Annotated in this window: 55 protein-coding genes and 1 riboswitch (1 of these 56 running past the window's edge); of the genes, 32 read left to right on the top strand and 23 right to left on the bottom strand. The window is 59.5% G+C overall.

The genetic code is table 11. The features are described from left to right. From FJU08_RS11155 to FJU08_RS11135, 5 genes are all read right to left on the bottom strand, one after another. On the bottom strand, positions 1-393 hold the 5' end (the start) of the coding sequence (locus tag FJU08_RS11155; protein WP_141149095.1) for an FUSC family protein. Its footprint begins 1,566 nt before the window's first position; 393 of the gene's 1,959 nt are visible here — the first part of the coding sequence; it begins with the start codon at positions 391-393; its stop codon lies off the left edge, out of view. Then, entirely contained in the window at positions 390-824 is a 435-nt protein-coding gene (locus tag FJU08_RS11150; protein ID WP_141149094.1) for a MarR family winged helix-turn-helix transcriptional regulator, read from the bottom strand. Before FJU08_RS11150 ends, FJU08_RS11155 begins: the two co-directional genes overlap by 4 nt. A gap of 121 nt (positions 825-945) precedes the next feature. Next, on the bottom strand, positions 946-1,653 hold the full coding sequence (locus tag FJU08_RS11145) for a glutathione S-transferase C-terminal domain-containing protein (RefSeq protein ID WP_141149093.1): 708 nt from the start codon (positions 1,651-1,653) through the stop codon (positions 946-948). 150 nt (positions 1,654-1,803) lie between these two features. Continuing rightward, positions 1,804-2,499 (bottom strand): ATP phosphoribosyltransferase, encoded by a 696-nt coding sequence (hisG, locus tag FJU08_RS11140; RefSeq protein ID WP_141149092.1) that lies wholly within the window; start codon positions 2,497-2,499, stop codon positions 1,804-1,806. Continuing rightward, on the bottom strand, positions 2,496-3,635 hold the full coding sequence (locus tag FJU08_RS11135; RefSeq protein ID WP_141149091.1) for an ATP phosphoribosyltransferase regulatory subunit: 1,140 nt from the start codon (positions 3,633-3,635) through the stop codon (positions 2,496-2,498). Before FJU08_RS11135 ends, hisG begins: the two co-directional genes overlap by 4 nt. A 232-nt stretch (positions 3,636-3,867) precedes the next feature. Between FJU08_RS11135 and FJU08_RS11130 the strand changes: the two genes are divergently transcribed. The 5 genes from FJU08_RS11130 to FJU08_RS11110 all read left to right on the top strand — a co-directional run bounded on the left by FJU08_RS11130 (position 3,868) and on the right by FJU08_RS11110 (position 9,747). Continuing rightward, positions 3,868-5,736 carry an acid phosphatase gene (locus FJU08_RS11130; RefSeq protein ID WP_141149090.1) on the top strand — a complete coding sequence of 623 codons (1,869 nt, stop codon included), beginning with the start codon at positions 3,868-3,870 and terminating at the stop codon, positions 5,734-5,736. 130 nt (positions 5,737-5,866) lie between these two features. Next, complete coding sequence (locus tag FJU08_RS11125; RefSeq protein WP_181409815.1) at positions 5,867-6,442, top strand: isochorismatase family protein; 576 nt, start codon at positions 5,867-5,869, stop codon at positions 6,440-6,442. Between the two features lies 1 nt (position 6,443). After that, complete coding sequence (locus tag FJU08_RS11120; RefSeq protein WP_141149088.1) at positions 6,444-7,448, top strand: GlxA family transcriptional regulator; 1,005 nt, start codon at positions 6,444-6,446, stop codon at positions 7,446-7,448. A 340-nt stretch (positions 7,449-7,788) separates the two neighbouring features. Then, entirely contained in the window at positions 7,789-8,997 is a 1,209-nt protein-coding gene (locus tag FJU08_RS11115) for a multidrug effflux MFS transporter (protein WP_141149087.1), read from the top strand. Positions 8,998-9,144: 147 nt separating this feature from the next. Beyond that, positions 9,145-9,747: a superoxide dismutase gene (locus FJU08_RS11110; protein WP_141149086.1), complete on the top strand. Its 603-nt coding sequence runs from the start codon at positions 9,145-9,147 to the stop codon at positions 9,745-9,747. A 304-nt stretch (positions 9,748-10,051) separates the two neighbouring features. Here FJU08_RS11110 and FJU08_RS11105 read toward each other — a convergent pair whose 3' ends face one another. Genes FJU08_RS11105 through FJU08_RS11095 form a run of 3 tightly spaced genes read right to left on the bottom strand, consistent with a single transcriptional unit; the run spans position 10,052 to position 13,263 of the window. Further along, positions 10,052-11,539 (bottom strand): FGGY-family carbohydrate kinase, encoded by a 1,488-nt coding sequence (locus FJU08_RS11105; RefSeq protein ID WP_141149085.1) that lies wholly within the window; start codon positions 11,537-11,539, stop codon positions 10,052-10,054. A gap of 24 nt (positions 11,540-11,563) precedes the next feature. Continuing rightward, positions 11,564-12,364 (bottom strand): BtpA family protein, encoded by an 801-nt coding sequence (locus tag FJU08_RS11100; protein ID WP_141149084.1) that lies wholly within the window; start codon positions 12,362-12,364, stop codon positions 11,564-11,566. Between the two features lie 41 nt (positions 12,365-12,405). Next, positions 12,406-13,263, bottom strand: coding sequence for a DeoR/GlpR family DNA-binding transcription regulator (locus FJU08_RS11095; protein ID WP_141149083.1), 858 nt, complete (start codon positions 13,261-13,263; stop codon positions 12,406-12,408). A gap of 199 nt (positions 13,264-13,462) precedes the next feature. On the opposite strand from FJU08_RS11095, the gene FJU08_RS11090 reads away from it, so the two are divergent. Together FJU08_RS11090 and FJU08_RS11085 are read left to right on the top strand one after the other, a co-directional pair. Beyond that, positions 13,463-14,242 (top strand): SDR family NAD(P)-dependent oxidoreductase, encoded by a 780-nt coding sequence (locus tag FJU08_RS11090; protein ID WP_141149082.1) that lies wholly within the window; start codon positions 13,463-13,465, stop codon positions 14,240-14,242. A 51-nt stretch (positions 14,243-14,293) separates the two neighbouring features. Then, positions 14,294-15,463 (top strand): ABC transporter ATP-binding protein, encoded by a 1,170-nt coding sequence (locus FJU08_RS11085; protein ID WP_141149081.1) that lies wholly within the window; start codon positions 14,294-14,296, stop codon positions 15,461-15,463. 32 nt (positions 15,464-15,495) lie between these two features. Here FJU08_RS11085 and FJU08_RS11080 read toward each other — a convergent pair whose 3' ends face one another. From FJU08_RS11080 to FJU08_RS11065, 4 genes are all read right to left on the bottom strand, one after another. Continuing rightward, the gene (locus FJU08_RS11080) at positions 15,496-16,314 is read right to left on the bottom strand and encodes a carbohydrate ABC transporter permease (RefSeq protein WP_141149080.1); all 819 of its coding nucleotides are present in this window, start codon (positions 16,312-16,314) and stop codon (positions 15,496-15,498) included. Further along, positions 16,311-17,204 (bottom strand): carbohydrate ABC transporter permease, encoded by an 894-nt coding sequence (locus tag FJU08_RS11075; protein ID WP_141149169.1) that lies wholly within the window; start codon positions 17,202-17,204, stop codon positions 16,311-16,313. Before FJU08_RS11075 ends, FJU08_RS11080 begins: the two co-directional genes overlap by 4 nt. 140 nt (positions 17,205-17,344) lie before the next feature. Then, on the bottom strand, positions 17,345-18,610 hold the full coding sequence (locus FJU08_RS11070; RefSeq protein ID WP_141149079.1) for an ABC transporter substrate-binding protein: 1,266 nt from the start codon (positions 18,608-18,610) through the stop codon (positions 17,345-17,347). 56 nt (positions 18,611-18,666) lie between these two features. Next, entirely contained in the window at positions 18,667-18,852 is a 186-nt protein-coding gene (locus FJU08_RS11065; RefSeq protein ID WP_141149078.1) for a hypothetical protein, read from the bottom strand. Here FJU08_RS11065 and FJU08_RS11060 point away from each other — a divergent pair. From FJU08_RS11060 to FJU08_RS11025, 8 genes are all read left to right on the top strand, one after another. Beyond that, positions 18,851-20,272, top strand: coding sequence for an NAD(P)-binding domain-containing protein (locus FJU08_RS11060; protein WP_141149077.1), 1,422 nt, complete (start codon positions 18,851-18,853; stop codon positions 20,270-20,272). The two genes, FJU08_RS11065 and FJU08_RS11060, sit on opposite strands and share 2 nt — an antisense overlap. A gap of 17 nt (positions 20,273-20,289) precedes the next feature. Continuing rightward, positions 20,290-21,321 carry a questin oxidase family protein gene (locus FJU08_RS11055; protein ID WP_141149076.1) on the top strand — a complete coding sequence of 344 codons (1,032 nt, stop codon included), beginning with the start codon at positions 20,290-20,292 and terminating at the stop codon, positions 21,319-21,321. A 22-nt stretch (positions 21,322-21,343) separates the two neighbouring features. After that, a complete protein-coding gene (locus FJU08_RS11050) occupies positions 21,344-22,525 on the top strand; it encodes an amidohydrolase (RefSeq protein WP_141149075.1) in 1,182 nt (393 codons plus the stop codon). 14 nt (positions 22,526-22,539) lie between these two features. Beyond that, positions 22,540-23,778 (top strand): amidohydrolase family protein, encoded by a 1,239-nt coding sequence (locus FJU08_RS11045; protein ID WP_141149074.1) that lies wholly within the window; start codon positions 22,540-22,542, stop codon positions 23,776-23,778. A 236-nt stretch (positions 23,779-24,014) separates the two neighbouring features. Next, positions 24,015-25,088 carry an ABC transporter substrate-binding protein gene (locus FJU08_RS11040; RefSeq protein ID WP_141149073.1) on the top strand — a complete coding sequence of 358 codons (1,074 nt, stop codon included), beginning with the start codon at positions 24,015-24,017 and terminating at the stop codon, positions 25,086-25,088. Then, a complete protein-coding gene (locus FJU08_RS11035; protein WP_141149072.1) occupies positions 25,085-26,122 on the top strand; it encodes a zinc-binding dehydrogenase in 1,038 nt (345 codons plus the stop codon). The genes FJU08_RS11040 and FJU08_RS11035 overlap by 4 nt, the downstream gene beginning before the upstream one ends. Beyond that, the gene (locus FJU08_RS11030) at positions 26,107-26,946 is read left to right on the top strand and encodes an ABC transporter ATP-binding protein (protein ID WP_235890659.1); all 840 of its coding nucleotides are present in this window, start codon (positions 26,107-26,109) and stop codon (positions 26,944-26,946) included. The genes FJU08_RS11035 and FJU08_RS11030 overlap by 16 nt, the downstream gene beginning before the upstream one ends. Continuing rightward, positions 26,943-27,683: an ABC transporter permease gene (locus tag FJU08_RS11025; RefSeq protein ID WP_141149071.1), complete on the top strand. Its 741-nt coding sequence runs from the start codon at positions 26,943-26,945 to the stop codon at positions 27,681-27,683. The genes FJU08_RS11030 and FJU08_RS11025 overlap by 4 nt, the downstream gene beginning before the upstream one ends. Before the next feature lie 109 nt (positions 27,684-27,792). Here the strand turns inward: FJU08_RS11025 and FJU08_RS11020 are convergent, their stop codons facing one another. After that, the gene (locus FJU08_RS11020) at positions 27,793-28,443 is read right to left on the bottom strand and encodes a pyridoxine/pyridoxamine 5'-phosphate oxidase (protein ID WP_141149070.1); all 651 of its coding nucleotides are present in this window, start codon (positions 28,441-28,443) and stop codon (positions 27,793-27,795) included. A gap of 190 nt (positions 28,444-28,633) precedes the next feature. Between FJU08_RS11020 and FJU08_RS11015 the strand changes: the two genes are divergently transcribed. From FJU08_RS11015 to FJU08_RS10990, 6 genes are all read left to right on the top strand, one after another. Beyond that, positions 28,634-29,632 carry a LysR family transcriptional regulator gene (locus FJU08_RS11015; RefSeq protein ID WP_181409814.1) on the top strand — a complete coding sequence of 333 codons (999 nt, stop codon included), beginning with the start codon at positions 28,634-28,636 and terminating at the stop codon, positions 29,630-29,632. 183 nt (positions 29,633-29,815) lie between these two features. Further along, positions 29,816-30,631 (top strand): creatininase family protein, encoded by an 816-nt coding sequence (locus FJU08_RS11010; protein ID WP_141149068.1) that lies wholly within the window; start codon positions 29,816-29,818, stop codon positions 30,629-30,631. A gap of 4 nt (positions 30,632-30,635) precedes the next feature. Beyond that, positions 30,636-32,258 (top strand): CocE/NonD family hydrolase, encoded by a 1,623-nt coding sequence (locus tag FJU08_RS11005; RefSeq protein WP_141149067.1) that lies wholly within the window; start codon positions 30,636-30,638, stop codon positions 32,256-32,258. Then, the gene (locus FJU08_RS11000) at positions 32,248-33,273 is read left to right on the top strand and encodes an ABC transporter ATP-binding protein (RefSeq protein ID WP_141149066.1); all 1,026 of its coding nucleotides are present in this window, start codon (positions 32,248-32,250) and stop codon (positions 33,271-33,273) included. The genes FJU08_RS11005 and FJU08_RS11000 overlap by 11 nt, the downstream gene beginning before the upstream one ends. A gap of 26 nt (positions 33,274-33,299) precedes the next feature. After that, positions 33,300-34,352: an ABC transporter substrate-binding protein gene (locus FJU08_RS10995; RefSeq protein ID WP_141149065.1), complete on the top strand. Its 1,053-nt coding sequence runs from the start codon at positions 33,300-33,302 to the stop codon at positions 34,350-34,352. Continuing rightward, positions 34,349-36,037, top strand: a complete 1,689-nt coding sequence (locus tag FJU08_RS10990; RefSeq protein WP_141149064.1) for an ABC transporter permease subunit — start codon at positions 34,349-34,351, stop codon at positions 36,035-36,037. Before FJU08_RS10995 ends, FJU08_RS10990 begins: the two co-directional genes overlap by 4 nt. 251 nt (positions 36,038-36,288) lie before the next feature. On the opposite strand, the gene FJU08_RS10985 is transcribed toward FJU08_RS10990, so the two are convergent. The 5 genes from FJU08_RS10985 to FJU08_RS10965 all read right to left on the bottom strand — a co-directional run bounded on the left by FJU08_RS10985 (position 36,289) and on the right by FJU08_RS10965 (position 40,964). Then, positions 36,289-37,875, bottom strand: a complete 1,587-nt coding sequence (locus tag FJU08_RS10985; RefSeq protein ID WP_141149063.1) for a gamma-glutamyltransferase family protein — start codon at positions 37,873-37,875, stop codon at positions 36,289-36,291. Positions 37,876-37,888: 13 nt separating this feature from the next. After that, a complete protein-coding gene (locus FJU08_RS10980; protein ID WP_141149062.1) occupies positions 37,889-39,049 on the bottom strand; it encodes an amidase in 1,161 nt (386 codons plus the stop codon). Positions 39,050-39,336: 287 nt separating this feature from the next. Further along, complete coding sequence (gene hpxZ / locus FJU08_RS10975) at positions 39,337-39,747, bottom strand: oxalurate catabolism protein HpxZ (RefSeq protein ID WP_141149061.1); 411 nt, start codon at positions 39,745-39,747, stop codon at positions 39,337-39,339. A gap of 15 nt (positions 39,748-39,762) precedes the next feature. After that, positions 39,763-40,536, bottom strand: a complete 774-nt coding sequence (locus tag FJU08_RS10970; protein ID WP_141149060.1) for a cysteine hydrolase family protein — start codon at positions 40,534-40,536, stop codon at positions 39,763-39,765. After that, positions 40,536-40,964, bottom strand: coding sequence for a cupin domain-containing protein (locus tag FJU08_RS10965; RefSeq protein WP_141149059.1), 429 nt, complete (start codon positions 40,962-40,964; stop codon positions 40,536-40,538). Before FJU08_RS10965 ends, FJU08_RS10970 begins: the two co-directional genes overlap by 1 nt. A gap of 288 nt (positions 40,965-41,252) precedes the next feature. Between FJU08_RS10965 and FJU08_RS10960 the strand changes: the two genes are divergently transcribed. The 3 genes from FJU08_RS10960 (at position 41,253) to FJU08_RS10950 (ending at position 44,521) form a co-directional block, all read left to right on the top strand. Beyond that, positions 41,253-42,155 carry a LysR family transcriptional regulator gene (locus FJU08_RS10960; RefSeq protein WP_141149058.1) on the top strand — a complete coding sequence of 301 codons (903 nt, stop codon included), beginning with the start codon at positions 41,253-41,255 and terminating at the stop codon, positions 42,153-42,155. 116 nt (positions 42,156-42,271) lie between these two features. Beyond that, positions 42,272-43,285, top strand: coding sequence for an aromatic ring-hydroxylating dioxygenase subunit alpha (locus FJU08_RS10955; protein ID WP_141149057.1), 1,014 nt, complete (start codon positions 42,272-42,274; stop codon positions 43,283-43,285). 324 nt (positions 43,286-43,609) lie between these two features. Beyond that, positions 43,610-44,521: a LysR family transcriptional regulator gene (locus FJU08_RS10950; RefSeq protein WP_141149056.1), complete on the top strand. Its 912-nt coding sequence runs from the start codon at positions 43,610-43,612 to the stop codon at positions 44,519-44,521. A 2-nt stretch (positions 44,522-44,523) separates the two neighbouring features. Here FJU08_RS10950 and FJU08_RS10945 read toward each other — a convergent pair whose 3' ends face one another. After that, complete coding sequence (locus FJU08_RS10945) at positions 44,524-45,159, bottom strand: riboflavin synthase subunit alpha (RefSeq protein WP_141149055.1); 636 nt, start codon at positions 45,157-45,159, stop codon at positions 44,524-44,526. Positions 45,160-45,249: 90 nt separating this feature from the next. Further along, a riboswitch (FMN riboswitch) is annotated at positions 45,250-45,422 on the bottom strand. A 200-nt stretch (positions 45,423-45,622) separates the two neighbouring features. Here FJU08_RS10945 and FJU08_RS10940 point away from each other — a divergent pair. Further along, positions 45,623-46,483: a TauD/TfdA dioxygenase family protein gene (locus FJU08_RS10940; RefSeq protein WP_141149054.1), complete on the top strand. Its 861-nt coding sequence runs from the start codon at positions 45,623-45,625 to the stop codon at positions 46,481-46,483. 101 nt (positions 46,484-46,584) lie between these two features. Continuing rightward, the gene (locus tag FJU08_RS10935; protein ID WP_181409813.1) at positions 46,585-47,958 is read left to right on the top strand and encodes an amidohydrolase family protein; all 1,374 of its coding nucleotides are present in this window, start codon (positions 46,585-46,587) and stop codon (positions 47,956-47,958) included. A 13-nt stretch (positions 47,959-47,971) separates the two neighbouring features. Here FJU08_RS10935 and FJU08_RS10930 read toward each other — a convergent pair whose 3' ends face one another. Both FJU08_RS10930 and FJU08_RS10925 read right to left on the bottom strand, forming a co-directional pair. Continuing rightward, positions 47,972-48,964: an aldo/keto reductase gene (locus FJU08_RS10930; protein WP_141149052.1), complete on the bottom strand. Its 993-nt coding sequence runs from the start codon at positions 48,962-48,964 to the stop codon at positions 47,972-47,974. A gap of 35 nt (positions 48,965-48,999) precedes the next feature. Then, complete coding sequence (locus FJU08_RS10925) at positions 49,000-50,001, bottom strand: DUF1152 domain-containing protein (protein ID WP_181409812.1); 1,002 nt, start codon at positions 49,999-50,001, stop codon at positions 49,000-49,002. A 273-nt stretch (positions 50,002-50,274) separates the two neighbouring features. Between FJU08_RS10925 and FJU08_RS10920 the strand changes: the two genes are divergently transcribed. The 5 genes from FJU08_RS10920 to FJU08_RS10900 are packed head-to-tail and all read left to right on the top strand — an operon-like array spanning position 50,275 to position 54,760. After that, positions 50,275-51,279, top strand: coding sequence for an aromatic ring-hydroxylating oxygenase subunit alpha (locus tag FJU08_RS10920; protein ID WP_141149050.1), 1,005 nt, complete (start codon positions 50,275-50,277; stop codon positions 51,277-51,279). A 48-nt stretch (positions 51,280-51,327) separates the two neighbouring features. After that, entirely contained in the window at positions 51,328-52,371 is a 1,044-nt protein-coding gene (locus tag FJU08_RS10915; RefSeq protein ID WP_141149049.1) for an ABC transporter substrate-binding protein, read from the top strand. A gap of 10 nt (positions 52,372-52,381) precedes the next feature. Continuing rightward, positions 52,382-53,209, top strand: coding sequence for an ABC transporter ATP-binding protein (locus FJU08_RS10910; protein ID WP_235890658.1), 828 nt, complete (start codon positions 52,382-52,384; stop codon positions 53,207-53,209). Further along, positions 53,202-53,957 carry an ABC transporter permease gene (locus FJU08_RS10905; RefSeq protein ID WP_141149047.1) on the top strand — a complete coding sequence of 252 codons (756 nt, stop codon included), beginning with the start codon at positions 53,202-53,204 and terminating at the stop codon, positions 53,955-53,957. The genes FJU08_RS10910 and FJU08_RS10905 overlap by 8 nt, the downstream gene beginning before the upstream one ends. A 2-nt stretch (positions 53,958-53,959) precedes the next feature. Continuing rightward, complete coding sequence (locus tag FJU08_RS10900) at positions 53,960-54,760, top strand: ABC transporter permease (RefSeq protein ID WP_141149046.1); 801 nt, start codon at positions 53,960-53,962, stop codon at positions 54,758-54,760. A gap of 5 nt (positions 54,761-54,765) precedes the next feature. On the opposite strand, the gene FJU08_RS10895 is transcribed toward FJU08_RS10900, so the two are convergent. Then, a complete protein-coding gene (locus tag FJU08_RS10895; RefSeq protein ID WP_141149045.1) occupies positions 54,766-55,734 on the bottom strand; it encodes a LysR family transcriptional regulator in 969 nt (322 codons plus the stop codon). Between the two features lie 89 nt (positions 55,735-55,823). Then, the gene (locus FJU08_RS10890; RefSeq protein WP_141149044.1) at positions 55,824-56,168 is read right to left on the bottom strand and encodes a TfoX/Sxy family protein; all 345 of its coding nucleotides are present in this window, start codon (positions 56,166-56,168) and stop codon (positions 55,824-55,826) included. Between the two features lie 275 nt (positions 56,169-56,443). Here FJU08_RS10890 and FJU08_RS10885 point away from each other — a divergent pair, with 275 nt between their 5' ends. Beyond that, positions 56,444-56,587: a DUF1127 domain-containing protein gene (locus FJU08_RS10885; protein WP_141149043.1), complete on the top strand. Its 144-nt coding sequence runs from the start codon at positions 56,444-56,446 to the stop codon at positions 56,585-56,587. Positions 56,588-56,843: the final 256 nt, after the last annotated feature.

The raw sequence follows: 56,843 nt of genomic DNA, 5'->3' as shown, positions 1-56,843 counted from the left end.
GCCGGCCAGGATCGCGCCATAGGAAACGAAGCCGCGCAGGACATTGGCACTGAGGGTCGACAGCCCGATCCAAAGCGCCAGGCCCGGAACAAGCAGCATGGGATTACCGCCGGAAAAGGCGACAAGGCAGACGCCGGCAAAGGCGCCGACCACTGTCCCCACCAGGCGGAACAAGCTTTTTTCGACCAATTGCCCGCGCGTCGGCTGCGAGGCGGCAAAGACCGTCATTGCCGCCCATTGCGGATGATCAAGCCCCAGGGCGAAAGCGGAAAACAGCGCAAGCACGGCAGCAATTGCGGTTCTCGCGGCAAAGGAAAAACGCTCGGGATCAAACCCGGCACGGATGAAAAACCGCAGCGGGTGACCGGTCGTCTCACCGGTTGAAGAAGTCATTTTTTCAGGCGTCCATCTATTTTGTCAAAGGCGTCAAGCAACGCCTCGATCTCATCATCGTCGAAATCCGCCAGCATTTCCGTCTCCGCCGCCACGAGAACCTTCCGGATCTCCACAACGGAACGCTTGCCTTTCTCGGTCAGCATGATGCGGCGGGCGCGCCTGTCGACCGGGTCCGGCAGCCGCTCGATCTGACCGTCACGGCCAAGGATATCAAGCGTGCGCACAAGGGACGAACCGTCAAGACCAAGCCTTTCGGCAAGCTCCTTCTGACTGATGCCATCACCGAACGCCTCAAGATGGACAAGCGGTGCCCAGGCCGCATCGGAAAAACCGATTTCCGCCAGTCGCAGATTGAGCGTGTGACGCCATTGGCGCGACAACATGACAAAGCGGAGACCGAAACGAAAACGGGGAGAAAGCGGGTTCATGACGATATAAATGCCATACAAATAATTTGAATTCAATCTATTTTTTAACACCTATCAAATGCAAAAAAACGGGCCGGAAAATCCGGCCCGTCAGATTGCAATATTACAGCCTGCCCTTGCCTCAGTCGCGCGGCGGGATATTCAGCGCCTTCTGGCTGGCCGGACGCTCAAGGCAGCGGGCAAGCCACAGATTGACATTGGTGAACGCGGCAAGTCCCAGATGTTCAGCGGCATCATAGGCCGTTGTCAGCCCGCGCACCCAGGGGAAAATGGCGATGTCTGCGATCGTATAAGTCTCACCCATGATGAAACGGCGGCCCGCCAGGCGTTGCTCGAGCACGCCCAACAGCCGCCGCGTCTCGTTGGAATAGCGCTCTGTCGGATAGGGATTGTTGGCAACCTTGTCGGCGGCATATTTGTAGAAATGGCCGAACTGACCGAACATCGGCCCGACGCCGCCCATCTGGAACATCACCCACTGGATCGTCTCATAGCGGCCAACCGGATCCTCCGGCATCAACATGCCGGACTTCTCAGCCAGATAGAGCAAGATCGCGCCCGATTCAAAAAGCCCGATCGGCGTGCCATCGGGACCATCGGGATCGAGAATCGCCGGGATCTTGTTGTTGGGGTTCAAAGACAGAAATTCCGGCGTCATCTGGTCATTGGTCGCAAAGGACACCAGATGCGCTTCATAAGGCAGGCCAGTTTCTTCAAGAGCTGCGGAGATCTTGATGCCATTCGGCGTTGGAAGCGAATAGAGCTGGAGAACATCCGGGTTCTTCGGCTGCCACCGCCGGGTGATCGGAAAATCGGAGATGCGCGACATCTGCGCTCCTTATCAGGTAGACGGAATCATAACAGAACACAACAAATGTTGCCCTTGTCACAGATTTGCAACCCCGCGCGTCTGAGAAAGACCTCACTATTTTGCAACAAAATGTAATCGCGTTTTGACCGAATATCGCTGGACGGATGATCAGCCAGCTGCCATCAGCGCATCGCGAATCTCGGCAATGACCGGATCGGCCGCGTGCTCGGCTTTGCGTGCACGCACAAAACAGGCTTCCGATTTCAGGATAACGCCATCCTTCAGGATTTTCAGGTGATTGGCCTTGAGCGTCGAACCGGTCGAGGTGATATCGACAATGATATCGGCCTGGCCAGCCATGGGCGCGCCTTCAGTCGCCCCGAGGCTTTCGACAATCCGGTAGAGCTGGATACCGTGCTTGGCGGTGAAAAACTGCTGCGTCAACCGCCAGAACTTGGTAGCGATGGAAAGCCTGCGGCCGTGACGGCTGCGGAATTCGGCAGCCACATCATTGAGATCGGCCATGCTGTCAACATCGAGCCAGATCTCCGGCACCGCGACCACCACATCGGCCTGACCGAAACCGAGACGGGCGACGAACTCGACCCGGTCATCGACATTCGGCAGCCCCTCCCGCAGGAGATCCTCACCGGTGACGCCAAAATCGACGACACCACGGCCAACCTCGCGCGAAATCTCAGATGCGGACAGGAAGGCGATCTCGATATCATCACGCCCCTTGACCCGGCCGCGATAGGAGCGGTCATTGCCGATTGCCTCGATCTCGAAACCGGCCTGTTCCAGCGCCGCCTGCGAGGCTTCCTTGATCCGCCCCTTGGACGGCAGAGCGATGGTAATGGTCATACCGGTTCTCCAGTCTTGTCGCGCGTGCGGGCGATCCGGTCGAGCCAGAGCGAAAAGCCGACGGCAGGGATGCGTTCCGTCGCGCCCAGAAGCGTCAGCAGCCGGTCATAGCGGCCGCCGCCAGCCAGCATCGCCTTGCGGCCATCACGTTCGGAAATCTCGAAAACCAGGCCGGTATAATAGTCGAGCGGGCGACCGAAGGCTGCCCGATAGCAGATCGCCTCAACATCAACACCGGCCGCCTTGAGCGCCGCAACCCGGCGCTCGAAGGTGGCAACAGCCGGACCGAGATCGAGATCGAATTTTGCAGCAAAAGCCTCCAGCGCATCAGAGGCCGCACCGAGCGGCAGTTCAAGCGCCAGAAAGCTGTTCAGCGCCTCAAGCGCCTCCGCATCGAGGCTGGTGACGGAAAGCGCCAGCTTTTCCTTCAGCCGCCGGGCGATTTCCGCCGGTGAACGGCTGGCATTGGTGGAATAGCCAGTATCCTGCATGGTCTGGTCGAGATAAGCGATCAGTCCCGCCTCATCGCCATCGGCGAGAAATGCTGCGACCCGCCGGTCAAGCCCCGAAACGGGCTGAGGGCTGGCCAGCGTTTCCATCAGCCCTTCCAGCTGGCGGCGATTGCCAAAAGCCTGGATCAGCCGTTTCTGCCATCCGCCGGGCAGGCCCAGCGCTCCAACCACCGCCTCGAACACCGCCTGATCGCCAAGTGTGGTGACAATCGGCGCATCCAGGAGAACCCGGCGCACCACGGCTAGCGCATCGGCAAGCGCCCGCGCATCGGCTGACGCAAAATCATCCTCGCCCAGATCCTCTATCCCGGCCTGGAAAAACTCTGCAGCGCCATCATCACGCGCCTGGCGGAACACCATGCCGCAATAGCCATAGCGTCTTGGTGTTCCGGCATTTTCGCCGATATGATGCAGGCATACGGGAATGGTGAATTCGGGGCGAAGGCAGAGGCTTTCACCGGTTTCGCTCTCGGTCATGAAGATGCGGCGGCGCAGGGCCTCTCCGGTCATGTCGAGAAAAGGCGCAGCTGGCTGGATCACCGGCGTATCGGTGAGCGTCGCGCCGCGTGTGGTAAATTCATTCAGGATCTCGCCGGCAAATTCCGGCATCGAGGTGGAAAGCATTCCGGTCCCGCTTGCATCTAGGATTTTCGAAGGCCGCATCGGAACACCATTTCCTGGCGCAAAAGTCAACGCAAAGCCCTGTCGGAGCGCGTTTTTCTTGAACAGCCGCAGGTGACCTGCACCTTTCCCCAGCGCCTGTTACGCCACTGTCACCGAAACAGGCTAACGCAAAACCGACCGTCGACGCCTCTCTCCCCTTCTCCCGGCCGGTCTTTCGCGAAAGGACAGCACCATGATGCCCGTCAACCGCCGCTTAACCTCGGCTCTCATCACCACCTCGGCCCTTCTCCTCGCTGGCACTGCGCTCGCCCAGCCGCAGCCGGCTGGCTCTTTCACGGTTGCAGAACCCGAAGTCGCCTATCCCCTGCCGGTGGTTGACAATTACATCGCACAAACAGGCAAGAATGCAGCTGGCGAAGAAATCAACAAATATGACCGCAGCCAGAACCCGGTCATCATGATCCTGTCGGGCTTCGATGATATATGGAACCTTGATGACGATGCCTGGCGCCAGGGCGGTGCTAATGGCGACGGTGCAAAGGACTACAGCCATGTCAAAATCGTCAACCCCGCCGTCTGGGCCGCCAATATGGCCTATGTTCTGGATGTAACCGGCCCCGCCCGCACCAAGCAGCAGGCGCTGGAAGCCTATCTCGACGACCGTGAAAATCACGGCTATTCGGTGATTGACGGCTTCGGTCCGATGGCCGACGCCTACCGCGCCGCCTCCGGCGCCACGTCGACGATTTCACACACGCTCGCCGATTTCGACCCTGACACCGTCATCACGGTCAAGGAAGAGGATGAGGGCAATAATGCCGGCGCAGAAGGGTCTGAACTATCCGATTTCGTCGCCTTCATGGCGGCCATGCGCGGGCCGGAAGGCACGACCTCGCCGTCGAAATATTTCTACGCCTCACCGCGCCCCTGGCGTATGGCCGACAATGGCGCTGTCATCGAAACCGGATCAGAAGCGATCGCCGACAAGAATTTCGAGACCTATGACAGCCACACCGCCGTTGTTCCGGCGCTGCTCTATGCCCGCGAAACCCGCGGCCGCAACAAGGATGGCGGCTTTCCATCCGGACATACCAATGCCGGCTATCTCTCCGCCATCACCTATGCCTATGCCTTTCCCGAGCGCTATGAAGAATTGTTGACCCGCGCTTCGGAACTCGGTGAAAACCGCATTCGCGCCGGCATGCATTCACCGCTCGACGTGATTGGCGGGCGGATCATGGCAACGGCGGTTGCCGCGGCCTATCTGAATGATCCACGCCTTGCCGCGCTGAAGACGGCCGCCTACGACAATATGCAAAGCGTCATGGCGGAAAATCTTGCCCCCGGCGAAACGCTGATGACCGCCGCCCATCAGCCCAGCGCCGGTGATCGCTGGGCCAATGCAGCAGCCAACGCAGCGCTCTACCGCCAGCGCATGACCTACGGCCTGCCGCGCGATGAAGCTCAGGCCGGAGCCGACATGATCGTGCCGAAAGGCGCTGAGGTGCTGCTGGAAACCCGCCAACCCTATCTGACACCTGCTCAGCGCCGGGTCGTGCTTTATACCACCGGCCTTGGTGGCGGCTATCCGGTCCTCGACAAGTCCAATGGCTGGGGCCGGATCGATCTCGTGGCCGCTGCCGGTGGCTATGGCTCTTTCCCGGGCGATGTCACCGTAGACATGGATGGCAGCAAGGGGGACTTCAACGCCGAGGACCGCTGGGTCCACCCCATTTCCGGCCTCGGCATGCTGACCAAGAACGGCTCGGGCAAGCTCACCCTTGCCGGAGACAACAGCTATGAAGGCGGCACCACGCTGAACGCGGGAACACTGGTTGCCGAACGTGCGACATCGCTCGGGACTGGCGATCTTCTGGTCACCGGTGGCACGCTGACGCTTGGCCCGCAGGGGCTTGTCCTGCCGGGTGAAGCCGAAATCAACGGCGGCACGCTGGTCGTTGCAGCAACAGAATTTCCGGCCGAGGTTTTCAAGGCCGGTGTGATCAAGGGGCAGTTCGACAGCATCACCGATACCGATGGCAAGCCGCTTGATGCCGCTTATGCTGACGGCACGATCACCGTTACACCGAAGCTCAACTGAGCGCGGCAAGAGTAGCACCGCCACCCTCTCCGGGTGGCGGCATTTTGGCGTAAAATGTCCTCTATTGGGCGCCTGGCCTGATTTTTTCATTGCCTGCAAGCAACTAGAATGCCTTCATGTTCATACAGACATGGAGCAAGATATGTCCGCAGACACCGCCCTTCTCGTCATCGACGTGCAGGAATCCTTTCGCCACCGCCCCTATTTCACCGAAACAGGGCTCTCCTGTTACCTCGAGCGTCAGCAAAAGCTGATCGACGGTGCGACCCATGAAGGCATCCCGGTGATCCAGATTTTCCATGAGGAAGATGGCGGTCCCTTCGACCCGGCATCCGGCTTTGTCGAAACGCTCGCGCCCCTCTCCATCGCGCCAGATGCCATCTTCCGCAAGCGCCGCCACAGCGCCCTGATCGGCACGGGGCTGGAAACCTACCTGATCCAGAACGGTATTCGCCGGCTCATTATCTCCGGCATTCGCACCGAACAATGCTGCGAAACCACCACGCGCCATGCCTCAGACCTTGGCTTTCTGGTGGATTTTGTTGCCGAAGCGACCCACAGCTTTCCAATGCGCGATGCGGCAGACAAGCTGTGGAGTGCGGACGAGATTCGCGCCCGCACGGAACTGGTACTCGCCGGCCGCTTTGCCCGGATCATGACGGTGGACAGCATTCTGGCAGAATTTGCAGAGAGAAAGGCGGCCTGAGATGCGTGACATGGCGCGGCATATCCCGGTTTTTGTTCTGGTGCAGCCGCGCGTGTTGCTGCTCGATATAGCAGGCCCGATCGAAGTTCTGCGGAAAGCCAATCTGGTGCAGAAAGATGTCGCCTTTGATGTTCGCTATATCGGCCCTTCAGTGGAAACCGGCACCTCCATCGGGCTGACACTTGCGGGCATTTCACCCCTGCCTGCGGTGCTTCCCGATGGTGCCATGGTGGTCATTCCCGGCTCAGCCGATGAGCCGCTTTTCGGCCCGCAGCATGACGCAGGCCGCGACGATGCTGAAGAACGGGCAATCATTGACTGGCTGGCACGGGCAATCCGGCCGGGCATCCGCCTCGTTTCAATCTGCTCGGGGGCGACACTTGCCGCGCGGGCAGGCCTGCTGGAAGGCTATAGCTGCACCACACATCACGCAACGATTGAAGCACTCGCCCGGGAAGCGCCCACCGCCCGCGTGCTCGAAAACCGCATTTATGTGGAAGACGGCGAACGCTTTTCCAGCGCTGGCATCACCGCTGGCGTCGATCTCATGCTGGCAATCTTGGCCCGCGAGGCCGGGCATCGCACAGCATTGGAAGTGGCCCGCTATCTCGTCGTCTATCTGCGTCGCAGCGGCTCGGATCCGCAGATCTCTCCGTTCCTTGAAGGGCGCAACCATATTCACCCGGTCATCCACCGGGTGCAGGATGCCATCGCCGCCGACCCGGCCGCCGATTGGTCGGTGGCGCATATTTCGGCAATGGCTGGGACAAGCCAGCGAAATCTCTCGCGGCTCTTCAACGCCCATGTCGGCATGGGCGTAACCGACTATGTCAATCGCATGCGCATCGCTCTGGCCCGCGAATTCGTGACGGGCTCCAATCTCGCAATCGAGCAGATCGCCGAGCGGGCCGGCTTTTCCTCGACCCGCCATTTTCGCCGGGTCTGGCAGCAATTCCATGATGCGCCGCCACGCCACGCACGTCAGCCCGGAAGACAGCAAAACTAGAGTAGCGGCGATACCGATCAACCGCCCGATGCTCAAGCGCTTGCCGAGACCGGAGCGAAACGGGGATCACCAAGCAGATGCGGCAAAAGCAATTGAACTGAGCGCCGATCCGGTTCACTGAGAGCGAAAATCACACCAGTGGAAAATCCTGTCGATATCCTGTGGATAACAGGTGGAAGAGCAGAGGAAAGGCTGCGGAAAAACCGCTGGTGCTAAACTTGACTTTCTTCATTTGTTCACGTTTAACCTGTCACTGAACCCGCCAGCCTGCAAGTTCTGTGTCACCAATTTGGTCTTTCTTGCGGATGACTGGTCCTTTAGTTCATCAAAAGACCCTTTCATGAAACAGATCAACACGCTGACCATGGCGGTCGGGCTCGCCGCGATTACGGCGCTGGCCCCGCTGGCAACCGACATGTACCTGCCCGCCCTTCCTCTCATTGCCCGCGACCTTACAACCGATGCCGGAATGGTTTCCTCATCGGTCATGACTTTCTTTATCGGCTTCACCGTCGGCCAGTTGTTTTACGGCCCGATCTCGGACCGCATCGGCCGCAAGCCGGTGGTTTATTTCGCTCTGGCCCTTTTCATCGTCGGCTCACTCGGCACGATGACGGCACAATCGATCACGAGCATGCTGGTATGGCGTTTCATCCAGGGCCTTGGCGGTTCCGTCGGAATGGTGACGGCAACGGCGATGGTGCGCGATCTCTACACCGGGGAAACAGCAGCCAAGCTTCTTGCCATCATCATGATGATCACCGGTCTGGCGCCAATCATCGCGCCGATGATCGGCAGTCTCATTCTGCTTGTTGCCAGCTGGCGGGCGATGTTCGCCTTTTTCGCGATCTTTGGCCTGGCCAGTTTTGCCTATATCCGCCTTTTCGTGCCGGAAACGCGCATGGAGCAGTTGCGGCTGAGTTCGCATCCGAGCCATGCAATCATCTATTATTTCGGCCTTATGAAAAGCCGAAGCTTCATCCCCTTCGCCGGAACGCTGGCGCTCGCTCAGGGTGGCTTTTTTGCCTATATCGGTGGCTCATCAGCCGTCTTTATCGACCTGAAGGGCCTTTCACCGCAGATGTTTTCACTTGCCTTCGGCATGAACGCGATTGGCATGGCCATCGGTGCCCAGGGCGGCGCCCGGCTGATCGGCCGCTTCGGTGCGCACCGGATCGCGAAAACCGCCGCCTGTCTCTATGCCCTGGCACTGGCGGCATTGCTGGTCATCGAGCTTACCATCGGTGCGGATCTGTGGATGATGCTGGTTCTGTTCTTCATTGCCATGACGGCAATGGGAGCAATCCTGACCAATTGCAACATGCTCGCCATGGAAGCGCACGGCCAGATTGCCGGTGTCGCGGCAGCCCTGATCGGCGCCCTCGGCTTTGGGCTCGGCGCTCTTGGCAGCGGCCTTGTCAGTGCGTTTGACAATGGCACTGCCGTGCCTCTGCTTGCAATCATGGCAGCCTTCGCCCTGCTATCCGCACTGGTTGCCGTAACCGGCTTCCCAAGGCCGGGAACGACAACGACAGCTCATCATCATTGACCCCCTCCTGCCGGTCGAAAAGACAGCAATCCCTCGACCGGCAGCCGCATTTTTGATGATTTTCAGGTTGCCGTCGCAGCCCGTGGCTCCTATGTAAGGTGCAAGCGCCAAATCACACCAATTAGGCTGCCAAAAGGAGTATTGAACATGGCTTTTGAACTTCCTGAACTGCCCTACGCCTACGACGCCCTTGCCCCCTTCATGTCGGCAGAGACGCTGGAATTCCACCACGACAAGCATCACAATGCCTATGTGACCGCCGGCAACAAGCTTGCTGCCGACGCCGGCCTTGCCGACCTTTCGGTCGAAGAAATCATGGTCAAGGCCTATGGCACCAACCAGGCACTGTTCAACAATGCTGGCCAGCACTTCAACCACATGCATTTCTGGAAGTGGATGAAGAAGGATGGTGGCGGCACCAAGCTGCCCGGCGCACTGGAAAGCGCCATCGCCTCCGATCTCGGTGGTTATGACAAATTCAAGGCTGATTTCATCGCTGCTGGCGTTGGCCAGTTCGGCTCCGGCTGGGCCTGGCTCGCTGTCAAGGACGGCAAGGTCGAAATCATGAAGACCCCGAACGGTGAAAACCCGGTCGTCCACGGCGCCAAGCCGATCCTCGGCGTCGACGTATGGGAACACTCCTACTACATCGACTACCGCAATGCCCGCCCGAAATATCTGGAAGCCTTCATCGACAGCCTGGTCAACTGGGACTACGTGCTGGAGCTTTACGAAGCTGCAACCAAGTAATTTCGCGTTTCATAGCGAATGCATCAAGCCCGGCCAATGGCCGGGCTTTTGGCTGCTGACAAACCTCGCCCCGTTTTTCTGACGTCATGCCTGTGCTTGGTCCACAGGCATCCAGCCGACGCGCGTCCGCGCGGCGAAAGGACTCGTCTATTCAATGCCTGATGAATCTGGATCCCCGTGACAAGCACGGGGATGACGACGGAGGGAGGGGCTGCTCCACCTTAAACATGCAATATGAATGGCTTTGTCAAAAGTCTGAGCCCGGCCAATGGCCGGGCTTTTCTCTTGCCGGACCGGCTTTGCTTCAAGCTGACGGTCGGTATAGCGCGCGGTAGGTTGCATAGCCTTGATCATAAACCGCGCGATTTTCAGCATTGGGTGCGATCAGATCGCCGGTACCGACAAAGGCTGTAACGCCGGACCAGTCATCGGCAAGCCCTGCCCCCATGGCCGCCGTCCAGGCAACACCAAGACAGGAGCCGGGATGCCCCGTGAGGCATTGCACCGGCGCGCCCAGCACATCGGCAACAATCTGCATCCAGATCCGGCTCTGCGCGCCGCCATCGGACACCAGATAACGCGTGGTCTGATGGCCCATATCATTCAGCACGTCGATATGATGCCTGAGCGCATAGGCATAGGATTCCAGCAGCGCCCGCCAGAGATGGCCAATATCGTGGGAAAGTGTCAGGCCGGAAATCACACCGCGCGCATTCGCATCGTGGATCGGTGTTTTCTCGCCGAGAAGATAAGGCAGGATCGTCACACCCTCCGCACCTGCCGGCTTTTTCTCTGCCAGGCGGTCGAGATAGCGATAGACAGTAATCCCCTCTTCCTGGGCCAGCATCTCTTCCCTGCCGGCAAAGGTGGCGATAAACCAGTTCAGCGCCGAACCGCCCGTCGACATGCAGCCATTGGGCATGAACAGGCCGGGGATCAGGTGATAATCGAGAAACAGGCGCGGATCGGGCTGCGCAAGATCGGTTGCCGTCAGAATGTCCACGGCGCCGCCGAATTTCAAAAGCACGTCTCCGGCCCGATTGACACCCGCGCCAAAGGCAGACGCCACCATATCGGCCGCACCGCCAACGACCGGCGTTCCTGGCGCAAGCCCGGTCTTTTCGGCGGCCTGTGCCGTGACCCTGCCGATGATCTCATGCGAGGCGACCTTGCGCGGCACGACCGCCGGCGCGACATGCGCCCATGAAATCAGATCGTCATCGAGAACACCCGCAGCAACATCGACGAAACCAGCCTCAAGCGCCCAGTTCTGTTCAACCGTCTTCTCGCCCGTCAGGCACCAGTTGATATAGTCATAGGATCCGAAAACAGTGGCAATTTTCGAAAACACATCCGGCTCGTTGCGCTCGATCCAGCGTAATTTGGCCGTCACAAGCTGCTGATTGATGCCATTGCCGGCATGGGCGATGAAGGCTGCCTCATCGCGCTCTGCACGCAGCTCCGCCACCTCACGGCCCGAGCGGCCATCGCTTTGCTGGATGGAGGGGCGCAGAACCCGTCCGGCCTCATCCAGCAGCACGACGGCGGGTAGCATGCCGGTGACGCCAACGGCGCCAATCGCGGCCGGATCCGTTGCCTCAAGAGCCATGAGTTCGTGGCAGATCGCCTGAACATTTTCCCACCATTCGGCAGGATCTTCCTCGGCCCAGCCGTGATGCGGCGATTTCAGCGTCACCGGGCGGGAGACGATGCCGACAACACGTGCCGGCAGCTCGATCAGAATGCCGATGGTCGAGGTGGTGCCGATATCGAGACCGATCACATAGGCCATGGCCAGCTCCTGCCCGGATGAGGATTAACGCAAGGTGGCGACGATATCCATGAAGCGCTTGACGCGCTCGCCGTCGACAGGGTTCCAGGTATCGCCATCAACCTTGAAATGCGTGCCGATGATGCAGCCCGAGGCCATGGAGAGGATATCGTTCACATTGTCCTTGTTGACACCGGTATTGGCGAAAACCGGAACGTCGCTGACCGTCTCGCAGACCTTGCGCAGACCCGATTGATCAACCGGCTGGCCGGTAATCGGGCCGGAAACGAGAATGGCATCGGCCATGGAGGAGAAAACCGCACTTTTAGCACGAAGTTCGATCGGGCGCTGATCAAGCGAAAAGGCAAATTCGGCATTGATGTTGAAGAGCAGCTTCAGGTCCTTGACGCCAAGATTGGCGCGCAACCTTGCTGGTGTCGCACAATCCGGCGCCCATACCCCCATATCGGAGGCGAAGACGCCGGTGAAAATTTCACGCACAAAGCTTGCGCCCGTGGCAGCAGCAATAGCGACGCTTGCCGACGGGTCCCAGAGATAATTGACGCCGAAGGGCACGGTGAGCATCGGCTTGATCGCCTGCACCAGAGCCGCCATGGCGGCAATGCCCTCGGGCGCGGCCTTTAGCACATAGGGGCGGTCGTTTTCATTGCCGAACATGATCGCATCGACACCACCCGCCTGCAGCTTTTCAATGTCACTGGCGACACCCTCAATCAGCTTGTCGAGGCCACCATCGGCATCATATTGCGGCGAACCGGGCAGCGCACCGATATGGGCCATGGCGATCACCGCTTTTTTCTTCTCGCCGAAGAAATCGAAAATCATTGAAAAACTCCATCATGAAACATGGGAAATGGGCTGGATCATCACGAGGCTGCTCGCTTGCCCGCATTGGCGACAATGACCTCAATGCCGGCCTTGTCGAGCGCTTGTGACAGCGCGCCTGAGGGGCGAAGATCTGTGATCAGCGTATCGAAACTTGCAAGCTCCGACACATGAACAAGCGACATGCAGTTGAATTTCGAGGCATCGCACAGCACAACCTTGCGGGTGGAGCGGGCGAGATAGACGCGCTTCATCTCGGCATCGTCGAAGGAATAGTCATAGATGCCATCGGCGGTAAGACCGGAAATGCCGATAAAAGCGATATCAAACCAGAGTTCGGAAAATTCCGCGACGGCAGCCGGCCCGGTGATCGACATTTCATCGCCACGCATCCGCCCTCCGGGCAGATAGACCTCGCCAAGGCCATCGCCGAGGAAGAAGGCATTGCGGACCGAACTGGTGAAAATCTTGGCGTGCTGGCGATCCGTCAGCATGCGCGCCAGCGTCAGCGCGGTGGAGCCGACATCAAGGGCAATTGTGCGATGGGCGCTTGCAAGACGCGCCGCCTCGGCGGCGATCGCCTGCTTGGCCAGCGCATTCTTGGCGGTACGCATCTGGAAAGCCGGCTCGCCGAGAAAAGGCTGCGGCGCAATAGCCGGTTCGCCGGCATTGTCAGAGCGAACAGCGCCGCCATGGGTGCGGGCAAGCTTGCCCTCTTTCTCAAGCTCGGCAAGATCGCGCCGGATGGTCATCTCGGAAACGCCGAGCTGCAAAGCCACATCGGAAACAGACAGCGCGCCGACCTGCGCAAGCACTTCAAGAATACGCGCATGACGAACATGCGCCAAAACCTTGGTCTTTTCCGTGTTCGTTTGTGCGCTTATCGGTCCGGACGCCATGCGTTCCCTCGCCTAACCTGGAGCGCATGCCCGGCCCACACCGTAAATGCGCGATTTCAAAAGCCTCATGCGATGATGAGGCAGCCACCTTGCTCTTTCTGCTTAAACGCGCGATCGAACAAAATCAAACATTATTTTCTCTTGTTGTGTATGTTTTTGTTGATATATGATCGAACAAAACAAATTGGGGAACAACAGAATGAACCATCCGACCTTTCCCGAACTGAAGGGCAAAAAGGCGATCGTCACCGGAGGCGCGACCGGTATTGGCCGGGCACTGGTTGAAGCGATTGCCCGGCAGGGCGTCACCGTTGCCATTTGCGACCTCAATCTGGAAGCCGCCGAAAAGGCCGCCGCCGCAGTTGACGGCTTTGCGGTGGAAATTGATGTGCGCAAGCGCGCCTCGGTGGAAAAGGCCTTTGCTGAAGCCGAAGAAAAGCTCGGCGGGCTCGACATTCTCTTCGCCAATGCCGGTGTTTCGACCATGAACCCGGCACTGGAGCTGACCGACGAGGAATGGGATTTCAACTTCGACGTCAACACGCGCGGCATTTTCCTCACCAACCAGATCGCCGCCCGCCGTTTCAAGGCGAAAGGCTCCGGCGTGATCGTCAACACCGCATCGCTTGCCGCCAAGGTCGGCGCACCGCTTCTGGCGCATTATTCGGCCAGCAAATTCGCTGTGCTCGGCTGGACCCAGGCGCTGGCCCGCGAGCTTGCCGGTGACGGCATCCGCGTCAACGCAGTCTGCCCCGGCTTCGTCAAGACCTCGATGCAGGATCGAGAGGTCCAGTGGGAGGCAAAGCTGCGCGGCATGACGCCTGATGCGGTGATTGCCGACTATATTTCGCAGACGCCGCTCGGGCGGATCGAAACGCCGGAAGATGTCGCAAAGGTCGCCATATTCCTTGCCTCGGACTCGGCAGCCTTCATGACCGGACAGGGCGTCAACGTCACCGGCGGCGTCTACATGACCTGACACGGCAACAGCCGCCTGACGACTTAATTTAGACCATACGGGAACCAGACCATGGCAGCCATTCGCTTCAACAAGATCGGCAAGCGTTATCCGGATGGTTTTGCCGCCATCGACAACCTTAATCTCAACATCGAGGACGGGGAATTCCTCGTGCTTGTCGGTCCGTCGGGCTGCGGCAAATCCACGGCGCTGCGTATGATTGCCGGTCTTGAGGACATTACCGATGGCGAACTGATCATCGACGGCGTGGTCGCCAATAATCTCAGCCCCCGCGACCGCGACATCGCCATGGTGTTCCAGTCCTATGCGCTCTATCCGCATTTAAGCGTCGAGGAGAATATCGGTTTTGGCCTGCGCGTACGCGGCGCCGAAAAGAAGGCACTTGCGGATAAAGTCCGCCAAACGGCCGAACTGCTGGAGCTTTCGGAACATCTGAACCGCAAGCCCGGCCAGCTTTCCGGCGGCCAGCGACAGCGTGTTGCCATGGGCCGCGCACTGGTGCGCAATCCCAAGGCCTTCCTGATGGATGAACCGCTCTCCAATCTTGATGCGCGGTTGCGCGGTCAGATGCGCACCGAGATCGCCCGGCTGCAGAAGATGACCGGCATCACCACCGTCTACGTGACCCATGACCAGGTCGAGGCGATGACCATGGGCGACCGCGTGGCGGTGATGCGCCATGGCGTATTGCAGCAGCTTGACACCCCGCGCGCACTTTATGACACACCCGCCAATCTCTTCGTCGCGGGCTTCATCGGCGCGCCATCGATGAATTTCATGAGCGCCGAGCTGATCGAGGCCGGTCACGATGTGATCGCCAAGGTCGGCCCCTTCGATTTCGTCTTCGATGTCGCCGATGTCGACGCCCGCCCCGGTCTCGCACGCGGGCTTGACCGCAAGGTTGTGCTCGGGCTCCGCCCGGAGATCTTCACACCTGTCGATCACCCGGATGTCTCGGTCAACACCATCACCGGCGAGGTCGTCTTCGTCGAGGATCTGGGCGCCACGCTGCTGGTCCATATCGATATCGGCACTGCCGACGACAATCTGAAAGCCATCTCCGACGATGATGCCGAAGACGGTGCCATCTCCGCCCCGCGCCTGCGCGTCGTGCTGGATGGTCAGATCAAGGTAAAGGCCGGGGAGATCATCAATCTTTCCGTCGAGGCGAGCCGCATCCATGTCTTCGATGCCACAACGGAAGACGCGATCCGGGACTGACACCGCGCGGTCGCCCAAAAATGACCCGCGCTTCAGTGAATGCCCTTGGTGAGCCCCTGCACGAAATAGCGGTTGAGAAACAGCACCACGATGACGATCGGGATGGTGGAGAAGTGGGCGAGCGCTCCAAGCGTTCCCCAGGTGATATCCTTTGTGCCATAGGCCGACAGCAGCGCCACGGAGAGCGGCTTGGTGTCGAGCTTGGTCAGGAACATCGGATAAAGAAAATCATTCCAGGAAAACATCAGACAGAACAGCACGCAGGCAATGATGCCGGCCCTGACAGCAGGCAGCGCGACCTTGAAGAAAGCACCGATCTGGCGGCAGCCATCGGTGAGCGCCGCCTCCTCCAGCTCCTTCGGCAGACCGCGGAAATAAGAAAACATCATCCAGGTGACAAAGGCGGCATTGAGCATGGAGTTGATCAGGATGACCGCCATCCAGGTGCCCAGCAGCCCGACATCGCGCATCATCATGTAAAACGGGATCAGTGCCGCTACCGACGGGATCATCCGGATCGCCATGAGGAAATAGGCCGTCGCCATGGCGAAACGGCTTTTGGAGCGCGCCAGCGCATAGCCGGCCGGAACGCCGAGCAGCAGCGACAGGATCACCGAACCAGCGGCAATGATGACACTCGATTTCAGCAGGTTCCAGACATCGAACAGCCGGAAGACGGTGCGGAACTGATCCAGCGTCGGCGAGAAGGTGAAGCGCGGCGGAATGGAGAAAATGTCGCCGGAAGGCTTGTAGGCCGTCGTCGCCAGCCACAGGAAGGGCAGCAGAAAGAAGGCAAGCATGGCAACCAGAAAGGCCCGGCGGGCAAGATCGAGATAGGCGGTGCGGTTCATCGTCCGTTGGCCCTCCGGTCGGCATAGCGGATTGTCACGGAAAAGACGGTGGCAATCACGGCGATGATGAGAAGGGTGAGATTGGCAATCGCCGAGGCATAGCCGATATTGAAGAATTCCAGCCCCTGCTTCACCGCATGCAGCATCAGCGTATTGGTCGCATTGCCCGGCCCGCCGCCAGTGGTGACATAAACGCTGTCGAACACACGGAAAGCATCAACCGTCCTCAGGATCAGCGCCAGCAGCACTGCCGGCAGCATCAGCGGCAGCACGATGATGCGCAGTTTCTGCAGACCCGTCGCGCCATCAACGGAGGCCGCTTCGAGGATATCACCGGGCAGCGCTTTCAGACCGGCCAGCAGGATCAGCGTGACCAGCGGCGTCCACTCCCAGACATCGACGAAGATCAAGGTTGCGAGTGCCGCATGGGTATCGGCAAACAGTCCGCGCGGATCCGTCAGCCCCCATTTTGCCAGATAATAACCGATCATGCCGTAATCGGAGGCTAAAAGCCCCTTGAAGATCAGTCCGACCACCAGCGGCGTGATCGTCACCGGAACGAGGATCAACGCCAGCACGATGCGGTTGAAGCGATCATCCTTCCACAGCGCCAGCGCCAGAATGAAGCCAAGCACCAGTTCGAAAAACACCGAGCCGAGCGTAAACAGCGCCGTATTGATCAGCGCCTGCCGCGATGTTCGGTCGGTCAGGATTTCAACGTAATTTTCCAGCCCGACAAATTTGGTTCGCTTCGGGCGGATGAGATTATAATCATAAAGCGAATAGAAGATGCCCTGCGCCAGCGGCCAGACACCAACGACCAGCACATAGACGATGACCGGCAGAGCCATGGCGAGAAGGAAAAGCCGCCTTCGGCTGGCAAAGGACATGCCTTTCGGCACGATCAGTGTCTCGGCGGTTTCATAGACAGCTGCGCTCACGGGATATTTCCGGTCAGTTCACATTCGGGATCAGTATGCCCGGCGGCAATGACAGCCACCGGGCAATTCACAACATCAGGAGACGCCGGTCAGAACAGATCTTCGGCTTCCTTCTGCGCGGCATCCAGCGCTTCCTGCGGATCGGCATTGCCGACCAGAACATCGTTGACGGCCGTACCGAGAATATCCTGGATCTGCGGATATTCCGGGATACGCGGGCGATAATTGTAATCACCCTTCTCGAAAGTTTCGGCGACAACCGGCAGGAAGGGGAATTTCGCCAGCAGATCCGGGTCGGTCATCTCGCTTTTGCGCAGGAAGCTACCCGCGCCCATGAGATTGAACTCCTTGTGGACCGCCGGGCTCGTCAGCCATTTGATGAAGGTCCAGGCGGCTTCCTGCTGCTCGGGCGAAATATCGGCATTGATCGCCATGCCCCAGCCGCCGATACCATAGGCTGGCGGAACATTTTCGCCATGTGGCGCAACGGTGATGGCAACGTCATCAACGATCTTGGACATGTCGGGATTGTAATAGCCCGGCGCGCCGACCGACCAGGTCTGCATCTGGGCGGCAACACCCTGACGGAAGCTTTCCTCACGGCCGCCCCAGTCATAATTGGCAGCGCCGGGCGGTGCTGCGGTCTTGAACAGATCGGCATAGACCGTCAGGCTCTGAACATTGGCATCCGAATTGAGCGCCGGCTTGCCGTCGGCACCCATGATCGAACCGCCCATTTCGGTATTATACTGCATCCAGTCCTGCGCGACCGCCGGGCCCTTCTGGCCATTGGCAACGAAGCCGTAAACGCCCTTTTCCGGATCGGTGAGCGTCTTGGCGTCGGCAACGAACTCTTCCATCGTCGTTGGCGCCGTCAGGCCTGCCGCATCAAACATGGTCTTGTTATAGGCAAGGACATTGGCATAGCCTGCAAACGGAAAGGCGACCTGCTTGCCGTCGAAATTACCGAGCCCCATCATCAGATTGGGATAGATGTCGTCAACATCGATCTCGGCGGCATCGCGCTTGATCAGATCGGTCAGATCGACAGAATAGCCATTCTCGGCATATTCACCGGCCCAGACGATATCCATGGTGACGAGATCATAACCAGCCGTATCGCCGATATAATCCGCCGTCGTCTTGGTCAGAAGCGAGCCATAGTCGAGAATATCGACATTCAGCTTGGCGCCGGTCTCCTCTTCGAATTTCGGCGCCAGATCCGCGATCACCGCGGCAAACTGGTCATTTTGAGACGCGAGCGTCAGGGTCACGCCATCAAGTGGCTTGTCCTGGGCAAGGGCGGTGGAACCGAGCAAGAGCGCGGTCAGTGCTGCTGCGGATGCAAGTTTCATTCTGTTCCCCTTTTTACGACCTTAAGACGCCCGACCTGGCGACTTGATCGATATCACTATACATCAAACAAAAACGCACTCAAGCGCACTTGACAAAAATTCAATTGCGGTAAAAAATCACAAAATAGAACATTATCGCCCAAATTTGAGACAGAAACCCGCTTTTCTGCCTTAGCTTTAATCAATTCTCCGATCGGACCAAAGAATGCGCATGTTTTTCCCGCCACAGGATTTTCAGCCATGAGCGAAGACCTGAGGACACGGCTTGCCGCGCTGAAATCACGCGCCACCTATGAGATCGAATGTATTGAGGGCATGGCGCCGGTCTGGCTGGAAAAACCGCAAGCGGATAACCGCTATAATGTCGTCATCGTCGGCGCAGGACTGAACGGGCTTTCCGCAGCCTTTGCGCTGAAGCGGCGCGGCATTGGCGGGGTCATCGTCATAGACCAGAGCGTGACAGGGCGCGAGGGGCCGTGGATCACCTCTGCCCGGATGAAGACGCTGCGCTCGCCGAAGACGCTGGCCGGCCCCGATTTCGGCATTCCGAGCCTCTCGCCGCGTGCCTGGTATGAAACCGTCTATGGCGCCGACAGTTTTGCCGGGATCGAAAAGATCGCCCGGCCCGACTGGATGAACTACATGTTGTGGTTCCGCGATGCGATCGACGTCGAAATCCATAACGAGACCCGGCTGGAGGCCGTTGCCGAAGGCGAAGACGGCGTGCGCCTTTCGCTTTCGGGCAATACATCGCTTCCAAAGGAGATCACCTGCCGCCACTTGATCCTCGCCAATGGCACCGATGGCTGTGGCGGCCCGCTGATCCCGGCCGATATCGCAGCACTGCCGAGACAGTTCTGGACCCACAGCGCTGAAGAGGCTGATGACAGCCACCTTGCGGATAAGGATGTGATCGTGCTCGGCTCGGCGACATCAAGTTTTGACTGGGCCGTCCGGGCGCTGGAGAAAGGCGCAAAAAGCGTGACCATGGTGGCCCGCGCCAAAAGCCTGGCACGCACCGAAGCGCTGGCATGGACCAATTTTCCCGGCTATCTCGGCCACTACGCATCGCTGTCGGATGACGAAAAGTGGCGTTTTACCAAGAGCTTCTTCGCCCTTAAAGTGCCGCCAACGCAGGATCAGTTTGACCGCGCATGTGCCTATCCGCAGTTCAGAATGGAATTTGCCAGCGGCATTAAGTCCATGATCATCAAGGGCGACCGGCTTGCCGTTACCACGGTCAGCGGCGCGCATGTCATCGATCACATTTTGCTCGGCACCGGCTATGCAGTAGACTTTACCCTGCGCCCGGAGCTTGCAGCCCTTGAAGGCCGCTTTCTGCGCTGGGAGGACCGGTTCACGGCAGAAGTCATCGAGGAAGCCCCCGCCATCGGCCCCTTCCCCTATCTTGGCCATGGTTTCGAGCTAACCCCGAAGAGCACAACGGACCAGTGGGTGCGCCGCGTCCATATCTTCAACGGCGGCGCCGTACCGAGCCTCGGTCCGGTCAGCAACGGGATCACCGGGGTAAAATACGGGATTGCCCGCATCGCCGACGGTTTGACTCAAGCACTGTTTTTGCAGGAAAGCGACCGGTTGCAGGACGAGTTTGCCAATTATAGCGAGCTGCATTTTGATCCGCGCGACAAGATTTCCGCCTGAGGCGGGAGGAGACTGACATGACCACGCCCCTATCGCTCGACACGGTTCTTGCCAAAGCCCAGACGGGAAGCGTCGAATTTCCCTACCTGCTCGCCAATCATGTGCCGATGGTACTGATCGCGCTTGACCGGCTGGGCGCAACGCCTGAGCGCCTTGACGAATGGTACGAGGCCTATCGCGAAAGCCATAAAGTGCCGCCAATCCCGGAACCGGTCGCGGCCATTGATCCCTATAACTGGACCGATGCACTGGGAGAGAGAACACGAGAGGCTGATTATCGCGGCTTTTTCGTCGGAGAGGTTCAGCGGCTTGGTATCGACCGGGCAATCCGCAGCTATCTACCGGTGATGACGCAGGGTCTGGCTGCAAGCGCCACCCATCCGCTGATGCGGCTTGCCTATGGCGTGCTCAAGAATGATGCCCGCGAGGTCGGCCATGCACTCGGCTACTGGGCGACGACCTATCTACCCCTGCCCGGCCCGGGCCGCTTTGCAGGCGACACGGAAGATCCAGCCGCCGTGCTGGCCGCGATTGCCGATATTCCCGGCATTCACGATTACAAGACCGAGACAGATCTTCTCTGGCACAATATCCGCGCCGTTGCCGCCCTTGACGGTTTCGCGCCGGTGATTGACCGGCTGATCTTTCGGCCCGACACAGTGCGGCAGATGACGGCAGTCTCGCTCGTCGCCTTCGCTGCAACGCTCGATTTCTCCGCCCTTCATGCCCTCACCGGCATGCACTGGATGCGTCTCGTCACCTGGCATGTAAACGAGGACGACAAGCAACCGCTCTACCGTGCTTTCTGGCAGGTTATCGCCTCGCTGATGCCGAAAATCGGCTTCCCCCAATTTCCCGATACCGACGCGGTAGAGACCATGCGCAATCTCCCCTGCCCGGACTGGCCGGAAATCCGCACTGCGGCAATCGCATCTTACGATGAGCATGATATAAGCCTGACATTCTCCGCCCAGGAGGAACAGAAGGCCTGGGGCGGCGACCGGCTCTATCGCGTTGCCGCCGCCAAACGGCTGAAGCTGATCGACTGACAGACACATAAAGGGGGACGGCATGGCCACAGATCTCGTCATCGACAATCTTATCGGCAGCGACGGCGCGCCGACGGCCATTGTCGTCACCGGTGGCGTCATCACCGGCATCGGCCCGAATGCAGCCGCAGGGCTTGCAAATGTGGTCGACGGCGCTGGCCTGCTGCTGCTGCCCGGCCTTGTCGACGGCCATATCCATCTCGACAAGACCCTGATCGGCCTGCCCTTCATCCCGCATATTCCGGGCGATACGGTGGCCAAACGCATTGCCGCCGAGCGCGAGTTGCGCCGCACGGTGTCACTGCCGGTCACAGCGCGTGGCGGCGCGCTGATCGAACAGATCGCTGCGATGGGGACGGTTGCCGTCAGAAGCCATGTCGATATCGACACCGAGGCAAAGCTTTCCGGTCTTGAGGCTGTGCTATCATTGAAGCAGAGCCACGGGCACCTCATCGACATCCAGACCGTCGCCTTCCCGCAGTCCGGCATTGTCCGCGATCCTGGCACGGCTGATCTGCTCAACGCCGCGATTGAGGCCGGCGCTGATCTCGTTGGCGGGCTCGATCCGGCCGGCATCGACAATGACATTTCCGGCCACCTCGATGCCATTTTCGCCATTGCTGGCAAACACGGCATCGGTATTGACCTGCATCTGCATGATGGCGGCGCGCTCGGTGCTTTCGAACTGCGCCAGATTGCCGAGCGCAGCATCGCGCTTGGCCTTCAAGGCAAGGTCGCCGTCAGTCACGCCTTCTGCCTTGGCGAACTGGCGACCGATGATTTTGCCCGCACCGCAGCGCTGCTTGCGAAGGCGAATGTTTCGATCATGACCAACGGCCCCGGCCCCGTATCCATGCCGCCGGTCAAACAATTGCAGGCGGAAGGCGTGCGCGTCTTCGCCGGCTCCGACAATATCCGCGACGCCTGGTCGCCCTTCGGCAATGGCGATCTCATCGAGCGCGCCGGGATCATCTGCGACCGGCAGGATTTCCGTGCCGATGAGGATCTGGCGCTGGCGCTCAGCCTTGTCACCGCCGCCTCCGGTGCTGTGCTTGGCCGCAGCGAAGCGCTTGCCATTGGAGCCCCCGCCGATTTCCTGCTTATCAGGGCAGGCTCCGTTGCCGAGGCTGTTGCCGGGCGCTCTCGCGAGCGCACGGTCTACAAGGCCGGACGCAAAATTGCTGAAGCGGGGCAGTTGATCTGAGCGTGAGAGCGACAATGTCCGATATCGATTTCGTCATCCGCAATGCCCGCCTCGCCGGTCGGGACGGGCTGACTGACATCGCCTTTTCCGGCGACAAGATTGCAGCCATCGGCAGCAATTTCCGCTGCGATGCACCGGAACTTGACGCGAAAGGCAGGCTCGCCACACCCGGCCTCACAGAAACCCATATCCATCTCGACAAGGCTGGAATCATCTCCCGTTGCACCCTTTGCGAAGGGACGCTGGCCGAGGCTGTGCGCGAAACCGCCAAAGCCAAGGCCGCTTTCACCGAAGACGACGTTTATGACCGCGCTGCCCGCGTGATCGAACAGGCGATCTCCCACGGCACCAACCGGATGCGGACTTTCGTCGAGATCGATCCGCGCGCCGGTTTCCGCTCCTTTGAAGCCATCAAGCGGCTGAAACGCGACTATGCCCAGCTGATCGACATCATCATCTGCGCCTTTGCGCAGGAGGGCCTCACCAACGATCCCGGCACGGAAGAGATGCTGGCGGCGGCACTTGCCGATGGCGCCGATCAAGTGGGCGGCTGCCCCTATACCGATCCCGATCCGGCCATCCATATCGCAAAGATCTTCGATCTCGGCGAACGCTTCGGCGTGCCGGTCGATTTCCACGTTGATTTCGATCTCGACCCGCATGGGTCCAATGTTCCGGCGATCATCGCCGAAACGGTGAAGCGCGGCTATCAGGGCCGTGTATCCATCGGCCATGTCACCAAGCTTTCAGCCCTGCCGCCTGAGGAATTTGCCGAGAAAATCGCTGAACTTTCAGCGGCAGGCATCGGCCTTACCGTTCTGCCGGCAACCGATCTGTTCCTCAATGGCCGCAATGCCGATCACCTCGTGCCACGCGGGCTGACGCCTGCCCATCTGATGGTCATCGCTGGCGGCAATGCGACACTGTCGACCAATAATGTGATGAACCCCTTCACGCCCTTTGGCGATGTCTCGCTGATGCGCATGGCCAATCTCTACGCCAATATCGCCCAGATCGGCACGCCCGCCGATCTCGATATCGTCTATGCCATGGTGACGGATGAAGCGGCAAAGATGCTCGGCCTCCAGCCGCCGAAAATTGCACCCGGCGCAGCCGCGACACTGGTGCTTTTCGACGCAGAGAGCCCGGCCGAGGCCATCGCCACCATTGCACCCGCGACCCATGGTTTCAAAGCGGGACGCCCGAGCTTCGAATGTCCGGCGCCGCGTATTTTCCGGGCAAATGGCGACTGAAACGACAATCCCGCCCCGTAACATGTCTGTCTGTGCGGAAATTGTTGCGACCATTTTGTGACTTTGTGTTTTTTTAAGTTCTAAATCGTTCGAAAATGTTGTGCATTTCATCGAGCATGATAATCTTCAAATCAAGCGCAACAGGTCAGGCTTTCCGGCATAAAACGACCGACCGGCCTTTGCGTTTTGCCCGTCGCCTTTGCGATGCGGACACCTAAAAAACCGGAGAACAGCACATGCATCATCCTCTTTTTTCGCGCCGCTCGGCTGGCCTCAGCGCCCTGGCGCTGTTTCTTGCGGCGGGCACGGTTGCACCTGCCCATGCCGAAACCGCGATCAGCCCGGACCGCTGCGAGGCCAACAAGGCGGCAGGCAAGATCACCTTCCTCACCTCCTTTGCCTATGCGGCAACGCTCGGCATTCTTGACGTCGTCGCCGCCAAGGAGCGCGGCCTGTTTGACGATCTGTGTCTCGACGTCGCCATCGAACCCGGCTCGACCAACAGCCAGCTGGTCAGCGCCAATACCGCGCAGATCGCCGGTGTCGGCTCGGCCTCTGACGTGATGGTGGCAATCGACAACGGCGCCGATATTGTCGGCGTCGCCACCTATGGCAATGTCGGCGCGATCGAACTTCTGACCATGGCCGACAGCGGCATTGAGGCGCTGAAGGATTTCGAGGGCAAGACCGTCGGCTACAAGGGCGCGATTGCCCCGCAGTTTTCCGCCATGATGCTCGACAATGGCGTCGATATGGGCAAGATCAACTGGGTGTCCGTCGGCTATGATCCGACCATCCTGCCCAATGGCAATGTCCAGGGTCTTGGCGCTTACAAGTCGAACGAACCGAAGGTTCTCGAAGCCAAGGGCAACACGGTGAAGGAATGGGATCCGGATGCCTACGGCGTGCACTCGACCTTCAACACCATGATCGCCAACAAGGAATGGGCGGCCAAGAACCCGACCGCGATCGAGGATTTCCTGCGGGCCGAATTCAAGGCCTTCAACTGGATCAATGAAAGCGACGCCAATCTCGATGAGGCGCTGTCTTACGCCGAAAAGCTCTCGACCTCCGGCTATGACGTGAAGCAGAGCAAGGTGCGCTGGCAGACCGAGCTGGCATTGATGCAGGGCAGCCTGCCGGAAGGCATGATGCCGGGGCAGCAGTCCGACGGCCAGTGGCAGCCGGAAGCCGACATGCTGGTGCGCTTCGATCTGGTCAAGGCGGCACCCGATATCGAGACAGCCCAGGACAACACCTATATCGACGCCATCTATGCCGATGGTGCGCTGGTCTGGCCGGCACCATGAAGGCATGGGTTCAGACCGCCTTTGGCGGCGCAGAGGTCCGGGAGATGAAAGAGGTCTCCCGGCCTCAGCCAAAGGCTGACGAAGTGATCATCAAGGTGGCGGCGGTCGCGCTCAACCGCCTTGATATTCTCCAGCGCAAAGCCCCCGTTATCGCCACCTTCCGCCTGCCGCATATTGCCGGCATGGATTTTGCCGGAACGGTTGTCGAGGCCGGCTCGGCGCTCGGTGCGTCGCTGGTCGGCACGGATGTCGTTGCCGATCCTGTCGTTACATGTAACGCTTGCGATTATTGCCGCGCCAATATGCCGGAATATTGCGTGGAGCTGAGAACCTGCGGCTCAAGCCGTGATGGCGGCCTGGCTGAATATGTTGCCGTACCGGTGGAAAACTGCATTCCGGTCAAAGATTCGGTTCTGCCGCTTGCCGAACTGGCCGCCGTTCCCGTCGCCTCGGTCACGGCCTGGCACGGCCTGCTCGGCGCAGGCCGGCTTGAAGCCGGCGAGATAGTCGTCATTCCCGGTGCCAATTCCGGCCTCGGCAGCGCCGGCATCCAGATCGCCAAGATGCGGGGTGCGACCGTTATCACGCTGGTCTCGGATCCTTCGAAAATTGCGACGGCGAGGTCCCTCGGCGCCGATCTGGTAATCGATCGCAAGGCGGAAAACTGGGTCGAGACGGCCCGGGCCTTCACCGGCGGCAAGGGCGTGGATATCGTCTGGGATCACGTTGGCGGCCCCTTTCTGCAGCAGGCGATCAATGCCTGTCGCATCGGCGGGCGGGTCGTCATGTCAGGCACCACGGCTGGCAATGATTCTGTGATCTGCAACACCAGCATCTTCCATTGGGGCAAGTCACTGATCGGCCATGGCGGCTATTCCAGACAGGAAATGGCCGACACTGTTGCCGCCTATAGCCGTGGTGATCTGAAACTGGTCATCGACAGCAAATGGGCTTTCGAAGACTATCCCAAAGCCGAAGCGCGACTGGAATCGGGCGCATTTTTCGGAAAGGTTCTCGTATGCCTGACCCCATGAGCGCGGCCAGAAAAGGCCCGCGTGACGCGGCTTTCGGTTCGATCTGCGTTGAAAAGGTTGAAAAGATCTATGAGAGCGATCGCGGCACGGTCCGCGCGCTCTCCGATATCGATCTTTCGATTGAACGTGGCCGGTTCGTCACGCTGTTCGGCCCGTCCGGCTGCGGTAAATCCACGCTTCTGCGTGTGATTGCAGGCCTTGAAGAGCAGACGGCGGGCGCGGTGTCGCTGTTCGGCCAGACACCGGCCGAAGCATCGCGCGACAAGAACATTGCCTGGATCCCGCAATCCAACGCCCTGCTGCCATGGCTGACAATCCGCGACAATGTGCTGCTGTCGCAGAAGATCAACCGCGAGGCAGAGCGGCGCGGCAAGTCGCTGCGTATTCCCGAAGATCCCGACCAGGTGCTGGACGAGCTGAAGCTTGGCGATTTCAAAAATGCCCGCCCGTCCGAGCTTTCCGGCGGTATGCGGCAGCGCGCCGCCATTGCCCGCGGCTTCGTTCAGGGTGCACCGCTGATGCTGATGGACGAGCCTTTTTCAGCACTCGACGAACTGACCCGCGATGCGCTGCGGCTGCGGCTTCTGACCGTCTGGGAACGGCATCGCAAGACGGTGGTTTTTGTCACCCATTCGGCCTTTGAAGCGGTTCTCCTGTCCGATCAGGTGGTGGTGATGACACCACGGCCGGGCCGTATTCATTCCGTCATTGATATCGACCTGCCACGCCCGCGCACATTCGAGGTGACCGAAACGCGGGAATTCGAACAGCTGGTGCGCGCCGTCAAACATACGCTGCGCGATGGCTGGGAGGCAGACGAATGAAGCCGAAAAACCTGGCGATCACCATCATTGCGCCCTTGATCGTTTTCGTTATCCTGGGGCTTTGCTGGCAATGGGTGGCGCTTAATCTGAAGAGCATCCTGCCGCCGCTCGGCGATGTGGCAAACGAGTTTCTGAGCCGCCCGGATTTCTATTTCAACAATCTCTGGGTCACCATCTATGCCGCACTGGTGGGCTTTGCGATCGGTTGCGCGGTGGCGATTTTCCTCGCCATCCTGATCGTGCATTTTGCCTTTCTGCGCGCCGCCATTCTGCCCGTGGCGCTGATGCTCAATGTTACACCGATCGTGGCGATTTCGCCGGCGCTCATTGTCGCCTTCGGCTTCAATGCCATCCCACACATCATCGTCGCCGGACTCGGGGCCTTTTTCCCGATGATGATCAACGCCATCACTGGCCTGCGCTCCGTCGATGACCAGGCACTGGAAGTGTTCCGCTCGATGTCGGCCAGCCGCACGGATATTTTCCTGCGCCTGCGCCTGCCGACCAGCCTGCCGCACCTCTTCTCCGGCGCAAGGCTTTCGATCACCGCCGCCATGGTCGGCTCGATCGTCTCGGAATTCATGGGAACATCGAAAGGCATCGGTGCCACCATCGTCATGGCAACCACCTATCTCAACCTGTCACAGATGTGGGTGGCGATCTTCGTCTCGGTCATCACATCGCTGTTGCTGATCTTTCTCGTCGGCCTGGCCGAACGACTGACAATCCGCTGGTGACAATCAAACGTATAGAGAGACGGGTGCGCCCGGTATGATAAAAAGACGGACGGCGGGTTTCATCGCAAACCCGCCGTCACAATTTTCCAATTACCGTATCTAGTCGCCGTTACGACTGAACCGCCCCATGGCTCCAGCTAGCCTCGCTGCGGGCATAATGGACCCGCCGGTTCAGCGCTTCGGGATGGCCTTCCCAGAAGGTGACGGCATCCGGCACAAGCCGATACCAGCGCCAGTAATCCGGCCGCGGGATGATCTCGCCTGATGCGACGAGATCGCCATGCGCCTTCAGCTGCGCCGCCTCATCGTCAAGCGGCAGCCCGTGAAACGAAACGGTCCGCGCTGCCTGCACCGGGCGGCTGTCTTCAGCAAAACGACGGTCATTCTCCGCATCAGAAGCAATCACGATTGTGCCGGTGATATTGACCGACTGCGCCGTTTCCCGCCAGTAAAGCGAAACGGCCGCCCGTCCCGTCTCCAGCATCTCAACGCCCTTGCGGCTGCCGAAATTGGTGGTGAACAGCAGCGCATCATCCTCAACCGCCAGCAATTGAACCGTACGTGAGGACGGCACGCCCGAGGCACTGGCCGTCGCCAGCGTTACATACATCGGCTCAACAGCCTCGATCGACAGGATGTGATGCACCCAGTCCTGCAGCAGAAGACACGGATTTTCCGGCGCCGATGCCACATCAAGCGGTGTTGCACCGCTGGCAAGGGCAGGAAAGGAATTGGTGGTCTCTGGCGTCAGGCGGGACATGAAAACTCCTTAGCAATGATACGATCACAACTGAACGATCACAAACTAACAATATCATTCAAAATAAAACAATCTAAAACGTATTCAAACGCGGCAAAGAACCCCATAAGGCCATTGCAGAATTGGAATGAAAATTGCTTTTATCAAAATTGGGAGACTGTTTCGCGCGAGCGAGAAAAAGAACTGCGCCATGTTTACAGACCAAACCGGATCGATCGATGCCAAATTCCTGCATACGGTCTACCTGCTTCTGACCGAACAGAATGTCTCACGCGTTGCCGCCATTCTCGGACAGAGCCAGCCATCGGTCAGCGCCACGCTGAAGCGGGCACGTATCGCCTTTTCCGATCAGCTTCTGGTCAGAAGCGGCCAGGCCATGACCATCACCCAACGCGGCGAGGTCATTCGCCAGTCGCTCCGCCATATTCTTGATGAGCTTTCGGCAGCGCTTGCACCCAACGATGCCTTTGACCCGGCAACCGCGACCTTTACCATGCGGGTTTCGGCGATGAGCTGCTTCAGCGGTTTCCTGATACCGCCAATTGCGGAGCGGTTGCGCAGCGAGGCACCGATGGCTTCGATCGACTTCTTCGCCCCGGCCGAAAGCGACGACCTAACCGAGCAACTCGCCTCAGGCAAGACCGATCTTCTGGTCGCCAACTGGCCCTCGCCACATCCGGCACTCAAATATTCGACCATTTTCGATTGTGAAATGGCCTGTATCGTCAATGAGAAGCATCGATTCGCCGGTCGCGACGAAATCACGATGGAGGAGTATCTCTCCGTCACCCATCTCTCACTTGGCTCGGTGGTGCGCCCCGCCTTCTCGCCGATCGGCGGACGGCTGAAACAGCTGGGCGCCAAGCGCCGCGTTGCGCTTTCCGTGCCCGAATATGCGCTGGTGCCGCCGGTGATTGCCCGCACGGACCTGATCTTCACCACGGCCCGCCCCTATGCCGATTTCGTCGCCGCGCGCTATCCTGATTACGGCCTGAAAGTTGTCGGCGCGCCCCGCACGCTCGGCAATATGCGGCTCTATCTGCTCTGGCACGAGCGCGCCCATCAGTCACCGGCCAATCGCTGGGTCCGGGCGCTGATCCGCGACGTCTCGCGCCGCTATAGCGATGAGCTTGCCGATAATCCGAACGATGCAGGACTGGCGGAACTGGCGGCGGCAACGGCATTATAAGCGTCAGCCTATACCCCTTATAACCCTATATGGAATTGCCGAACGTCAATTCCAATGATCATAATGCAGGCATAAATTCGATTTGCACAAATTTTGATCCGGCCGCCTCCGCGACGCCCCGGACGGGCTTGCTCGTCCGCAAGGTGGCGCGCGCGCCTGAGACACTATGAAAGGACATTTGAGATGCCGCTGAAATCGCACTGGTGGTGGGACCATTCGACGAAAGATTTTTCCGAAATGGACATGTCGGAATTCGTCGCCATCCTGCCGGTCGCCGCCGTTGAACAGCATGGCCCGCATCTCCCCGTCCGTGTCGATTCGGCCATCAATGCCGGCATCATTGCCCGTGCTGTCGAAATCATGCCCGACGACATGAAGGTAATGGTTCTGCCGATGCAGGCAGTCGGCAAATCGGTCGAACACCTGGAATATCCCGGCACGCTGACGCTGTCCTACGAAACGCTTGCCCGTCTGTGGTTCGAGATCGGCGAGAGCGTGGCGCGTGCGGGCTGCAAGAAGATCATCTTCGCCAATTCCCATGGCGGTCAGCCGCAGGTGATGGAAATCGTCTGCCGTGAACTCAGGATCAAATGCGGCATGTTCGCCGTTTCATCCTGGGTTTCGGCCGGTGCCAGCCAGTCCGATCTCTACAGCGAGCACGAGCTGAAGCACGGCATTCATGGCGGCGAATCCGAAACCTCGACCATGCTGCATCTGCATCCCGATCTCGTCGACATGCAATATGCCGAAGACTTCCAGCCCATGTCGGTTCAGATGGAAAACGATAATCAGGTGCTGACGGCCGAGGGCCGGATCGGCTTTGGCTGGCAGACCCAGGATCTGCATCCCTCCGGTGCCTGCGGCAATGCCGCTGCCGCTGACGCCGAACGCGGCGCAACCCATGTCCAGCGCTCCGCCGAAAGCCTTGTCGCCCTTTGCCAAGAAGTGCTCGCCTTCCCGATGGAACGCCTGACCCAGAAAACCATGTTCAAGGGCTGAACCATTGCTCGACAAACCGCGCCACACGCCGATTGAACCCGTAACGGAAAGCCTGACGCTTTCCGATGGCGTGCAGCTGGTTGCCGATATCTATCGTCCGGCGGAGCAGGGCGACTACCCCGTTCTCTTGATGCGCCAGCCCTATGGCCGCAAGATCGCCTCCACTGTCACGCTCGCCCATCCCGCCTGGTATGCCGCCCATGGCTATATCGTTGTGGTGCAGGATGTGCGCGGCATGGGCGGCTCACAAGGCGATTTCGACTGCCTGCGCCAGGAAGTCCGCGACGGCGCCGAGACGGTTGAATGGGCACGCGCAATCACGGGCAGCAATGGAAAGATCGGCCTTTACGGCTTTTCCTATCAGGCGGTGACGCAATATTTGGCGCTGGCTGGCGGCGCGCGTGTTGATGCCATGGCACCGGCCATGGCCTCCTTCTCACCGGAACACGACTGGGCCTATGAGGGCGGCGCGCTGCGCTTTGGCGGCATGACCTTCTGGGCCCGGCAGATGGCACTGCTGAAGGCGGCGCACAAGGGGGATCGCGCAAGCTGGGACATGCTCGCAGCCCTGACCGATCCGGCCACAATCTACCGCGCCCTGCTTGCCCGCCCCGATCTGTCGCATCTGGCGCTCTGGGCCGAAAACAGCGCGGACTACTGGGAAACAGCTTCCCCGGCCCGGCTGCTGAAGGATATCGATCTGGCGATTCCCGTGCTGCATACCGGTGGGTTTGCCGATTTCATGCTGACCGGCACGCTCGCCGCTGACAAAGCCTTCCGCAAGGCATCCGCCGCAACCACGCATCTGATCATCGGCCCCTGGTCGCATATCCCTTGGAATGCCAGCGCCGGTGAGGCCCACCTGCCGGGAACGGCCGCCCGCGCGATCGACCGCGACCAGATCGCCTTCTTCGATTTTTACCTGAAGGGCCTCGGCGAGGCCCCTCCGGCGGCAAGCCTTTATGATATGGGGACGAATGCATGGCGCGACTTCGCCGATTTCCCGACTGGTGAAACGCGCAGCCTTGACCTTACCTCCGGTGGCCTTGCCGCGACCCATCTTGGCGATGGAAGACTTGGTGAGGCCGAAAAGGACGGAGGCTTTGACCTCATCGTTTCCGATCCCTTCCGCCCGGCGCCGCTTGTCGGCGGCCATCTGGGCGATCCGGCAGGCCCCGTGGACCGCGCAGCCCATGACAGCCGGTCCGATGTCGCCACCTACACCACCGCAGCTGCGGAAAACCCATTCACCCTTTGCGGGCCACTTACGGCCGAAATCACCGTGAAGACCGCTGAACCGGTCTTTGATCTTGTCGCCTCGCTCTCGCTTGTTTCCCCCTCGGGAGTTGCCCGTGTGATTGCCACCGGGACGACCAGAATCTCTGTTTCAGACAGACCGGTGAAAATCGACCTGCGTTCGATCTATCAGACCGTTGCGAAAGGAAATTGTCTGCGCCTTTCGCTTCAGATCGCCGCGTGGTCCGCCTTTTCCTATCCCGGCGAAGACCCGGCAGACGCCGACCCGATGGCCCGGCAACCGGCAACACTGGCCATTCTGCACGGCGGCGCAACAGCCAGCCGGCTTTACTTGCATGTCATGACAGAGGACCACGCAAATGGCGCCTAAGCCCTATCTCACGCTCGACAATGTCTCGGCGATCTATGGCGACACCACAGCCGTTTCCGGCCTTACGATCGAAGTGCCCAAGGGCGAGCTTCTGTCGCTGCTTGGTCCCTCCGGCTGCGGCAAGACCACCACGCTCCGGATGATCGCCGGTTTTGTCCAACCCTCCGGTGGCCGCATCTTCATCGATGACAAGGAGATTACCGGCAAGCCGGTGCACAAGCGCAATATCGGCGTCGTGTTTCAGTCCTACGCGCTGTTTCCGCATTTGAGCGTCATCGACAATGTCGGCTTCGGGCTCAGAATGCGCAATTCATCGCGAAAAGAATGGCGCGAGCGCGCTGGCCGCACGCTGGAAACAGTCGGCCTTTCCGCCTTTGCCGATCGCTATCCCGGCCAGCTTTCCGGCGGCCAGCAACAGCGCGTCGCCCTTGCCCGCGCACTGGTGATCGAGCCGGATGTCCTGCTTCTCGATGAGCCGCTGTCGAACCTTGACGCCAATCTACGTGCCGACATGCGCAACGAGATCCGCTCCTTGCAGCAACGCCTCGGCATCACCACCATTTTCGTCACCCATGATCAGGCCGAGGCGCTCTCCATGTCGGACCGCATCGCCGTGATGAGCAAGGGGCTGATGAGCGAGATCGGCACGCCGGTTTCACTCTGCGATGCACCGCAAAGCGCCTTTACCGCATCCTTCCTTGGCCACCGCACGGTGATTGACGGCAAGGTGGAAAACGGCATCTTCGTTGCACCTGGCCTCACCTGTGCCAATGCCCCGGCGAAGGCCCAGAAACTTGTTCTGCGCGCCTCGCGGCTGAAGATCGGCGAAGGCGATGGACCGCTTGCCGTGTCCGGCACGCTCACCAATGCCGCCTATCTTGGCGAGACCTATGAGGTCGACATCCAATCCGCCTGCGGCTCGATCCGCCTGATCGTTCCGTCGGATACCCCACCGCCTGCCATCGGAAGTCCCTGCAGCATTTCTGCCGAGGCTGGCGGCACCACCTTCATATAAATCAAAAAAACCGGAGAACAGCACAGATGAACATCTCAAGACGCTCAGTCAACAAACTGCTTCTCGGCGGCGCAGCCTCGCTTGCCGCTCCCTATTCCTTTGTCCGCGCTGAGACGCCGGACCCCAAGCCCGGCGATGAACTGGTCGTTGGCATTTGGGGCGGCGAGCAGGAAAAAATCGTCAAGGAATTCATCGAGCCCGTGCTTGTCGACAAGTATGGCTGCAAGATTTCCTACGTTCTCGGCGGCACCGTCGAGCGCCGTGCTCGCGCCTATGCTGAACGCGGCCGTCCGAGCTTCGACGTGCTCTACCTCAACATCTATGAAAGCCGCCAGGCTGTTGCCGATGGCGTGACCCAGGCACCGACCGATGCGGTCGAAAACGCCCAGTATCTCTACCCGATCGCCAAGAAGGGCGGCTATGGCGTTGCCATCAACCCCTGCACGATCGTCTACAACACCAAGAAGGCGTCCGCCCCGATCACCTCGTGGAAGGACATGTGGAACCCGGAATGGGCCGGCCGCATTGCCTGGCCGAGCGGCCTTGGCGCCGAAGGCATTTCGGCACTGATGATGTCCAACATCGCCTGGTTCGGCGATCAGACCAAGATGGCGCCTGATGGCTTCAACAAGGTCAAGGAACTGAAGCCGTTTGCCGCCATTCAGGGCAGCCAGGCCCAGCTTTTCGACATGTTCGATCAGGATATCGCCGATCTTTCGGTTGAATTCGGCAGCTATTGCGAAAAATACATCGAAGAGCGCAACCCCGATTTCGCCCTCGCCAAGCCGACCGAAGGCCAGGCGATTGCCATGAACGTCGCCTGCATCACCGAAGGCACCAAGAACCAGAAGCTCGCCGAAGAGTGGATCAACCTGCATCTGTCCGAACCGGTCATGCAGGCCTATGCCGAGCGTATCTACTACTCGCCGACCGTCAACAATGTCGCGATCGCCGATGATCTGAAGCCGAAGCTGATCATGCCCGATCAGATCGACAGCCTGGTAGACTTCGACTGGGATTACATCAACCAGAACCGCACCAAGTGGCAGGCCATCTACGACCGGGAGATTGCCGGATGAGGAAATGGCTTGGGCCGGCGCTTTCAGCGCCGGTCACCATCTGGCTGGCCTTTGCCTTCGCCGCACCGCTGCTTGCGGTGGTCATGCTGTCGCTGCACGAATATTCCGATCCCTTCGCGCCGCTTCTGCAGGCCCCGTCGCTGCAGCAGTTCATCGACATCGCCTCGGACAGTTTCTACTACAAGGTCGTGTTCGAGACGATCTGGCTCAGCCTGCTGGTGACACTGGTTTCTGCGCTGCTCGGCTATCCCGTTGCATTCTGGATTGCCCGGCTGCCGGTGAAATACCGGGCGCTGGCCTTTTCCATCATTCTCATTCCGCTGCTCACCAATGTCGTGGTGCGTTCGCTCGGCATCATCCTGCTCTTGTCGCCGGATGGGCTGATCAACACCGTGATCGGCTGGTTCGGCATTCCCTCCTTCAACAAGATGCTGTTCAATCAGGGCGCCGTTGTCGTCGCCCTTGTACAGGTCTTCATGCCCTTCATGGTGCTGGCCCTTTACGACAATCTGCAAAACACCTCGCCGCGCATTCATGAGGCCGCCGAAAGCCTCGGTGCATCGCCGGCGATGCGGTTTCTGACCGTCGACCTGCCGCTGTCGCTGCCGGGGCTGAAATCCGGCATGATCATCGTCTTCCTCATGGCCTCCACATCCTACGTCTCTGCCGTGATGCTTGGCGGCAAGAAGGTCTGGACCACCGGCATGCTGGTGCTGCAGGAGGCGATGCAGAACCTCAATACCTCGCTGGCTGCAGCGCTGGCGCTGATCATGACCGCCACCGGCCTGATCTTTGCCGTCCTCGCCACGCTGGCGCTCAACCGGATGATGGGTTGGCGCCATGGCGGCAAGAGCCGTCCGCTCGCCATTCCGCGCTTTGTCGAACCGCTTGCAAATATTGCTGGCCCGATCGTCTCCAAACTGCTGTTTGCGGCGGCTGTCGGCCTGCTGCTCCTGCCGCTGTTTCTCGTGGCAGTGCAGAGCTTCAACAATGTAGAACTGGCGACGGCGGCCGGTTTCCGTGGCTTCACATTGCGCTGGTACAAGGAAATTTTCATCAACGGCTATTACACTGATTCATTCCTGATCTCGGTAAAGCTCGCCCTTGTTTCGCTGCTTGTCTCGCTGATCGTGGCAGTTCCGGCCGCCTTTGCGCTGGCACGCTTTCCTTTCAGAGGCCGCTCAGCCCTGCTCGCCTTCTGGCTGCTGCCGCTGTCGCTGCCCCATGTCGCCCTCGGCGTCGGCATGCTGAAGCTGCTGCAGATCTATATCGCCATTCCGCCCTTCATCGGTCTGATGGCGATCCATGTTGTGGTAATCCTGCCCTTCGCGATCACGCTTCTGACAGCCTCCGTTCTTGGTCTCGACCACAGTCAGGAAGAGGCAGCTGCCTCACTTGGCGCCAACGGGATCAAGCGGTTCTTCCTGATCATCGTGCCGGGGCTGATGCCGGGCCTGTTCGCCACCTCGATCGTCGGTTTTCTGTTGAGCTTTGACGAAGTGACGGTGACGAGCTTCCTGACCACGGCGCGCATGACAACATTGCCGGTCAGGCTCTATGCCGAAGCCTCGTTCGAATTGCGTCCGACAGCCCATGCGCTCTCCACCGTGCTGATCCTGCTGACGGTGATCATGCTGGCGCTGGTTGGCCGCTTCGTCCGCCTCGACAGGCTTTATGCACGCTGAAGAAGAGCCAAAACAAAAAGGCCGGTGGAGCAAGCCACCGGCCTTCAGACTGCTGACAAAGTCATTCAGATTGCCTGTTTGGGGCGCTCCCTCCGTCGTCATCCCCGTGCTTGTCACGGGGATCCAGGCTCTTCAAGCATCGGACTAAAAGGGTCTTTCGCCGTGCAGATGCACGGCGGCTGGATATCTGTGTCAGGCACAGATATGACGCCAGTGGAAATTGGAAAGCTTCGTCACCCGCCTGAAAGGCCTCAGTCGACGATGGCGGCGCCGTCGGCGCGCGGATCGGTAGCAGCCTCCATCAGTCCGCCCGGATGCAGGACAACGGCGCCCGCATGACCGGCCGTATCGGAAAAGGGCGCGATCATCTCGACGTCGTGACCGGCATCCTTCAGCGCCTGAACCAGCGCCGGATCGAAGCGGTCCTCGAGTTTCAGCGTCGTGGTTTCCTCGCCCCAGGTGCGCCCGAGCAGCCAGCGCGGTGCGGTGATGGCCTGCTGCAGGTCCATGCCATAGACAATGTGACGGGTGAAGACGGCGCTCTGCGTCTGCGGCTGCCCTTCGCCACCCATGGTGCCATAGGCCATGACACGACCGTCACGCAGAAGCGCCATGGCCGGATTGAGCGTATGGAAGGGCCGCTTGCCGGGCGCAAGCAGGTTCGGGCCAGGCTTGAGCGAGAAGCCAGCACCGCGGTTCTGGAAGTAGACGCCGGTTTCCGGGCAGGTCAGCCCAGAGCCGAATTCCCAGTAAACCGACTGGATGAAAGAGACCACATTGCCGTAGCGATCGGCTGCCCCCATCCAGATCGTATCGCCTTCCGCCGGATCATAGGGCCAGGCAAGCGCCCGGCTGCGATGAATCTTTTCCGCCAGCGCATCCAGCCGCTCGCCGTCCAGCCAGTTCTGGGCCGGCTCAGTCATGAAATCAGGGTCACCCAATCCCGCATTGCGCAGGATGAAGGCCTGTTTGGTGGCCTCGATCAGCCCATGGACATGATCAAAGCCCTCGCCTTGCTCGACCGCCAGGCGGTCAAAAAGGGCAAGGATCATCAGCGAGGCAATCCCTTGTGTTGGCGGGATCATATTCATCAGCACGCCATGCGAGGTGCCGACTTTCAGCGGCTCAACCTCACGCGCCGCATAGGCGGTGAAATCTTCGTAGCGCAGCGGCGAGCCGTGATCCTCGAGAAAGGCCGCATGGGTTGCCGCCAGCTCACCGGAATAGAAGCTCTCAATGCCCTCGGTGGCAATCAGCTTCAGCGTCCGTCCGAGTGCACGCTGTTTCAGCCGCTGACCGGCAGCAGGAACCTCACCATCCAGAAGGAAGGTTTCGGCAAAACCCGGCACATCCTTGAGACCCGCCAGCTTGTCCGCCGTGCAGACCGACTGGTTGCCGGTGACTGCAATGCCATCACGGGCATAGGAGATAGCCGCATCAAGCAATTCATCGAGCCCGAAGCGCAAATCCGCCTCGACCAGATCAAGCGCTTTCGCCCAGCCGCCAAGCGTGCCCGGCACTGTAAGGGCCGCATGCCCGCCCCGTGTCGGCATGGCCTTTGTGTGGCCGCGCTCGGCATACCATTCAGGCGTGGCCAAACCCGCAGCCTGACCACAGGCCGAAATGCCGGTGACAGATCCATCGTGACGGCGGATCAGCCAGAAGCCATCGCCGCCGATGCCGTTCATATGCGGATAGACGACGGCAATCGTCGCCGCAGCGGCGACCATGGCCTCCATCGCCGTTCCGCCCTGACGCAGAATATCGCGCCCGGCAAGCGCTGCAGCGCGATGCGGTGCTGAAAAAGCACCCTCAAACCCAAGGGCTGCATGAAGCATGATGACAGTTTTCCTATCGCATGAACAATTTTGCGGTTTCGATCAAAAGCCGATCCGATCCGGGGGCCGCCACCAGCGACAGACCGATCGGCGCACCATCGACAAGGCCGAGCGGAATCGAAAGCTGCGGCAGGCCGCCATGGCCGGCAATTGCCAGCATGGAAAGCGCCCGGTTGCGGAAATCCTCCACCGCGTCGTTACCGGCCGTCAGAAGCGGGGCCGGTCCGGGGGCCGTCGGATAGACCATCACCACACCCGGCTGCAGCACCTTCTCAAGATGCGCCCTGAAAGCATTGCGCTTTTCGACCGCATCGTCAAATGCCGCCTTGGTGATTTTCGACGCCATGGCAAAACGCTCGCGAATGCCGGGCCCGAAATCGGGTTCACGCTTTTCAATCCATTCGCCGAAAACCTGCCAGACCTCGTAGCCCTGATGAATGCGGAAGACCGGCAGCAGATCGGTGATATCAACCTTGGCAAGCAGCGGGCTGTCATTGCGATCACCGCCCGGCAAGGCCTGTTTCAGCTGCGCGGCAGAGGCTTGTTCGCACAGATGCCAGACATCGGCCGGATACCAGAGCCGCACCTCTTCAGCCACGCTTTGCCCGGCAGCAAACAGCTTGCCGAGCTGGCGCATGGTGGAAAGATCGCGGGTCATGAAGCCCGGCACATCATAGCTTGGCGCCAGCGCCAGAAGCCCTTCCGGCGGGACCAGCCCATGGCTCGGACGCCAGCCGAACAGGCCGCAGAATGACGAGGGCAGCCGCACCGATCCGCCGGTATCCGAACCAAGTCCGATATCGGCAAGCTTGCCGGCAACAGCGGATGCGGAGCCGGACGATGAGCCGCCGGGAACGCGAGCCGGAACCGCCGGATTGACCGGCGTGCCATAGCGCGCATTCACGCCCATGAGACTATAGGCAAGCTCATCCATCTGCGCCTTGCCGACAAGGGTCGCACCCGCATCAAGCAGCATGGAGACGGCGGCTGCATGACCTGTCGCCGGTAACTGATCTTCTGCCCATTCCGGGTTCCCGCCGCCCGTGACAGTGCCCGCCACATCGAAATTGTCTTTCACCGCAACGGTGAAACCAGACAGCAGATCCGAGCCCGGCATGCTTTGCGAGATGGCAGGATTGAAATGAGAGATGAATGCATCGGCGGGTTTGGTCATCGGCATGTCTTTCTTGCGAAAAATCGAAAAGGGTGCGCCCCGGCTGGGCGGGGCGCACCGATGAAGAAGATGATGACGGCAAGCCCGGCAAAAGGGCAAGCACTGCTTTGGTTTTTCTGCACTGGCGCATCGTTCTTTTCGAAAAGAGCGATGCGTAGATTCAATAAGATAGAGCGTTCCGGTACGTCCAAACGGACGCACGTCGCTCTAATCCGGTTGTGGGAAAGCCATCCGCAGATCGCGCCGCCGCCTGCCCGTTACAGGCATCAGGCAGACCGTCTGATCTGTCAGTGCGAGGCGCCCATCAGCGAGACATGCGCGGCGGCAATCTTCCAGCCCGAGGCGGTGCGGATCCAGGTCTGGCTCTGCCGTCCCTTCACCGTAGCGCCGGGACGCTGGAACTCCAGATCACAAACAGCACAATCGGCTCCGAAGGTGGTGATCTGGCGGCGCAGCACATCGCGTTTCGGCGAACCGCCCGTGCGACCTTTGCGAAAATCACGGATTTCGGCAATGCCGTAAAGATTTTCACCGACGCCGTAACGCAGGGTCAGTTCACTATCCCAGAACAGCGCATCCAGCGTATCGAGATCATTGTCCATAAGCGCTTTTTCATAGAGATCGCAAAGCGCCGTCACCTCTTCAAGCACGGCGGCTTCGTTGACGGGCTGGACGGCAGCATTTTTGTCTTCAGTCATGGGAACACCGGTAGATCAGGCAAGCCCCGCAACGATTTCATCCGACGAACAGACAAATCCGAAGCACTGGCGCGTATTGTAGAGCGTTGCCTCCATGCAGAAGGCGGGCGAGGTGGTGGCCGAGCAATCCTCGACCATCAGGCAATCATAACCAAGGAAATTTGCATCCAGCAGCGTGCAGAGCACGCATTGGTCGGCATTGACGCCGGCAAAAAGCAGCGTCGTCAAACCGAGATTGCGCAGGATACTATCAAGCGCCGTGTCCTGAAATCCGGACATTCGATATTTGTCGACCGAGATATCGCCGGGCTCGATGATCAGTTCATCGACAACGGCCGCTGCCCAGCTATCCTTTTCCAGCACCTTCGCGCCGTTCTCCAGCGGGTCGCCAATACCGGTCTCACGCCCCGTAGGCTTATAGACATGCAATGTCGATGGCGGCAGATTGGCACGGTCGGGGCGATTGCCCCAGTTGAGCCAGATGACCGGCACTGCAGCCTGGCGCAGCAATGGCAGCAGCCGGGTGAGCGGCTCGATCGGCTGGCGCGCCGGCGCCACGTCAACACCAATCGAGGCCAGCCAGCCATCGGGATGGCAGAAATCATTCTGCATATCGACAATGATGATGCCGGTGCGATTGAGATCAAGCGTGATCTTTCGGCCCTTGTCGGTGACCGTCAAAAGTCGGGGGTCCGGCTGCGGGCGCGACAGCACGACCTCTTCGGCAGAGACATTCCAGGCAGTTTGCGGATATGTGCCAAGCGGCAGGCGTTGATCAGCCGCCGTCATCAGGCCGCCTTTCCGGTCAGGACCTGCAGATCTTCTGCATCAAGCTCAACCGGCTCACCGCTGCGGATCAGTTCGGCAAAATCCTGGTTGGGCGTCATCACCGTCAGCGTGTAGAGCTTGGAGGAACCGGTATTCTTGACGATATGCTCGGATCCCGGACGCAGCATCAGTGCATCACCCTTCTTGATCGGCATTTCCTCGCCGTCACTGGCCGCAATGCCCTCACCTTCGAGCACGTAGAAAAACTCATGCGCATGGCTATGTTCGTTCGGCGGCGTGGCACCGCCAACGGTGAAGATCTCGATCACCAGAATATGCTCGATGCCGTCTTTCTGCGGATCGAAAAGGATCGCAAAATAGTTGGTATCCTTGGGCGAAATCCGAAAGGCCTGTGCCTTTTCAACCTGTTCGAAGGAATAGCTGAGCATGTTAAAATCCTGGGTCCCTGAAGCAATTGAATGGAAAAGGGCATGGACGGAGCGGATTAAGTCAAGGTGGTGGGAGACCTTTCACAAGGCCCGTCCATGCCGGGTACAGAGACGCGAAAACCTGCCGCAAGCGGAGGGGGGAATTAGAGCCATTTGGCAGGCTGCAAGGTGGAAGCGTATTTCTGTACCAACTTCAGAATGCCAGAAAAACAGCGCTGTAAAAGCATTTATTTTCGCATATATTGTTGACTAAAAGGCAACAAACAGACAATTCTGGAATGGCCCTTCATGCTGCATGGACGTTTACTCAACTATCTCGACGAAGTCGCCCGCACCGGTTCGGTGCGCCGTACCGCAGAGCGGCTCAACGTTTCGGCCTCGGCGATTTCGCGCCAGATTGCCAGTCTTGAAGAGGAACTCGATACCCAGATTTTCGATCGCACCAAGCGACGGCTGACGCTGACGGCGGCGGGTGAAATTCTCATCGGCCATGTGCGCGACACGCTGAAGGGCATGAACCGCGCCGAGGCGATGATCGAGGACCTGAAGGGGTTGCGGCGCGGCGAGGTGACGATTGCACTGATGAGCGGGCTTGCCGCCAATCTGGTGCCACGCGCCATCGGCCTGTTCCAGCGGGCAACGCCGGGCGTGCGCGTGTCGCTCAAACTGATGACCACCGGCGATGATATCCGCGAAGCGGTAACGAGTGGCGCTGCCGATCTCGGCCTTGGCTTCGATTTTCCCGCCGATATCGAAATCGCAGTCCATGAAATCGCCATCGGCCGGCTTGGTGTCGCCGTCGCCCCAGATCATCCGCTGGCGCGCTCGACCAGTATCCGGCTTTCCGAATGTGTCGGCTATCCCATGGTGGTTGCCGATCCGACAACGGCGATCCGACCGCATATCGATCAGGTCTTTGCCCGCGCAAACCTGCAGCTTCATTTCGCCATCGAGGCCAATTCCATTGAAATGATGCGCCACCTTGCCATGAGCGAAGGCTATGTGACCGTCCTCACCCCCTTTGATATCGCCTTTGAAAGCCGGATGGGCCGCCTCACCTATGTGCCGGTGCGCGAGTTTCAGTCCGACACGCAGCAATTGATGCTGATCGGCGGCCGCCGCAATCTCTCCGCGCTCGCCAGCGTCTTTGCCGAACATATGCGCAGCGTCATGCGTGACATGGCCGACTGAGCCCCGTGTCCCGCTTGAGGCATCGGGGTGCGCTGAATTTGATGCTTTTCACGCAACGCCATGATTTTCTTAAATAGCAGCAAACCCGAATGCGTGAATTTCAGTGAGGACCCTTCATGCTCAACACCAAACAGCCGCTGCTGCGTCGTTTCTGGTACGCAACCGTGCCGGTTTCGGCCCTGAAGGACGGCCCGAAACCCTTCACGCTGCTCGGCGAGAATATCGTGCTCTTCCTTGATGCAGACGGCGCACCGGCAGCACTGGAAGACCGCTGCTGTCACCGTACCGCCAAGCTTTCCAAGGGCTGGTGCCGCAATGGCAATGTCGTCTGCGGCTATCATGGCTGGGAATATGACCGGTCCGGCAAGCTGGTCATGGTGCCGCAATTTCCCTTTGAACAGCCGATCCCCAACGCCCATGCCAAGGCGTTTTTCTGTCGCGAGCGCTATGGCTATGCCTGGGTGGCACTCGACGAGCCGATTGGCGACATTCCGCCCGTGCCGGAAGAAGACATGGATGGCTATCGCCGCATTCACCAGTTCTATGACCGCTGGGAAACCTCGGCGCTGCGGCTGATGGAGAATTCCTTCGACAATGCCCATTTCTCCTTCGTCCACCGCGACAGTTTCGGCCAGATCGATCAGCCGCGCCCGGAGAAATACGAGATCACCGAGACCGATTACGGCTTCGAGGCGGAAACCATCGTCGAGGTCAACAATCCCGAATATGGCCGCAAGATCACCGGCGATCCGAACCCGACCACCAAGCGCCACATGCGCAACAAATGGTTCATGCCTTTCTGTCGCCGGCTCGATATCGAATATCCATCGGGCATCCGCCACATCATCTTCAACTGCGCAACGCCGATTGATGATGGCGCCATCCAGGTCGTGCAGCTTCTCTACCGTAACGACACGGAAGAAGACGTCTCCACCGAGGAACTGATCGCCTGGGACGAAAAGATCGTCATGGAAGACAAGGACGTGCTGGAATCGACCAATCCCGACGCGATCATCGACATGTCGCGCAAGATCGAGATGCATATGCCCTCAGATCGCCCCGGCATGATCATGCGCAAACGCCTTCTGGCGCTGTTGCGTGAACATGGCGAGGAAGAAGTCCCGGCGTGACGGCCAACGGTGCCCGCAGCAAATGCGGGCATTCAGACTGTTGACAAAGTCGTTCAGATTGCCTGTCCGGGTTGAATGGCCGCCCCCTCCGTCGTCATCCCCGTGCTTGTCACGGGGATCCAAATTCATAAGACCTTGAATAGAAAAGTTCTTTCGCCGCGCGGACGCGCGTCGGCTGCATGCCTGTGACAAGCACAGGCATGACATCAGCAGAAGGGAGCGAGGTTTGTCAGCAGTCTGGATGCCCGCAGCAATGCGGGCATTTTCCTTTTGATGCCGCTGCATTATGCTCGGGCCGAAACCAATGACCGGGCATAATTCTCCATGCTGCATTCCCGCATGCTGCGCTATCTCGACGAAGTCGTGCGCGCAGGCTCCATCCGCCGTGCCGCCGAGCGGCTCAACGTCTCTTCCTCCTCGATCAACCGGCAAATCCTGGCGCTGGAGGAGGAGCTGGGCGTGCCGATTTTCCATCGCCTGCCCAATGGCATGCGACTGACCCAGACCGGCGAATTGCTGATCGCCCATGTGCGCGCCACCCTGCGCGAGCACGAAAAACTCCAGACGCAGATCGACCAGATCCGCGGCATTTCCGGCGGCGAAGTGCGGCTAGCATCCATGGGCGGGCTGATGGGCGGCGTCTTGCCCGATGTGATCCGCGCCTTCAATCGCTCGCATCCGCGCGTCACGGTGACGGTGAAGGCGATGCTGGCAGCGGAGATCTCAGCCGCACTGACGGCGGGTGAAGCCGATCTCGGCCTCGGCTACAATCTACCTGATGCGCCGGGTGTGAAGGTGACGGGGCGTTTTGCAACCCGGCTGGGCGCCGTGGTTTCCCGTAGCCATCCGCTGGCGGCAAAGGGCATGGTTTCGCTTGAAGAGCTGATGACCTGTCCGGCCGTTCTCGGCGATCCGTCGATGACGATCTACCAGCTGATCATGGATGCATTCCGCGGCGCAGATCTCGAATTCCGCCCCGCTTTTCTCGCCAATTCCAATGATTTCATGCGGGAAATGGTACTGGACGGCGAAACGATTACCTTCCTGTCGCGCATTGATGTGCCGGAGACGGATCAGGCGGGTCCACTCACCTATCTGCCGATCCGTGACAAGACGCTCAAATCCCAGACATTGATCCTTGCCCGGCGCGAAAAGGGACCGGTCGATGCCGCCGTCTCCGTTCTCGAAGGCGAGATCGGGGCGAGCCTGGAACGTCTCAGCCCCGCACAGCAATAAGATCAGGCGGCTTTTGCACTGGCCGCAGGCACGGCAAAGCGGCCCATGGTGCGCTCGATAACGTCAACCAGAACCATGGTCTGGTGATCAACCTCGATATTGAGAAGATCGCCCGGCCTGTAGTTCGCGAAGGTGGTCTGACGCAGCGTTTCGGGGATCAGGTTGATGGTGAAGAGATTGCCATCGGCCTCGGCGACTGTCAGTGAGCAGCCATTGACCGCCAGAAAGCCGCGCGGAAAGATGTATTTTGCCCATTCTTCCGGCACACGAAAGCGGATATAGGCGCCCTCATCACTGATCGAGATTTCCTCGACGGCGGCCGTGGTCGCCACATGGCCGGCCATGACATGGCCGCCGATCTCGTCGGTCAGCTTGGCCGAGCGTTCAACATTGACCTTGTCGCCGCTTTTCAACTTGCCGAGATTGGTCCGCTCCAGCGTCGCTGCCATGGCATCGAAGGTCACGCGATGACCATTGATGCTGGTCACACTCATGCAGGTGCCTTCGATATTGACGGAGGCACCGATCTTCAATTCGTTGAGAAGCTCATCGGTGAAGGTGACGGCGAATTCGGTATAGCCCGTATTCTTGGTGACGGCCTCGAGCGGGCGAACGGCCTGAACAATTCCTGTATACATGAACGCATCCTTTGTGGTTCCAAAAAGAGCGTCCCAGGGCATAAAGCATAGGCTGCGCGGCGCTCCGAACACCGGACCGCCACCCATCTGCTTCGTCTTCTTCCATCCGGACTGTAACCGTCGGTTCTGGAGTTTGACCAGATCTGCTGACCCTGACATCTGGCGATATCAGGCGCTCGCGGACTTAGCTGCATGGACCTTGAGAAGAGATCACCAACAACACCACCGCCGGTGGGGAGTTTCACCCCGCCCCGAAGACAGGCACAAGATAAGGGCTTGCGGTAAAAAGGCAAGCGCCGATCACATGGTCAGCGTCCACCAAATGGCAACTAAGCGTTCACAGGTGCTGCAGTTGAAGCAGCACCCCTGACGGAATTTGGTGCTGGCAGGCATCGCTTCCCTTCCCCTAGTGTGGGCAAAGCAAGGTTGACGATGATCAACCACCAACAAGAAAGGAACAGCTATGGCCGTTCAGGATCTGGCCGAGATTTCAGGCGAAGAACTCATTCCCGGCTTCGGCCTCGAAGTCATCGATTTCGATATCAACACGGCGAGTGCAGCCGAGGTTGCCGCGATCAGCGATGCGTTCCAGAAAAAGGGCGCGCTGGTGCTGCGCAACCAGACACTCGACGCCGATACGCTTTCAGCCTTCGCCGCCAAATTCGGCACGCTTGAGGGCAACAAGATCCAGGATTTCACCCTGCCCGGCCATCCCGAAATCTACGTCCTTTCCAACAAGATTGTCGATGGCAAGCCGATCGGCGCGCATCTGGACGGCATTACCTGGCATACGGATGGCACCTATCTTGAATTCCCGCCGATGCTGACCCTGCTCTACTGTCTCGAGACACCGCCGGAGGGCGGCGAAACGCTTGTCGCCGATGCCTCGGCTGCCTTCTATGCCCTGCCGGAAGATGAGCAGGAAAAGCTGGACCAGATGGATGTGCTGCATTCCTACAACTGGTTCATGGAAACCCGCGCCATCAACGGCAAGCAGCTGAGCGAAGAGGAAAAGCTGGAAAATCCGGACGTCATCCACCCCTTCGTGCGCACCCATCCCGTCGATGGCCGCAAGGCCTTCTTCATCTCCACCGGTGCCGCAAAGGAAATCATCGGCATGCCGGAAGATGAGGGCCGCGCATTGGTCAAGGCCATGGCCGAACATGTGACAAAACCCGAATTTGTCTATAGCCACAAATGGCAGAAGGGCGACCTGTTGATGTGGGATGACCGCATCACCCTGCACCGCGCCAGCATGTATGACGACAAGGCCTATGAGCGGCATATGTGGCGTATCTGGGTGCGCGGCGAACGCCCCGCCTGATCAACGGTCTATAGACTTCATAGATCGCCCGCTGCTTACCCGGAGCGGCGGGCGCTGATAATATGGGCCAATTCTCATACCCGCCCGGAGCATGCCCTTTCATGGAACAGATTTCGCCGCCGAACAGCCCTGCCGATCTCGTCGTCGGCGGCGCACAGGTTCTCACCGGAACGGGTAGCAGGACCAGTTTCCGCCTCGGCGGCGTGGCGGTGAAGGATGGCCGCATCACTGCGGTTGAGAGCAATGTCGCGCTCCTCGGCCATATCGGCCCGGAAACGCGCATTGTCGATGCCGAGGGTGCAATCCTGATGCCGGGGCTTATCAACACCCATTGCCATGCCGCCTGCGCGCAACATCGCGGCCTGATCGAAAATCTCGCGCTTGAACCCTGGCTTGATGAAGTCTGGAAGGCAGAAAGCCGCTATCTGACGCCAGCCACAAGCCGTATCGGCGCTTTCGTCGGGCTTGCCGAACTGCTCCTGTCGGGCGTGACAACGGTGATGGACATGTTCTGGATCGCCGAACCCGTTGCAGAGGCTGCAGCTGAAACCGGCATCCGCATTGCCACCGGCAGCTGGTTTTTCGATGGTCCGGGCATGTGCGGGATCACGCCGGATCAATGGCTTTCCCGCGCGGAGGCCTTTTTCGAACGTTGGCAGGGACACCCGCTGGTACTGCCCGGCTGCTATCCGCATGGGTCCTACACGGTCGGCCCGGATAATCTGAAGGCCGCCTTTGCGCTTGCAGAAAAAAAAGGCGGACATTTCTCCACCCATGCCGCTGAGACGGCGACAGAACAGAAGATCATTCAGGAGCGCTATGGCCGCTCGGTCATACACCATATGGATCACCTCGGCCTTCTCGATCCGCGCACGGTGCTCGCGCATTGCGTCCATGTCGATGACGGCGAGATCGAATGTCTGGCGAAAAGCGGCACCACCGTCGCCCATAATCCGGTGTCGAACCTGAAGCTCGGCTCAGGTATCGCACCTGTCCCGGCCATGCTGGATGCCGGCATCAATGTCACGCTTGGCACAGACAGTGCGATTTCCGGCAACGATACCGATATGTGGCTTTCCATGCGGCTGGCAGCGCTTTTGCCCAAGGGCGTGCAACAGGACCCGACGGTGATCAAGCCCGATGATGTTCTTGCCATGGCGACCGTCAACGGTGCAAAGGCCCTCGGTCTTGCCGACCGGCTCGGCACGATCGAACCGGGCAAGATCGCCGACTTCATTCTGGTGGAAACCAGGGCGCCGCATGCGGCCCCGATCTATGATCTTGCGACCCATATCATTTATGCCGCTGGCAAGTCCGATGTCCGCGATGTCTTCATCGCCGGCCGTCAGGTTGTCGAGGACCGGCGCCTGACCACGATCGATCTGGATTACTGGCTCACCGAAATGCGTGGCCTTGGCCAGTTGATTGCCAGGGGCGAGCCGCTTCCCGAAGAACTCGCCTTTCACGGCTTTTGAGGCCGCGCCTCAATCAGCCGTAAGTCGGCGGCACGTTCAGCGCAGCCTCATCGAGCTTTGCGGTGATCGCCGCCATTTCATCCGCGCTGAGGCTGACATTGGCAGCGGCGACATTTTCATCCGCCTGGGCGCGGTTACGCACGCCGGAAAGCACATGGGTGATGCCGGGGCGTGCCAGCGTCCAGGCCAGCACCAGCTGCACCATGGAGATATCGTGGTCTGCGGCAATCGGGGCGATACTGTCGAGGAAGGTGTTGACGCGGGTGATAACATCTGGGGCAAACCGCTTGCTTTCACCGCGCACATCGCCGCTACCGAAAGAGCGTTCCGCACGCATGCGCCCGGATAAAAGCCCCATGGCAAGCGGCGAATAGGCGAGGATGCCGACGCCTTCGCTAAGGGCCAGCGGAATAACCTCACCTTCGAGATCCCGGCTCACCATGCTGTATTGCTCCTGCATCACATCGACCTGACCGACGGCCAGATAGTCTGCCAGTTGCTCCGCCGAGGCATTGGAGATGCCGATAGCGCGGATCTTGCCCTCTTGCTTGAGCTCAAGCAGGGCCTCCATCGTCTCGGCAATCGGCGTTGTCGGTTCCTGGAAATGGGTCTGATAGAGGTCGATATAGTCGGTTTTCAGCCGTTTTAGCGATGCCTCGACCTCCATGCGTATGGCATCGCGACCGAGATAGCGGTGGACCTTGCCATACTCGCTTGGAAAGAAGAACGCGCCCTTTTCGCCGCCCCAGACGAGGCCGCATTTGGTGGCAAGCACCACGCTGTCACGCCGCCCGGAAATCGCCTTGCCCACCAGTTCCTCGGCCAGGCCGAAGCCATAGATCGGCGCCGTGTCGATCAGGTCGATACCGGCATCGAGGCCGGCGTGAATGGCGGCAATCGAGGCGTCCTCATCGGTTCCGCCCCAGTCACTGCCGCCAATGGCCCAGGTTCCAAGCGCCAGCGCGGACGCCGAAATGCCGCTCCTGCCGATTTCGCGTTTCAGCATGGGGTTCTCCCTTCGTCGTCTCTTGTCGGTACTGTTCAGTTTTGCGGCCGCATGAAGCGGATCACCGGCTCCAGCCGTGTTTCAGGAATTTCGCCGGAGGCGGCAAAGATCTCTTCAGCCTCATCAAGGCTTGTCGTGTCAGCAAGGGCTTTCACACCATGGCAGGCGACCTCGACCATCACTTTCGGGTCAAAGAACAAAATGGTTGCCGCAAGCGGTGTGATCTTCACCGCACTGCCCCATGGCGTGTGAGTCTGAACCCGGCGATAGCCAAATTCGCCGCGCGCGGCGAGCGCGGCATAATGTTCGATCGGATCGGGATAAAGTTCACAGGCTGAAAGCATTTCGGCGACGTCGCGATGGCTGAGCCCGATGGCGCCGAGATAGCCGCCGGCCGCCATCACACGGCTGACACGTTCATCCAGCTCCTCAAGCCGCATTTCTCCATCAGAGCCGTAGCCCGCAAGGCCATAGACCACCGGAATTTCAAGCTGTGTCAACGCCGCCAGCACAATGAAATCAATGAGTGAGGTCTGGGCAGGGACGACTTCCTTTCCGTCATGGAATGAATCTGAACCGATGTCGACGCCGACAATCAGGTCGATCCCTTCCTTTTCGATCAGCGCGGCAAGCGCATCACGCAGGCCCGTTGCCCCCTTTGTCAGCCCGGCAACGAAGGGTTCTCCCGGCAGAAGATCTGCCAGCACCGCTTCGGCCGGTTTGCAGGACTGGCCGTAAGTGGTCTCGATCCCGACGCCGACGATGCCCGGCACCCACTCACGCGAGGGCTTGAGTGCGCCGACATCATAAACCACCGGGCCGTAGGTCATGGCGGTCGGATCGGCTGAAATCGGATCGCCCTCGGGCATCCACCAGGATGAACCGACACCGCCAACGGTGATTTTTTCCACACCAAGCAGCTTCAGATAGTTTCCGACCGGGATCGACTGGATCACATCACCGCCGCCGCCGACGCCAATGATCAGGGCATGCTTTGCCTTTAGGGCCAGCTCCGTGAATGAGGGCGGGTAGGACATGTGGTTCTCCATTTCGTCTGTCAGTCATGAAAGGACAGGGCCTTTGCAACAAGACTAGCCGGGCGATCGCGCCGCTGGCAGCGCCCCGGGGGCAATAGACTCTATAGACGGAAGCCATGCCGCCCGAAATCCGGGCCGTTCGGACCGGGAGGACAGGGTTCATGGCATTTGGTCAATGAAGTCTATGGGAAATTGACGATGTTCAAGTCTGCGTGACTGGCACTATCGTTTCAGCACGACACATTGTCACTTCACCACACGGGAGTTGAAACCATGCGCGTCACCGAACGGCCCGAGCTTCGCCGCTTCTGGTACTGCATCATGCCGGTTGACGATCTCAAAAGCGGACCGAAACCCTTCCGGCTTCTGGCTGAAAATATCGTGCTCTGGCTTGATGGCGAGGGAAAACCGCGCGCGGTTAAGGACCGCTGTCTTCATCGCACCGCCAAGCTTTCAGCTGGCTATGTCGAGGATGGCAACATCATCTGCCCCTATCACGGCTGGGCCTTCAACGGCAAAGGCGCCTGCGTGAAGGTGCCGCAGGAGGTCGACCACCGCCCCAAACCCTTTGGCGTACCGGGCTATTTCTGCGATGAACGCTATGGCTATGTCTGGGTCGCACTGGAAGAGCCGCTCCATGACATTCCGCATCTGCCGGAATTCTACGATGACCGTTTTCGCCAGGTGAAGGAGTTCCGCGAGATCTGGACCTGCAATCCGCTGCGCCTTGTCGAAAACAGCTTCGACAATTCGCATATCGCCTTCGTGCACAAGGGAACCTTTGCCGAAGCTGACCCGATCCCGGCAGAAAACAGCTTCAAGGACACCGAAGACGGCTTCATTTGCTATAATGAAGTGCCGGTGAAAAACCCGAAAGAAAACCGTGAAGCACTGCTGACGACGGAAGAAAAGACCGTCCGCAACAATGCCAACCAGTTCTTCCTGCCCTTTTCGCGCGCCGGGCGGATCTTTTATCCAAACGGGCTCACCAACATTCACTGCACATTCGCAACGCCGATTGACGAGGGCCGCACCCAGCGCATTCAGTTCGTCCTCAGAAATGACACGGATGCCGATGTCGCGCCGGAAAAGGTCATCGCTTTCGACCGTGCCGTCTCGGATGAAGACAAATTCGTGATCGAAACCACCGACGATGAAGTGCCTCTCGATGCCTCCGAGGGCGTGGAAATCTCCATGCCATCGGACAGGCCCGGCATTTTGATGCGCAAGAAGCTGCGCTTGTCCTTCAAGGCAATGCAGCCCGAGGCCGCCGAATAACAACACCTTATCCAGACAACGCAACGACCAGAACGGTACGGAGAAGTCATGAACATTCTCGATAAATCGACAGGCAGGCGTCAATTCCTCAAGGCAGGAGCAGGGCTTGCCGGGCTTGCGGCCATACCCGCATTTATGTCAGCGCCGGCGCGCGCTGCCGATTACGGCAAGATCGGCGTCCAGCTTTCCTGGGTCGCCAACACTGAATTCGCTGGCGAATTCTTTGCCGATGCCAATGGATACTACAAGGATCAGGGCTTTACCGGCGTCGACATCATTCCCGGCGGCCCCTCTGCCGCACCGGCCGAAATCGGCCTGATGCAGAAGAAGGTCTTTTACGGCATCTCGCTGCCGGATCTGACCGCGGCCGCGATTGCCAAGGGCGCCACAGTAAAGACCGTTGGCGTGCAGTATCAAAAAAACCCTTTCTGCATTGCCTCGCTGAAATCCAATCCGATCACCACGCCGGAAGAGATGATCGGCAAGAAGATCGGCGTTCAGGCCGTCAATGAGACGACATGGAACCTGTTTTTGAAGCTGAACAATATCGACCCCGCTTCGATCAACAAGATCCCTGCCCAGTTTGATCCGACGCCGCTGGCCGTTGGTGATGTCGATGGCTGGATGTCGTTTTCGACCAATGAGCCGATCTCGCTGGCGCTGAAGGGTGTTGAAACCGAAGTGATGATGTTTGCCGACCACAATTTCGAACTGGTGTCGGAAACCATCGTTGTTCACAATGACTCGATCGCCAATGAGCGCGACAAGGTCAAGGCGATGCTGAAGGCCGAAATTCTTGGCTGGAAGCAGGCGCTGAAGGATCCGGAAGGGGCCGCCAAACTCGCCGTTGAGGTTTATGGAAAATCGCTCGGCCTGCCGATGGATGAACAGATCATGCAGGCAAAAGCCCAGAATGAGCTTCTTGTCAGCCCCTATACCGATGCACACGGTATTTTGACGATCAGCCCGGAGTTGATCGCCCGCAATATCGAGATCCTGAAGGCCAATGGCTTTGACCTGACCGCAGACCAGCTGTTCGACATGTCGCTTCTCGATGAGGTCTATGCAGAAGATCCCTCGCTCAAGGCCTGAGGACCTGCCATTGACAGATCAAGTTGCAAGCAATGCCGCGCCAACCGGTGGGCCCTTCAGGCCCGCCGGTACCGGCTTTGATATTGAGGGACTGTCCAAGCATTTCCGGCTTGGGCGCAAAAGCGTTACGGCGATCGAGAACATTGATCTCAAGACGCCCGAACATGCCTTCATCTCACTGATAGGCCCGTCGGGCTGCGGCAAGTCGACCATTCTCAGAATTGCAGCGGGCCTTGAACCGGCAAGTTCCGGCCGGGTGCTGATCCATGGCGAAACACCGGCCGAGGCGGTGGCCAATGGCGAACTCGGCATTGCCTTTCAGGATTCCGCCCTTCTGCCCTGGCGCAGTGTCGCCGACAATATCGCTTTGCCGCTACAGGTGGCCGGACGACCGGTCGACAGGAAGAGGATCGCTGATCTCATCGAACTTGTCGGGCTGACGCCCTTTGCCAGTGCCAGACCGGCCCAGCTCTCCGGCGGCATGCGCCAGCGTGTCTCGATTGCCCGCGCGCTGGTGCTGGAACCGTCCGTATTGCTGCTCGACGAACCTTTCGGTGCACTGGACGATATGACCCGGCGGCGGCTCAATGTTGAGCTGATGCGTATTCTCGCCCGCCGGGCAGCAACCGTTTTGATGGTGACCCATGGCATTGACGAGGCGGTGCTGCTTTCCGATTTCATTGTCGTCATGGCCGCCCGGCCCGGCCGGATTGTCGCAACGATTCCGGTGAACCTGCCGCGTCCACGCGATGCGGAGATCATGCGCACGCCCGAATTTCATGCGCTGGTCGACCAGGTCAGCGACCTGTTGTTCGGCAATGGGGTCGATCATGACTAAGGCACGGCAATGGCTGACCGGTCTTGTGATCCTGATCGCACTCTGGTGGGCTGCAGGCGCCCTGCATCTGGCGCGCGGCATGGTGCCGACGCCGGGGGCTGTTGTCATCCGGCTTTTCTCCGATGGCTGGTCCTTCTACGGCCCCAATGTCTCCGCCACGCTCTACGAAGCCGCACTCGGCTATCTGTGGGGCAACGGACTGGCGATCCTGCTGGCCTTGCTGGTGATGATGATCCCTGTTCTGGAGCGTCTCGTGGTCCAGCTCGCCGTGATCTCCTATTGCGTGCCGCTAATCGCGATCGGCCCCATCCTGTCGCTGACGCTGTCGGGCCAGCAGCCGATGATCACACTGGCGGCGCTTTCCGTGTTCTTCACCACGCTTGTCGGCGCACTGATGGGGTTGAAGGCGGCAGATCAGGCGGCAATCGACGTGGTGCGTGCTTCCGGCGGCGGACGGTTTGCGACCCTGCGCTATATCCGGTTCCAGACCGCCCTTCCCGCCCTTTTTGCGGCTCTGGCGCTTGCCGCCCCTGCCGCCTTTCTCGGCGCCGTGATCGGCGAATGGCTGGGTGCAGTACAGGAAGGGCTCGGCATCGCCATGGTCGTTGCCATGCAGCAGATGCTGGCCGACCGGACCTTCGGCATCGCGCTTCTGAGCGGAATCATCGCCGGTGCTGTCTATGCGCTGATAAGGCTTGCAGGGCATCTGCTTCTGCCCTGGGACCGCTCAAATGCGGGAGGGGCATAAGCATGGGAGACACTTTCCTGTCCATGACACTCAAAGCCCTTTCGGCACTAGCCATGTCTCTGGCGTCAATCCTCGTCGTGCTGGCGCTCTGGTGGGGCTATCTCATCATCTTCGACATCAATAATTTTGTCGGCAAGACGCCGCTTGACGTCTGGCACTATGCCTTCGCCAGTCCAGCAGCTGCAGCCAATCGCGCCTCACTGGCGGCCGATATGTGGATCTCGCTTGGCCATGCCGGCCTCGGCTTTGTCGCCGGCATGGCGATCGGCACTCTTCTGTCGGCAAGCTTCATCATCTGGCCGGTGGCGGAACGCACCATGATGCCGCTGGCGCTGGTGCTGCGCTCGGTCCCGCTGGTGGCCATGACGCCGCTGATCACGCTGATTTTCGGGCGTGGTCTTGGCTCGGTCGCGGTGATCGGCGGACTTGTAGTGATCTTTCCCGTGCTGATCAACGTGGTGCTCGGCCTGCGTTCCGGCTCGCCCTTGTGGTTCGATCTGGTCAGAAGCGCTGGTGGCGGCACTTTCACCTATCTGCACCGCATTGCGCTACCGGCAGCCCTGCCGTCGATCCTTACCGCCGCCCGCATTTCTGTGCCGGGTGCCTTTATCGGCGCACTTCTCACCGAATGGCTCGCCACGGGCGATGGCCTCGGCTACCGCATGCAGATCGATGTCACCCAGTTCAATGCCGACGATCTATGGACATCGGTGGCGCTGGTGACGGGGCTTTCCGTTGCGATCTACGCCGTTTTCGGCGCCACGGAGAAACTGCTTTTAGCCCGCATGGGGCTCAAGCGCTGAAGGGCTCAGCCCTGCTCGCCAGCTTCCATCTCGACAGCAATATCGGCAAATGTCGCCTTGACCTGCTCCCTGAGCCAGCGATTGGCGGGCGAGCGATGCTGACGTTCATGCCAAAGCATCTGGAACTTCATCCGTGACAGCGCTTCAGGTGCCGGAACAATCGCGATCGGCAGCGTTTCCGACAAATGTTCGGCAAAAGCCCGCCCGGTGGTGAAAACAAGGTCGGATTCTGCGACGATAAAGGGAATAACCCCGAATTCCGGCACGGAAAGCGTGATCTGACGGCTATGGCCAAGGGCCTTCAACCGGCTGTCGATAGGTGCTGTGGCAGCCAGGTTCAGCGGAGTCGGGGTAATGTGTTTCAGCGTCAGATAGGTCTCAAGCGAGAGCGATGCTGCCCCCGCCAGAGGATGCGCGCGCCCCATGATACACACAAGATCCGTTGCCATCAGCGGCGCTATTCTAAGGCTTTCGGGCTCGATCGGCGCATTGACGACGGCAATATCGAGTTCGGACGTTTCGAGGGCCGCTGCGACATTGCCATCGGCGGGAATGGGACAGAGATCTGCCGTAATCCCCGGAGCAAGCCGCCTGAGGCGGGCGACAAAACGCGGCAGGAAGATCGGCCCCAGACTGTTGGCGGCAATCAGGCTGAACCGGCGCTCACTCGTTTCCGGTACAAACAGCCCCGGCTCGACAAAATGGTCATCGATCTCGGCAAGAATGCGCATCACCGCCGGCCGCAGTTCCACCGCGCGGGCTGTCGCAACCAGATGCGTGCCGCTTCGGACCAGCAGCGGATCGCCAAGAATGTCACGCAGCCGGCGCAGCGCCGCAGAAATCGTTGGCTGGGTCTGCCCCATCAGCTCGGCGGTGCGCGAAACACTCTCCTCCTCCAGCAATACGCTCAAAATCCGCAGAAGCCGGATATCGAGCGCCCCGAGAGAATTGGAGGAGGATGACTGAACTGACATGATGATCGCCTGGCTGGCATATGAAACGAAATAGGGATGATAACGGCATCAATGACCGAAACAAGACATGTCAGCAACCGCTTGCCGGATCAGTTTTTGGGCGGCAGCGAATAGGCATTTTCGATGGCAATCGAAAGCCATTCGTCAAAGGCGTCATCCGACAGGGTCTCGGCGTCGACAAAATAAAAGCCGCGCATCTTCCGTCCGCCCTGCATCATCGGCTCGGCAGCCCCCAACTGCGCTGCGGCTGCATCATTTTCCTTGCCAATACGAAACAGGAAGCGCCGGGCGCTATCCTTCCGGCCGCTTGCCGCGCCGACCATATGACCGTTCAGCATGAAGCAGATGCCACCAAACATCTTCTTCTCGCTGAAACCCTGCAACGGTTCCAGCCGCTCACGCAGCTTCATCGCCAATTCCTCGTCAACCGCCATCTTCATCTCCCGATATCTGTTCGGCAAATGAGATGATGAAACCGTCAGATGATGCAAGCCCTTCTCGCAACGCTCCGCCTCATGCACAGAAATGATGCATGAAACTCTGTCAAAATACCCGTTTTCGCCAAGGATTGCGTCAGACGCATAGCCGCGTTGAGGCAAACCACCTGCCTGAGTTGTGAGGAAAGGCCTATATCAGGGTCAACAGCAAGCGATGAGCGCCAGCAAGACCTGAGCGACACGCTGAAACCCAATTCACGAGGAGATCGAAAATGAGCATGGCACGTTCTTTCAACAACTGGATGAAGTACCGTCAGACCGTCAGCGAACTGAACCGCATGTCGGGCCGCGATCTGGCTGACCTCGGCGTCAACCGCGAAGACATTCGCCGCGTTGCCCGCAAGGCTTCCTTCTAAGACCTTTACAAAGGCTGACGATCCCTCCTCCCGATTGTCGCCACATGAAACGCCCGCCGGTTCCTCCCCCGGCGGGCGTTATTTTTTGCGCGCGAGCCAACCGGCCCTGCACAGAAATGATGCATGAAACTCTGTCAAAATACCCGTTTTCGCCAAGGATTGCGCCAGACGCATAGCCGCGTTGAGGCAAACCACCTGCCTGAGTTGTGAGGAAAGGCCTATATCAGGGTCAACAGCAAGCGATGAGCGCCAGCAA

It is taken from the genome of Martelella alba, assembly GCF_006516955.1.
In the GTDB taxonomy this organism is placed as follows: Bacteria; Pseudomonadota; Alphaproteobacteria; order Rhizobiales; family Rhizobiaceae; genus Martelella; species Martelella alba.
Note: the sequence above shows the minus strand (reverse complement) of the source record. Positions and strands in the feature narration are given on the sequence as shown.

Coding starts and splice junctions, on each gene's coding strand:
- hisG (WP_141149092.1), bottom strand. CDS start 2,499: ATGACCATTACCATCGCTCTGCCGTCCAAGGGGCGGATCAAGGAAGCC.
- FJU08_RS10915 (WP_141149049.1), top strand. CDS start 51,328: ATGAACATTCTCGATAAATCGACAGGCAGGCGTCAATTCCTCAAGGCA.
- FJU08_RS11040 (WP_141149073.1), top strand. CDS start 24,015: ATGCATCATCCTCTTTTTTCGCGCCGCTCGGCTGGCCTCAGCGCCCTG.
- FJU08_RS11125 (WP_181409815.1), top strand. CDS start 5,867: ATGGAGCAAGATATGTCCGCAGACACCGCCCTTCTCGTCATCGACGTG.
- FJU08_RS11135 (WP_141149091.1), bottom strand. CDS start 3,635: ATGCTTTCCACCTCGATGCCGGAATTTGCCGGCGAGATCCTGAATGAA.
- FJU08_RS11075 (WP_141149169.1), bottom strand. CDS start 17,204: ATGTCCTTTGCCAGCCGAAGGCGGCTTTTCCTTCTCGCCATGGCTCTG.
- FJU08_RS10940 (WP_141149054.1), top strand. CDS start 45,623: ATGGCCGTTCAGGATCTGGCCGAGATTTCAGGCGAAGAACTCATTCCC.
- FJU08_RS11080 (WP_141149080.1), bottom strand. CDS start 16,314: ATGAACCGCACCGCCTATCTCGATCTTGCCCGCCGGGCCTTTCTGGTT.
- FJU08_RS11020 (WP_141149070.1), bottom strand. CDS start 28,443: ATGTCCCGCCTGACGCCAGAGACCACCAATTCCTTTCCTGCCCTTGCC.
- FJU08_RS10985 (WP_141149063.1), bottom strand. CDS start 37,875: ATGCTTCATGCAGCCCTTGGGTTTGAGGGTGCTTTTTCAGCACCGCAT.
- FJU08_RS11085 (WP_141149081.1), top strand. CDS start 14,294: ATGGCAGCCATTCGCTTCAACAAGATCGGCAAGCGTTATCCGGATGGT.
- FJU08_RS11145 (WP_141149093.1), bottom strand. CDS start 1,653: ATGTCGCGCATCTCCGATTTTCCGATCACCCGGCGGTGGCAGCCGAAG.
- FJU08_RS11100 (WP_141149084.1), bottom strand. CDS start 12,364: ATGATTTTCGATTTCTTCGGCGAGAAGAAAAAAGCGGTGATCGCCATG.
- FJU08_RS10995 (WP_141149065.1), top strand. CDS start 33,300: ATGAACATCTCAAGACGCTCAGTCAACAAACTGCTTCTCGGCGGCGCA.
- FJU08_RS11055 (WP_141149076.1), top strand. CDS start 20,290: ATGACCACGCCCCTATCGCTCGACACGGTTCTTGCCAAAGCCCAGACG.
- FJU08_RS11150 (WP_141149094.1), bottom strand. CDS start 824: ATGAACCCGCTTTCTCCCCGTTTTCGTTTCGGTCTCCGCTTTGTCATG.
- FJU08_RS11010 (WP_141149068.1), top strand. CDS start 29,816: ATGCCGCTGAAATCGCACTGGTGGTGGGACCATTCGACGAAAGATTTT.
- FJU08_RS11035 (WP_141149072.1), top strand. CDS start 25,085: ATGAAGGCATGGGTTCAGACCGCCTTTGGCGGCGCAGAGGTCCGGGAG.
- FJU08_RS10890 (WP_141149044.1), bottom strand. CDS start 56,168: ATGGCGGTTGACGAGGAATTGGCGATGAAGCTGCGTGAGCGGCTGGAA.
- FJU08_RS11105 (WP_141149085.1), bottom strand. CDS start 11,539: ATGGCCTATGTGATCGGTCTCGATATCGGCACCACCTCGACCATCGGC.
- FJU08_RS10895 (WP_141149045.1), bottom strand. CDS start 55,734: ATGTCAGTTCAGTCATCCTCCTCCAATTCTCTCGGGGCGCTCGATATC.
- FJU08_RS11130 (WP_141149090.1), top strand. CDS start 3,868: ATGATGCCCGTCAACCGCCGCTTAACCTCGGCTCTCATCACCACCTCG.
- FJU08_RS10990 (WP_141149064.1), top strand. CDS start 34,349: ATGAGGAAATGGCTTGGGCCGGCGCTTTCAGCGCCGGTCACCATCTGG.
- FJU08_RS11025 (WP_141149071.1), top strand. CDS start 26,943: ATGAAGCCGAAAAACCTGGCGATCACCATCATTGCGCCCTTGATCGTT.
- FJU08_RS10935 (WP_181409813.1), top strand. CDS start 46,585: ATGGAACAGATTTCGCCGCCGAACAGCCCTGCCGATCTCGTCGTCGGC.
- FJU08_RS10925 (WP_181409812.1), bottom strand. CDS start 50,001: ATGTCCTACCCGCCCTCATTCACGGAGCTGGCCCTAAAGGCAAAGCAT.
- FJU08_RS10930 (WP_141149052.1), bottom strand. CDS start 48,964: ATGCTGAAACGCGAAATCGGCAGGAGCGGCATTTCGGCGTCCGCGCTG.
- FJU08_RS10905 (WP_141149047.1), top strand. CDS start 53,202: ATGACTAAGGCACGGCAATGGCTGACCGGTCTTGTGATCCTGATCGCA.
- FJU08_RS10960 (WP_141149058.1), top strand. CDS start 41,253: ATGCTGCATGGACGTTTACTCAACTATCTCGACGAAGTCGCCCGCACC.
- FJU08_RS11070 (WP_141149079.1), bottom strand. CDS start 18,610: ATGAAACTTGCATCCGCAGCAGCACTGACCGCGCTCTTGCTCGGTTCC.
- FJU08_RS11045 (WP_141149074.1), top strand. CDS start 22,540: ATGTCCGATATCGATTTCGTCATCCGCAATGCCCGCCTCGCCGGTCGG.
- FJU08_RS10900 (WP_141149046.1), top strand. CDS start 53,960: ATGGGAGACACTTTCCTGTCCATGACACTCAAAGCCCTTTCGGCACTA.
- FJU08_RS10955 (WP_141149057.1), top strand. CDS start 42,272: ATGCTCAACACCAAACAGCCGCTGCTGCGTCGTTTCTGGTACGCAACC.
- FJU08_RS10980 (WP_141149062.1), bottom strand. CDS start 39,049: ATGACCAAACCCGCCGATGCATTCATCTCTCATTTCAATCCTGCCATC.
- FJU08_RS10920 (WP_141149050.1), top strand. CDS start 50,275: ATGCGCGTCACCGAACGGCCCGAGCTTCGCCGCTTCTGGTACTGCATC.
- FJU08_RS11000 (WP_141149066.1), top strand. CDS start 32,248: ATGGCGCCTAAGCCCTATCTCACGCTCGACAATGTCTCGGCGATCTAT.
- FJU08_RS10885 (WP_141149043.1), top strand. CDS start 56,444: ATGAGCATGGCACGTTCTTTCAACAACTGGATGAAGTACCGTCAGACC.
- FJU08_RS11065 (WP_141149078.1), bottom strand. CDS start 18,852: ATGGCTGAAAATCCTGTGGCGGGAAAAACATGCGCATTCTTTGGTCCG.
- FJU08_RS11060 (WP_141149077.1), top strand. CDS start 18,851: ATGAGCGAAGACCTGAGGACACGGCTTGCCGCGCTGAAATCACGCGCC.
- FJU08_RS10945 (WP_141149055.1), bottom strand. CDS start 45,159: ATGTATACAGGAATTGTTCAGGCCGTTCGCCCGCTCGAGGCCGTCACC.
- FJU08_RS11050 (WP_141149075.1), top strand. CDS start 21,344: ATGGCCACAGATCTCGTCATCGACAATCTTATCGGCAGCGACGGCGCG.
- FJU08_RS11015 (WP_181409814.1), top strand. CDS start 28,634: ATGTTTACAGACCAAACCGGATCGATCGATGCCAAATTCCTGCATACG.
- FJU08_RS11110 (WP_141149086.1), top strand. CDS start 9,145: ATGGCTTTTGAACTTCCTGAACTGCCCTACGCCTACGACGCCCTTGCC.
- FJU08_RS10950 (WP_141149056.1), top strand. CDS start 43,610: ATGCTGCATTCCCGCATGCTGCGCTATCTCGACGAAGTCGTGCGCGCA.
- FJU08_RS11115 (WP_141149087.1), top strand. CDS start 7,789: ATGAAACAGATCAACACGCTGACCATGGCGGTCGGGCTCGCCGCGATT.
- FJU08_RS11030 (WP_235890659.1), top strand. CDS start 26,107: ATGCCTGACCCCATGAGCGCGGCCAGAAAAGGCCCGCGTGACGCGGCT.
- FJU08_RS11090 (WP_141149082.1), top strand. CDS start 13,463: ATGAACCATCCGACCTTTCCCGAACTGAAGGGCAAAAAGGCGATCGTC.
- FJU08_RS10970 (WP_141149060.1), bottom strand. CDS start 40,536: ATGACGGCGGCTGATCAACGCCTGCCGCTTGGCACATATCCGCAAACT.
- FJU08_RS11120 (WP_141149088.1), top strand. CDS start 6,444: ATGCGTGACATGGCGCGGCATATCCCGGTTTTTGTTCTGGTGCAGCCG.
- FJU08_RS10965 (WP_141149059.1), bottom strand. CDS start 40,964: ATGCTCAGCTATTCCTTCGAACAGGTTGAAAAGGCACAGGCCTTTCGG.
- FJU08_RS11095 (WP_141149083.1), bottom strand. CDS start 13,263: ATGGCGTCCGGACCGATAAGCGCACAAACGAACACGGAAAAGACCAAG.
- hpxZ (WP_141149061.1), bottom strand. CDS start 39,747: ATGACTGAAGACAAAAATGCTGCCGTCCAGCCCGTCAACGAAGCCGCC.